This is a genomic window from Candidatus Sororendozoicomonas aggregata (genome assembly GCF_031528575.1).
In the GTDB taxonomy this organism is placed as follows: domain Bacteria; phylum Pseudomonadota; class Gammaproteobacteria; order Pseudomonadales; family Endozoicomonadaceae; genus Endonucleibacter; species Endonucleibacter aggregata.
Genome location: NZ_JAVLSP010000003.1, coordinates 1 through 57,671 on the forward strand (window position 1 = coordinate 1; position 57,671 = coordinate 57,671).

48 protein-coding genes, 3 tRNA genes and 3 pseudogenes (1 of these 54 running past the window's edge) are annotated in these 57,671 nt (G+C 46.2%); 28 read left to right on the top strand and 26 right to left on the bottom strand.

Translation table 11 applies throughout. The annotated features are described in order from the left end of the window. Nucleotides 1-103 precede the first annotated feature (103 nt). Nucleotides 104-571, bottom strand: coding sequence for a tRNA (uridine(34)/cytosine(34)/5-carboxymethylaminomethyluridine(34)-2'-O)-methyltransferase TrmL (gene trmL, locus V4C51_RS00845; protein WP_330924227.1), 468 nt, complete (start codon nt 569-571; stop codon nt 104-106). 74 nt (nt 572-645) lie between these two features. Further along, nucleotides 646-828, bottom strand: coding sequence for a hypothetical protein (locus tag V4C51_RS00850; RefSeq protein WP_330924228.1), 183 nt, complete (start codon nt 826-828; stop codon nt 646-648). Between the two features lie 237 nt (nt 829-1,065). Between V4C51_RS00850 and V4C51_RS00855 the strand changes: the two genes are divergently transcribed. The 5 genes from V4C51_RS00855 to V4C51_RS00875 all read left to right on the top strand — a co-directional run bounded on the left by V4C51_RS00855 (nt 1,066) and on the right by V4C51_RS00875 (nt 7,040). After that, nucleotides 1,066-1,665 carry a hypothetical protein gene (locus tag V4C51_RS00855; RefSeq protein ID WP_330924229.1) on the top strand — a complete coding sequence of 200 codons (600 nt, stop codon included), beginning with the start codon at nt 1,066-1,068 and terminating at the stop codon, nt 1,663-1,665. 189 nt (nt 1,666-1,854) lie between these two features. Next, nucleotides 1,855-2,451: a hypothetical protein gene (locus V4C51_RS00860; RefSeq protein WP_330924230.1), complete on the top strand. Its 597-nt coding sequence runs from the start codon at nt 1,855-1,857 to the stop codon at nt 2,449-2,451. A 185-nt stretch (nt 2,452-2,636) separates the two neighbouring features. After that, nucleotides 2,637-5,180, top strand: a complete 2,544-nt coding sequence (locus V4C51_RS00865) for a TcfC E-set like domain-containing protein (RefSeq protein ID WP_330924231.1) — start codon at nt 2,637-2,639, stop codon at nt 5,178-5,180. A gap of 2 nt (nt 5,181-5,182) precedes the next feature. Beyond that, complete coding sequence (locus V4C51_RS00870) at nt 5,183-6,217, top strand: hypothetical protein (protein WP_330924232.1); 1,035 nt, start codon at nt 5,183-5,185, stop codon at nt 6,215-6,217. A gap of 202 nt (nt 6,218-6,419) precedes the next feature. After that, on the top strand, nt 6,420-7,040 hold the full coding sequence (locus tag V4C51_RS00875) for a BamJ family beta-barrel-assembly machinery protein (RefSeq protein ID WP_330924233.1): 621 nt from the start codon (nt 6,420-6,422) through the stop codon (nt 7,038-7,040). Between the two features lie 178 nt (nt 7,041-7,218). Here the strand turns inward: V4C51_RS00875 and V4C51_RS00880 are convergent, their stop codons facing one another. Continuing rightward, entirely contained in the window at nt 7,219-8,103 is an 885-nt protein-coding gene (locus V4C51_RS00880) for an alpha/beta fold hydrolase (protein ID WP_330924234.1), read from the bottom strand. Between the two features lie 169 nt (nt 8,104-8,272). Between V4C51_RS00880 and V4C51_RS00885 the strand changes: the two genes are divergently transcribed. Further along, the gene (locus tag V4C51_RS00885; protein WP_330924235.1) at nt 8,273-9,034 is read left to right on the top strand and encodes a hypothetical protein; all 762 of its coding nucleotides are present in this window, start codon (nt 8,273-8,275) and stop codon (nt 9,032-9,034) included. Nucleotides 9,035-9,054: 20 nt separating this feature from the next. Here the strand turns inward: V4C51_RS00885 and V4C51_RS00890 are convergent, their stop codons facing one another. The 4 genes and pseudogenes from V4C51_RS00890 to V4C51_RS17820 all read right to left on the bottom strand — a co-directional run. Then, nucleotides 9,055-9,477: a hypothetical protein gene (locus V4C51_RS00890; RefSeq protein WP_330924236.1), complete on the bottom strand. Its 423-nt coding sequence runs from the start codon at nt 9,475-9,477 to the stop codon at nt 9,055-9,057. A gap of 60 nt (nt 9,478-9,537) precedes the next feature. After that, a pseudogene (locus tag V4C51_RS17815) lies at nt 9,538-9,867 on the bottom strand (C2H2-type zinc finger protein); the annotation flags it as partial. Nucleotides 9,868-9,989: 122 nt separating this feature from the next. Further along, on the bottom strand, nt 9,990-10,382 hold the full coding sequence (locus tag V4C51_RS00895) for a hypothetical protein (protein WP_330924237.1): 393 nt from the start codon (nt 10,380-10,382) through the stop codon (nt 9,990-9,992). Between the two features lie 66 nt (nt 10,383-10,448). After that, nucleotides 10,449-10,772, bottom strand: a pseudogene (locus V4C51_RS17820) (C2H2-type zinc finger protein); the annotation flags it as partial. A gap of 438 nt (nt 10,773-11,210) precedes the next feature. Between V4C51_RS17820 and V4C51_RS00900 the strand changes: the two are divergent. Continuing rightward, on the top strand, nt 11,211-11,933 hold the full coding sequence (locus V4C51_RS00900) for a hypothetical protein (protein WP_330924238.1): 723 nt from the start codon (nt 11,211-11,213) through the stop codon (nt 11,931-11,933). A gap of 72 nt (nt 11,934-12,005) precedes the next feature. On the opposite strand, the gene V4C51_RS00905 is transcribed toward V4C51_RS00900, so the two are convergent. Further along, entirely contained in the window at nt 12,006-12,311 is a 306-nt protein-coding gene (locus V4C51_RS00905) for a hypothetical protein (RefSeq protein WP_330924239.1), read from the bottom strand. Between V4C51_RS00905 and V4C51_RS00910 the strand changes: the two genes are divergently transcribed. Then, the gene (locus V4C51_RS00910; RefSeq protein WP_330924240.1) at nt 12,310-13,020 is read left to right on the top strand and encodes a hypothetical protein; all 711 of its coding nucleotides are present in this window, start codon (nt 12,310-12,312) and stop codon (nt 13,018-13,020) included. The two genes, V4C51_RS00905 and V4C51_RS00910, sit on opposite strands and share 2 nt — an antisense overlap. 114 nt (nt 13,021-13,134) lie before the next feature. On the opposite strand, the gene V4C51_RS00915 is transcribed toward V4C51_RS00910, so the two are convergent. From V4C51_RS00915 to V4C51_RS00935, 6 genes and pseudogenes are all read right to left on the bottom strand, one after another. Continuing rightward, nucleotides 13,135-13,569 carry a hypothetical protein gene (locus V4C51_RS00915; protein ID WP_330924241.1) on the bottom strand — a complete coding sequence of 145 codons (435 nt, stop codon included), beginning with the start codon at nt 13,567-13,569 and terminating at the stop codon, nt 13,135-13,137. A gap of 60 nt (nt 13,570-13,629) precedes the next feature. Beyond that, a pseudogene (locus V4C51_RS17825) lies at nt 13,630-13,953 on the bottom strand (C2H2-type zinc finger protein); the annotation flags it as partial. A 236-nt stretch (nt 13,954-14,189) separates the two neighbouring features. Further along, nucleotides 14,190-15,197: an NADH:flavin oxidoreductase gene (locus tag V4C51_RS00920; RefSeq protein ID WP_330924242.1), complete on the bottom strand. Its 1,008-nt coding sequence runs from the start codon at nt 15,195-15,197 to the stop codon at nt 14,190-14,192. A 572-nt stretch (nt 15,198-15,769) separates the two neighbouring features. Further along, nucleotides 15,770-16,588 carry a C2H2-type zinc finger protein gene (locus V4C51_RS00925; RefSeq protein ID WP_420797621.1) on the bottom strand — a complete coding sequence of 273 codons (819 nt, stop codon included), beginning with the start codon at nt 16,586-16,588 and terminating at the stop codon, nt 15,770-15,772. Nucleotides 16,589-17,120: 532 nt separating this feature from the next. Then, entirely contained in the window at nt 17,121-17,966 is an 846-nt protein-coding gene (locus V4C51_RS00930; protein ID WP_330924244.1) for a C2H2-type zinc finger protein, read from the bottom strand. A gap of 230 nt (nt 17,967-18,196) precedes the next feature. Further along, nucleotides 18,197-19,126 (bottom strand): C2H2-type zinc finger protein, encoded by a 930-nt coding sequence (locus tag V4C51_RS00935; RefSeq protein WP_330924245.1) that lies wholly within the window; start codon nt 19,124-19,126, stop codon nt 18,197-18,199. A gap of 380 nt (nt 19,127-19,506) precedes the next feature. On the opposite strand from V4C51_RS00935, the gene V4C51_RS00940 reads away from it, so the two are divergent. The 6 genes from V4C51_RS00940 to V4C51_RS00965 all read left to right on the top strand — a co-directional run bounded on the left by V4C51_RS00940 (nt 19,507) and on the right by V4C51_RS00965 (nt 25,610). Then, nucleotides 19,507-20,229: a hypothetical protein gene (locus V4C51_RS00940; RefSeq protein ID WP_330924246.1), complete on the top strand. Its 723-nt coding sequence runs from the start codon at nt 19,507-19,509 to the stop codon at nt 20,227-20,229. A 365-nt stretch (nt 20,230-20,594) separates the two neighbouring features. Next, nucleotides 20,595-21,038, top strand: a complete 444-nt coding sequence (locus V4C51_RS00945) for a hypothetical protein (protein WP_330924247.1) — start codon at nt 20,595-20,597, stop codon at nt 21,036-21,038. Between the two features lie 217 nt (nt 21,039-21,255). Further along, nucleotides 21,256-21,711, top strand: coding sequence for a hypothetical protein (locus tag V4C51_RS00950; protein ID WP_330924248.1), 456 nt, complete (start codon nt 21,256-21,258; stop codon nt 21,709-21,711). A gap of 220 nt (nt 21,712-21,931) precedes the next feature. After that, a complete protein-coding gene (locus V4C51_RS00955; RefSeq protein ID WP_330924249.1) occupies nt 21,932-22,381 on the top strand; it encodes a hypothetical protein in 450 nt (149 codons plus the stop codon). Nucleotides 22,382-23,007: 626 nt separating this feature from the next. Beyond that, nucleotides 23,008-24,012 (top strand): D-alanine--D-alanine ligase family protein, encoded by a 1,005-nt coding sequence (locus V4C51_RS00960; RefSeq protein WP_330924250.1) that lies wholly within the window; start codon nt 23,008-23,010, stop codon nt 24,010-24,012. 668 nt (nt 24,013-24,680) lie between these two features. Next, nucleotides 24,681-25,610: a universal stress protein gene (locus V4C51_RS00965; protein ID WP_330924251.1), complete on the top strand. Its 930-nt coding sequence runs from the start codon at nt 24,681-24,683 to the stop codon at nt 25,608-25,610. Nucleotides 25,611-25,860: 250 nt separating this feature from the next. Here the strand turns inward: V4C51_RS00965 and V4C51_RS00970 are convergent. Beyond that, nucleotides 25,861-25,935 (bottom strand) — tRNA-Arg (locus V4C51_RS00970). Nucleotides 25,936-26,298: 363 nt separating this feature from the next. Between V4C51_RS00970 and V4C51_RS00975 the strand changes: the two genes are divergently transcribed. Beyond that, entirely contained in the window at nt 26,299-26,763 is a 465-nt protein-coding gene (locus tag V4C51_RS00975) for a c-type cytochrome (protein WP_330924252.1), read from the top strand. Nucleotides 26,764-26,991: 228 nt separating this feature from the next. Here V4C51_RS00975 and V4C51_RS00980 read toward each other — a convergent pair whose 3' ends face one another. Continuing rightward, the gene (locus tag V4C51_RS00980) at nt 26,992-27,972 is read right to left on the bottom strand and encodes a universal stress protein (RefSeq protein WP_330924253.1); all 981 of its coding nucleotides are present in this window, start codon (nt 27,970-27,972) and stop codon (nt 26,992-26,994) included. Between the two features lie 193 nt (nt 27,973-28,165). Between V4C51_RS00980 and V4C51_RS00985 the strand changes: the two genes are divergently transcribed. Next, the gene (locus V4C51_RS00985; protein WP_330924254.1) at nt 28,166-29,296 is read left to right on the top strand and encodes a polyamine ABC transporter substrate-binding protein; all 1,131 of its coding nucleotides are present in this window, start codon (nt 28,166-28,168) and stop codon (nt 29,294-29,296) included. Between the two features lie 187 nt (nt 29,297-29,483). Here V4C51_RS00985 and V4C51_RS00990 read toward each other — a convergent pair whose 3' ends face one another. Further along, nucleotides 29,484-30,386, bottom strand: a complete 903-nt coding sequence (locus tag V4C51_RS00990; RefSeq protein ID WP_330924255.1) for a LysR family transcriptional regulator ArgP — start codon at nt 30,384-30,386, stop codon at nt 29,484-29,486. Nucleotides 30,387-31,093: 707 nt separating this feature from the next. On the opposite strand from V4C51_RS00990, the gene purH reads away from it, so the two are divergent. After that, the gene (gene purH / locus V4C51_RS00995; protein ID WP_330924256.1) at nt 31,094-32,686 is read left to right on the top strand and encodes a bifunctional phosphoribosylaminoimidazolecarboxamide formyltransferase/IMP cyclohydrolase; all 1,593 of its coding nucleotides are present in this window, start codon (nt 31,094-31,096) and stop codon (nt 32,684-32,686) included. 49 nt (nt 32,687-32,735) lie between these two features. Further along, a complete protein-coding gene (gene purD / locus V4C51_RS01000) occupies nt 32,736-34,007 on the top strand; it encodes a phosphoribosylamine--glycine ligase (protein WP_330924257.1) in 1,272 nt (423 codons plus the stop codon). 387 nt (nt 34,008-34,394) lie between these two features. On the opposite strand, the gene V4C51_RS01005 is transcribed toward purD, so the two are convergent. The 3 genes from V4C51_RS01005 to V4C51_RS01015 form a co-directional block, all read right to left on the bottom strand. Beyond that, nucleotides 34,395-35,486 carry a hypothetical protein gene (locus V4C51_RS01005; RefSeq protein WP_330924258.1) on the bottom strand — a complete coding sequence of 364 codons (1,092 nt, stop codon included), beginning with the start codon at nt 35,484-35,486 and terminating at the stop codon, nt 34,395-34,397. 567 nt (nt 35,487-36,053) lie between these two features. Next, a complete protein-coding gene (gene hemE, locus V4C51_RS01010) occupies nt 36,054-37,115 on the bottom strand; it encodes a uroporphyrinogen decarboxylase (RefSeq protein WP_330924259.1) in 1,062 nt (353 codons plus the stop codon). Between the two features lie 119 nt (nt 37,116-37,234). Further along, on the bottom strand, nt 37,235-38,677 hold the full coding sequence (locus V4C51_RS01015; protein ID WP_420797622.1) for an FAD-dependent oxidoreductase: 1,443 nt from the start codon (nt 38,675-38,677) through the stop codon (nt 37,235-37,237). 653 nt (nt 38,678-39,330) lie between these two features. Between V4C51_RS01015 and V4C51_RS01020 the strand changes: the two genes are divergently transcribed. Beyond that, on the top strand, nt 39,331-40,011 hold the full coding sequence (locus V4C51_RS01020) for a hypothetical protein (RefSeq protein WP_330924260.1): 681 nt from the start codon (nt 39,331-39,333) through the stop codon (nt 40,009-40,011). A gap of 243 nt (nt 40,012-40,254) precedes the next feature. Then, on the top strand, nt 40,255-42,294 hold the full coding sequence (locus V4C51_RS01025; protein WP_330924261.1) for a putative bifunctional diguanylate cyclase/phosphodiesterase: 2,040 nt from the start codon (nt 40,255-40,257) through the stop codon (nt 42,292-42,294). On the opposite strand, the gene yvcK is transcribed toward V4C51_RS01025, so the two are convergent. From yvcK to sctC, 3 genes are all read right to left on the bottom strand, one after another. Beyond that, the gene (gene yvcK / locus V4C51_RS01030) at nt 42,263-43,213 is read right to left on the bottom strand and encodes a uridine diphosphate-N-acetylglucosamine-binding protein YvcK (RefSeq protein WP_330924262.1); all 951 of its coding nucleotides are present in this window, start codon (nt 43,211-43,213) and stop codon (nt 42,263-42,265) included. The two genes, V4C51_RS01025 and yvcK, sit on opposite strands and share 32 nt — an antisense overlap. Nucleotides 43,214-43,251: 38 nt before the next feature. Continuing rightward, the gene (glpD, locus tag V4C51_RS01035) at nt 43,252-44,805 is read right to left on the bottom strand and encodes a glycerol-3-phosphate dehydrogenase (protein ID WP_330924263.1); all 1,554 of its coding nucleotides are present in this window, start codon (nt 44,803-44,805) and stop codon (nt 43,252-43,254) included. Nucleotides 44,806-45,390: 585 nt separating this feature from the next. Then, a complete protein-coding gene (gene sctC / locus V4C51_RS01040; protein WP_330924264.1) occupies nt 45,391-47,427 on the bottom strand; it encodes a type III secretion system outer membrane ring subunit SctC in 2,037 nt (678 codons plus the stop codon). A gap of 232 nt (nt 47,428-47,659) precedes the next feature. Here sctC and V4C51_RS01045 point away from each other — a divergent pair, with 232 nt between their 5' ends. The 3 genes from V4C51_RS01045 to sctV all read left to right on the top strand — a co-directional run bounded on the left by V4C51_RS01045 (nt 47,660) and on the right by sctV (nt 50,630). Beyond that, nucleotides 47,660-48,034, top strand: a complete 375-nt coding sequence (locus V4C51_RS01045; protein WP_330924265.1) for a hypothetical protein — start codon at nt 47,660-47,662, stop codon at nt 48,032-48,034. 20 nt (nt 48,035-48,054) lie between these two features. Then, nucleotides 48,055-48,357 (top strand): tetratricopeptide repeat protein, encoded by a 303-nt coding sequence (locus tag V4C51_RS01050; RefSeq protein ID WP_330924266.1) that lies wholly within the window; start codon nt 48,055-48,057, stop codon nt 48,355-48,357. 188 nt (nt 48,358-48,545) lie between these two features. Beyond that, a complete protein-coding gene (sctV, locus tag V4C51_RS01055) occupies nt 48,546-50,630 on the top strand; it encodes a type III secretion system export apparatus subunit SctV (RefSeq protein WP_330924267.1) in 2,085 nt (694 codons plus the stop codon). 87 nt (nt 50,631-50,717) lie between these two features. Here sctV and V4C51_RS01060 read toward each other — a convergent pair. Beyond that, nucleotides 50,718-50,792: transfer RNA gene (locus tag V4C51_RS01060), tRNA-Gln, on the bottom strand. Between the two features lie 10 nt (nt 50,793-50,802). Beyond that, nucleotides 50,803-50,879, bottom strand: a tRNA-Met gene (locus V4C51_RS01065). Between the two features lie 498 nt (nt 50,880-51,377). Here V4C51_RS01065 and V4C51_RS01070 point away from each other — a divergent pair. From V4C51_RS01070 to V4C51_RS01080, 3 genes are all read left to right on the top strand, one after another. Beyond that, nucleotides 51,378-51,659, top strand: coding sequence for a hypothetical protein (locus tag V4C51_RS01070; protein WP_330924268.1), 282 nt, complete (start codon nt 51,378-51,380; stop codon nt 51,657-51,659). Between the two features lie 36 nt (nt 51,660-51,695). After that, nucleotides 51,696-52,472, top strand: coding sequence for a 16S rRNA (uracil(1498)-N(3))-methyltransferase (locus V4C51_RS01075; RefSeq protein ID WP_330924269.1), 777 nt, complete (start codon nt 51,696-51,698; stop codon nt 52,470-52,472). A 92-nt stretch (nt 52,473-52,564) separates the two neighbouring features. Continuing rightward, on the top strand, nt 52,565-53,335 hold the full coding sequence (locus V4C51_RS01080; protein ID WP_330924270.1) for a DUF2059 domain-containing protein: 771 nt from the start codon (nt 52,565-52,567) through the stop codon (nt 53,333-53,335). A 391-nt stretch (nt 53,336-53,726) separates the two neighbouring features. Here V4C51_RS01080 and V4C51_RS01085 read toward each other — a convergent pair whose 3' ends face one another. Beyond that, nucleotides 53,727-55,451 (bottom strand): hypothetical protein, encoded by a 1,725-nt coding sequence (locus tag V4C51_RS01085; protein ID WP_330924271.1) that lies wholly within the window; start codon nt 55,449-55,451, stop codon nt 53,727-53,729. A 1,040-nt stretch (nt 55,452-56,491) separates the two neighbouring features. Between V4C51_RS01085 and V4C51_RS01090 the strand changes: the two genes are divergently transcribed. Together V4C51_RS01090 and V4C51_RS01095 are read left to right on the top strand one after the other, a co-directional pair. Further along, nucleotides 56,492-57,292, top strand: coding sequence for a glycoside hydrolase family 25 protein (locus tag V4C51_RS01090; protein ID WP_330924272.1), 801 nt, complete (start codon nt 56,492-56,494; stop codon nt 57,290-57,292). Nucleotides 57,293-57,487: 195 nt separating this feature from the next. Beyond that, nucleotides 57,488-57,671, top strand: the 5' end (the start) of a protein-coding gene (locus tag V4C51_RS01095) for a hypothetical protein (protein WP_330924273.1). 707 nt of this gene lie beyond the right edge of the window; only the first 184 of its 891 coding nucleotides appear in the window; its start codon is at nt 57,488-57,490; the stop codon falls past the right edge of the window.

Below are 57,671 nucleotides of genomic sequence, written 5' to 3' on the forward strand. Positions count from 1 at the left end.
TTGCTTAAATAGGTCAACTATTCGCACAAATCCATCGAAAAATCTGACTCGCTCTACTGAATTTCATGCTCGAAAGCTTAAGCCCGACAGGCTCCTGGCGCTATCATTCCATAATTCCCTCAAACCCGATCTGTCGCCATGCCTCGTAAACCATAATGGCAACGGCATTGGAGAGGTTGAGGCTACGACTATCTGCCAGCATGGGCAGCTTCAACACCTGCTCATCTGGCAGGGCGTTACGCAAGTTAGCAGGCAGGCCACGGGTTTCCGGCCCGAACATCAGCGTATCCCCTTTTTCAAAAGCTGCCTTTGAATAGCACTGGTGACCTTTAGTGCTAAGGGCATACACTTTCTTTGGCTGGGCACAGGCCATATAATCGTCAAAACTGTCATGAATGTTCAAGTCAGCGTACTCATGGTAGTCGAGCCCGGCGCGTTTTAACCGCTGATCGTCAAGTTCAAATCCCAGGGGCTTGATTAAATGCAGCATAAAGCCAGTATTGGCACACAAGCGGATAATGTTACCCGTGTTCGGGGGAATCTCTGGTTGATAAAGGACGATATCCAGCATAATTGACAAAAACCTGACCTCAAAGGCCAGACATTATAACAGGGTTCAAAAAGGAGACAGTTTTTTGTCCGTGATCAGGCTTGGGCAAGACCGGTAATAAACAAAATAATGAGAGCCAACGCTAACAAATTACCATTACAGTGGGACTGGCAGTCAGGTGTCTCGATGCGGTTATCCTTTTCAGGCGACAGGTTCATCTCAATCAAAGCCTCTGGGGGGTATAAATTTTCAATGTAACAACTACCTCTTTTCAGCATAGATCAGTTTTTTGGTTTGCGATCACCGTTGTTTATTTTATTTTCACCGTTCAGATTGATAACCTTAGGAACGCCCGAGGAGCCTGTCGGACTTAAGACAATTTCGGCCTAAAATCCAGAAAGCGCGAGAAAGCGCGAGAAAGCGCGGCCAGAATTTTATGCTCGAAAGCATAAGCCCGACAGGCTCCGGGGGTTGTTTTCAGGCGCATAACAACAAAAAAGAACGGGTATATCACCATGATGATTCAGTTTGACCGATGGGCAGTTTTCGCTTTGATCGTGCTTACCCCTTCGGTGGTTCTGGCTGCCAATAACCCTCCCGAGCCAACTTCCGGTTCATCTTCCGGTGATTTTGCTGTTGGCCTGCAAGTCCTCCCCCTCGCCCGGATAGGCTTTCCTTCAGCATTGACCAATGTAGACTTTGGCGATTTTAACGCATCCTTTGGTTTTCAGGAGCAACAGCAGGGATTTTGTATTTTCCATAACACCCGGGCGGTTCGACTGGTTGCGGAGAGTCAACGCGGCAATGTCAGCGGGCTGTTTATGCTGGCACATTCGTCAGCCCCAGCCAGTGTATCACCCGCTGATCCACAGGGGATTGAATACCAGATAGAAATCCTCAGTAATGGCAGCTTGATTGGCAACGGTGCTCTGAGGGCCGGGACACCCACACCGGATTTTGCCGCCGCCAATGCCCGGGAAACAGATGTGCCTGCCTGTAGCGATGCCACGGCCAATATGCGGTTACGCCTCAGCCTGGCAAACAATGTTGACTTTGAGCAGAAAAACGTTGGGGGCTATAGGGACGAACTTACCCTTACTGTAACCGCTGAATAACAGATACTCATTACCACTATCAACATTAACTTTATAAAAACTATGTAAATATACCTGTAAAATAATTTACAAACCTTCCCGAACTGTTAGAATGCTCGACATATACGTAATAAAAACAATGAAGTACGTATAGCATCTAATAACGAATAAAAATTCGTCGTTTATACGACGACTATCAGGGGAAAAACAATGAAATTGCTTCAGGACGTTCAAAAAGTTGCTTTGGCTGTCGCTGTTTGCGCTGTGACGACCGGGGCTATGGCCGCTACTCAGGGCACAGTCGGCTCTACCAGCGAGGGAGAGTTCGACGTGACCTATAACCAGGGCGCTGAAGTCCGCATCTGGGGTCTACAGGATGTCAGTTTCGATGGCGATGATGAGGATGTTACTGCCGGTGCTTTAACGCAAAGCTACGATTTTTGTTCCTTCAGCAATAACACGAATGAAGTGTTGTATGATGTAGCCAGCGCCAACGGTGACTTCACGCTGGCACTAGTAGGTGGCGAGTCAGACCCTTTACCCTACCGGGTAGCGCTGGCTGATCTTAGCTCACCAGACACTGTGCTCGATACCTGGGGTAATGATGCTGCTTCAGAGCTGGATTCAGGGGCACAGGGTTATTCCCGCTACGAGACACAACAGGTTACTGCCAATGATGGCAATAACGTTTGTGCCGCTGCAAATCAAACCACACGTTTGACGGTTACCGTCCCACAGGTAACTGGCCCTGCGCCCAGCGATGGTGCTTACACCGATACAGTAACGATTACCGTACGTCCTATTTAACCAGTAATGGCGGCTTGGCCGTCTGAAAGAATCACTCTATACATAATCAAAAAGGCAGGGACAAGCCTTGTCACCTGCCTTTATTTTTTGCGACTCACCATGGAAGGGCGCGCTGGACTCATGATTTTCTGACCGTTGGTGCTGATTGTATCCGGGTACGAAGCGTCTGTCGTAGGGGAGAAAAAATGATAACAACAAGGAAGCGCTTTGTCTTAACGGGGTTGGCAGCCTGTGTTGCTATGCAGGCGCATGGTTTACCTTTTGATAACACAACAGGCCAACCTGTTTTTCTGGCAAAATCGGACGTACCACCAGGCTTTGAAGAATTATCCAAACCCCAACGGTCACTGGTGGATATATACTACGGGGGCCGTTATCTTGGCTCACAGCTGGCCACTTTTACGCCACAGACCATTCGGCTTTCAGACCCGGCCCTGATTATCCGACAGATTGGTGATGTAAGCGACAGAGTACTTGTCACTGAAGGGCTGACGGGCAAGATCGAAGCCAATAGCGATCAGGTGTGCTATCAGCCCGGCCAGTCCGACTGCGGTATCATGGAACCGCCCATTGCCGGTGTTATTTTTGATGAAAGCCGCTTTCGGGTTGATGTATTTGTCAACCGCCGCTTCTTATTGACCCGTGAAGCCAATGTCAGCAAATACCTTCCAGCCTCAGACGCAAAAGACTTGTCGTTTATGCAAAACTTTTCTGCTGCCTTTTCCGGCACACGCAGTGATGTGGACAATGCCGACAACGATGATTACAGCATTTATGGCAATACCATGGTGGCTAAGGGGGAAACCAGCCTGCGCTCCAACTGGGACTATTCCAGAAACCAACACTTTTCTATGAGTTCTTTCTACGGCCAGCGTGAATTTGAAGGCGTCAGCTACCGCGCGGGTATGGTCAGCAGTGAAGGGTTTGGCCTGAGTTTTACCTCAGACCAGATTTTAGCCGGCGTCCGCCTTGGCAGCTCCGATAATACTCGGACCGACACCAACTTTTCCGGCGGTATGCCTCTGGACGTGTTTCTCACTACCCGTGGCCGTGTTGAAGTTCGCAAAGATAACCGGTTGATTGCTTCCTACTTTTTAGAGGCCGGCAGTCAGCAACTGGATACGTCGGCATTTCCTTCTGGTGCTTACGACATTGAAATTAAAACGTTTGATGAGCAGGGCAACCCACAGAACACAGAAATCCGCTTCTTTGCCAAACAGTTTGATCTGCCCCCCGAAGGTGAGTGGCGTTACTTTTTAGAAACCGGCAAAGTAATGAGTCGCTCTGGTGATGATGTGCTGCCAGAGATGACAGACCAGGTGCTGGCCCGCGCCGGAGTCAGCCGTCGTATTACTGAAACCTTGGCGGGAACGTTCAGCGCTGCCATGAATACCAGAAACACCCTGGGCGAAATGGGACTCTTTCATCTGGGTTACCGCTATGAGCTTACTCCATCGATCATGGTGGGCAGTGGTGGTGCCTATGGCTTTAATGTGATTGGCCGTTACACCTTCGGTGATGTGGCATTCAATGCCAGCCATCGGCAGCTGTGGAACGATGATTATGATGTCGCTCTGGTAGAAGAAGACTTACCCGCCTTGCTCGGTGAATCATTCCGCCAGAGCAGCTACTCGGTCACTACACCCGTGTATACAGGCAATGCCAGCTACCGGTTCAGTGAAAATAAAACCGGCGATGAAAAGGCAACCCGCACCCATACCGTCGGTTACCGCACTAATCTGTACCGGGTAGCAGATATTGATATTGACCTTGATGCCAGTTACAGCCAGTCAGACGACAACAAGATTGCCTTACTGGGGCTGACCTTCCGTCTGCGGGATGATCACTGGTCTTACAGAGTTAATCCGAAAGCTGAAAGACAGTGGACTGATAATAATAATACGCGCAACGAAAGAACACGGTTACAGGCAACCTGGGATGATAACGATATTTTCGACAGCACCGTACGCGCTGGGTTTGGTGTCGAAGCGGGTACCGGTGACGAACTGTACGACGCACGTTTAGAAATAGGCAATACCTGGGGGCGGGCTGATATGGCCGTGAATCATGTGCAAGGGGATAACGACACTACCAGCTACTCGGCCAGCTTGCGCAGCAGTTTTATGACTAACGGCAAGCAGATTGCCCTCGGTGGTGAGCAAAGTGCTGAAAGCGCTTTAATGGTTAATGTCAATGGAACCGACGGTGATGTATTTGATGTCAATATCAATGGTCAACGCCAGGGCTATGCCGTGGTTGGCCGTCCTTCGCTGGTGCCTTTGCCGCCTTATGAACAGTATACCGTGAGTGTGTCTCCTGCTGGTGAGGCTATGTACGACTTTGATGAGCGTGAGCGCTCTATCACCCTGTACCCTGGCAATGTGGTCTCCCTTGATTACGATGCCGTTGCCTTGCAGCTTCTATTTGGGCGTTTAATGATGCATGGTCAGCCGTTGACTTTCGCCAAAATTACCGGTGGGTTATACCCGGCGGACAGTGACGATGTTGGTTTATTCCAGTTAGAGTTACGGGCAGATAAAAAGGTTATTGACGTCGAATTACAAAATGGTCAGGTCTGTTCACTGCCAGTGCCTGACACCCAGGAAGGAAACATATTACGCATGGGTACCATAGAGATGTCAGGGCAATACTGCGCCGCTCCTGCCCCTGAGATGGATATCGCTGATGATCAGGGTGAGATGAAACTGGCCAGTACGGCAGGGGGATAATAATGCTACGTTTACTTCACAGGCTTTCCTGTTCACACGCAGGAGTACGGGAACAGGTAATAACCCTGCTCCGGGCCGGGGCTGCCTTCGCACTGCTAATGAGTAGCCCCATGGCATTGGGAAAGTTTGAGTTTGGGGGGTTTTCTGTTAATGCCATTGAAATCTCTGAAAGCAATGACCTGATACCTTACACTTTTACTGTGCGCTACAGACCCTTTGAAGGTGACACATGGACAGGCAGTAACCCTTTTGCCAATTACCGCTTAGGGCTTTCAGACAACGGCGTCTATGACCCGGTTCGTTTAACCTATACAGAGCTTGAGAAATCGTTTCAATGGAGTTCTATCAAAGTCAGGCCGTCCATGGGGACACCACCACAGGCTCCCATAAATTCTAAGGGCTGGACCCATGGGCAAGGCTCAGGCTTGAAGCCTGGCAGTGGGCCTGCCCAATATCTCACAGCTACTTTCGAGGTGAATTTAAAGCCTCAGGGGTTAAGGGACTTGTTCAATGCCGGGAAAACCCTCGATTTTTGTGTCCATGGGGAAGAAAACTCCAACACCACTTTTTTTGAAGACCCTTATGACGATCAATGTATGTCGATTCAAATAAACTACCCCGCAAATGTCAAAGTCAGCGGCCTGAAAGATATGTCCATCGCTGGCGATAACTCCGGCATTGATGGTTACTATCAGAACCAGATGGACTTCTGCGTTTACGTCAGCCGCGCCCCGCATAACTATCGGATTGGCTTTATGGGTGGCAATGGCGAAAAATTCGAACTGGAAAGCAGCAGTGGCGACCGCTTGCCGTATATCGTGCAATTTGCTGACAGCATAGCTAACCTCAATAGCGCTACGGAACATTCAAGCTTTTTTATTGTACCGAATAATACCAATGGCAGTGACAGTCTCAACTGCGACAGCCATACGGCAAATAACGCAGCGGTGCGGGTAAAAGTGAATAAGGCTCAGGCTGATAATACGACCGATGGCGCCTATATGGATACTGTCACAGTGCTGGTGCAGGCGACGTGACTTTACTTTCACTGCGATTTTTAGCCCAGGAGCCTGTCGGACTTAAGACAATGTCGGCCTGAAATCCAGAAAGTGAATGCCGTTTTCCCGTGAGAAATAAGGCTTCCGGCACATTAAAGGCGATCAACTGCTGAATTCAGGGTTATAGCTAAGCCGCGCGGGTATGATAAAATACGCCGTTTTATCTGAAAGGGGAAAACGCATGTCAGAAAATTACACGACAGTAGAATCTCGCGTAAGCTACGGTATTGGGCGCCAGATGGGCGATCAGTTGGCCAGCAACCCTGTTGACGGGTTGTCCATCGATGCCGTATTAGCCGGTCTGGCTGATTCCCTTAACGGTGCTGCCAGTGCCGTTGCCCCTGCTGACCTGCAATCTGCTTTTGAGCAAATGCAAAAGCGTATGCAGGCGCAACAGGCAGAAAAAGCCAAAGTGATGGCAGCCGACGGTGAGGCTTATCTGGCTGAAAACGCCAAGCGTGACGGCGTGCAGGTAACAACGTCCGGCCTGCAGTTTGAAGTGCTGGTTGAAGGCTCTGGCCCCAAGCCAACGGCTAGCTCCACTGTAAAAACACACTACCACGGTACACTGATTGACGGTACGGTATTCGACAGCTCTGTTGAGCGTGGTCAGCCTGCCGAGTTCCCCGTTAACGGCGTTATTTCTGGCTGGACCGAAGCCCTGCAAATGATGAATACCGGCTCAAAGTGGCGTCTGCATGTGCCTTACCAGTTAGCCTACGGTGAGCGTGGTGCCGGTGGTGCTATCGGGCCTTACGCTACGTTGGTATTTGAGGTGGAGCTGCTGGATATTGTCGCCTAGGAGCAAGGGTCAAGGGTCAAGGGAAAAGGCTTGTTAAACCTCCTTACCACTGACCCCTATTAGCAGGAAGGCTTTCAAGACTGTTTTCCACGCCAGGGAAAGGTATGGAGCAACATAAAAAGCCAACATAAAAAGCCAACATAAAAAGCCAACATAAAAAGCCAACATAAAAAACCAGTCATGAAGCTTTCAGGTGCTCGGTAATCAACCTTAACATCTTTTCTTCTAGCAGCACCGGAAAGTCATGCCCCATCCCTGGCTCAATATGCAGTTTTGCTCCGGGAATTTTTTCTGCCAACTGCTTGCCACAACTCACAGGCACTAAAGGGTCAGCTTCACCATGAATAACTAACGTTGGCACATTCAGCTTTTTCAATAATGGACTCCTGTCGTTTTCTGATAAAATAGCCGCTAGCTGACGTGCAGCACCTTTGGGGTGCGTACCACGATCCAATAAGCTATTAATATATGCTTTTAAGTCTTCATCAGATGCCGGGTAATCTGGACTACCAATGGTTCGCCATAGTTTTTCGGAATGCTTCATCATGGACTGGCGGTCACCATGGCTCGGCTGGGAAATCAGTCTCCACTTTACCTTGAGAGACGGATGAGGCATCTGCCGATCACCGGTCATGGTCATAATAGGCGTCAGACTTAGCATACGCTCAGGATAATGAATAGCAATACGCTGGGCTATCATCCCCCCCATAGACACACCAATCACATGGGCTTTCTCCACGCCCAAATGATCCAGAACGCCCACAGCATCTGTCGCCATATCTTTAAGCTTGTAGGCTGATCGAATCCGTGCGTTAAACAAGGAGCATTTTAAAATATCCAACATGGCTGGCACACCGAACTGGTCAAAACAGTCAGACTTGCCAGCATCACGATTGTCCGGGCAAATGACCCGAAAGCCTGCCTTGGCCATATACTGGCGCCAGGATGGAGGCCAGCCTGTTAAAGGCATGCCCAACCCCTGGATCATCAAAACAGCTGGTGCCCCTTTATCTCCGTACTCTTCATAAGCAATTCTTATACCGTTCACTGTCGCAAAAGACATACGCCACCCTGTACTATTTTCTGTTCTCAAATAGTACGACGTAAATAGTCACAGGGCCATCACAGCTGAGCAATTTGCTACCAATGGAATGGAAGACGCGAGGTAAAAACGGCGATAGGCTTTCATAGTTTCATAATTCCGAGCATTTCTCCTGCCTGATAAACTCATCATGTCTGAAGTACAGCTTCTTGCGCCTCTTCTCGCAGGTGCTAACACCAGAGAGAGAACCCTTCCCATGCCTTTTCAGTCCCCCCAAAAAGCAGCCATTTGCGAACCGGGCAGTGTCAGTACTGGTTCTCACAAGCTGAGCATGGCGCACGCTGCTTTGCGTTTTGCTAATGCCCATACACCTTTAGGCTGCAGTAATCAGGGAGTCGGTCATTTGGATGCCATACACCCTTGGACGCCAGACCTCCCTGACTCAAAAAAAGCCGAAAAAATCATCCTGAAATCACGAAAGAAGCGAAAAAATTACTTCTTCCAAGAGCGTGTCGTTGAAATTGCAAAAAGTCAGGCGGGTAACTGTGGCGAAAAAAGCGCTCTGGTTTGTTTTTTTCTGTCACAACAACCCAACCGACCGATTTACTACCGTGTCTCCCTTTGGCCTGCGGATCATACATTTGTGGTAATAAACCAAAGGCCGAGCAAAGAGGGTCTGTTCCCGGATAATTTTAACGACTGGAATGATGATGCCGTAATTATTGATCCCTGGGTCGGTATCTGTGGACCTGCCCGACACTATCCTGAACTCTGGCGTATGAAGCTTGATGGGATGGCAGAGGTGGGCGTCGAGCTAAGTAACGGTTATGGTCTGATTAAACGCAATTGGCTGAAGGCTAACGCGGAACTTTGGCAAACAATGCCAGACAGGAATAGAAAATATGTCGCCAACAAATGCCCTTTGCCTACGCCCAAATGTTGTATTCTGTGAAGGTCGTGCCTTTGACGGGGTTAAGTCGGTATGTCGTCAAATGGATCTAACGGGTTGAAATCCAAACAACCAAAACGAGTCTGGATTGATGCGGTACTGTATTCAACTGACAGGTCCAACAAAGCATCAGTATTAAGCTCATCGGGTTCCTGGTGGAAATGCGCGACAAGAGGCGCTGGTTCTTGACCGGCTACCCTGGGACTTTGCTGAGTAAATGTCGAAACGGTTACCATGGGATGCTCCTGACTGGTGACTGTGACACTGGTGGTTGGCGTTGTTATATGAGAGACAGCGATAGCAAGACCAGGACTTACTACCGTTGTCTGGGTTGTACAGGTGGCAACCTGACCATTGTCCAGCTTCTCTCTGGTTGTCTCTATGTAGCTGGAAGGATCTGTAATTTCAGGATGATACCTTCTAATGTGCCTCCTGGTACTATCCATTCGTCCAATATCATGCCCGCAAATTCCACAGCTGAACGTTTCAGCACCCCGCGAATGGGTTAGCATGTGACGGCTGAGATAGTCCGGTCGTTTAAAAGCCTTCCCGCATTCCTTGCATATGTGCGATTTAACATCCGAATGGATCGTTTGCTTGTGTTGTTTGAGATTGCCCTTTCGTTTAAACGATATATTGCAGAGGTCACAGTTGAAATCTGCAGCATTGGAATGGGATTGCATGTGACGGGAGAGATATTCCTGTAGTTTAAACGTTTTCCCACAGACAGTGCAGATGAAAGGTCTTGCATCCGAATGGATCACCTTCTTGTGCCGACGGAGAGAGCCGCTCGTTTTAAAAGCTTTATTGCACTGTTCACAGGTATAATCAGTCACGGCATTCTCACTTTTAGCAATAAGCGCGGTGCTAGTGAGTGGATTTAATTCAATTGTAGTATAACGGCAAAGAGCTGTAACTCTCTGCTTTTGGTTAGCTATAGATAATCCACCGTTGTATTTTATTCATCTAACAGCTCCTTCCAGAAATCTTGATCCCCTGGATCATCGAGCACCCGGTGGATATGATCAACATCAACAAGAACTTCTGGTGTTCTTTCTTCAGTGCCTGCTGAAGCGCTTACCCTGGGACTTTGCTGAGTGAACGTCGAAACGGTTACCATAGGATGCTCCTGACTGATGGCTCTGACGCTGGCGGTTTGAGTTTCTATATAAGATACAGAGGTAGAAAGATAACGACTTATTTGCATTGTCTGGGTTGTACAGGTGGCAACCCGGCCATCGTCTAGTGTCTCTCTGGTTGTCTGTGTGGTTGTCTGTGTGATCGTCTTCCTTACGTGACTGGCAGCATCTGTAATATCAGGATGCGCCTTTCTAACGTGCTTCAAGGTCACTGTACTTCGTGTAAACTGTTTATTGCAAACGCTACAGCTGAACGGTTTAGGGCCATCCGAATGGACTAACATGTGTCTGTTGAGATCGCTCCATTGTATAAAAGCCTTCCCGCACTGGTCGCATTTGTGGGATTTAATACCCGAATGGATTAGCCTGTGCCTTATTAGGTTCCCCTTTATTTTAAACCATTTACCGCATTGGTCACAGGCAAAAGCCGCAACATTCTTATGCACTCCTAAGTGTTTGGTGAGAGCACCTTTCACCTTAAAAGCTTTCCCGCAGATTTCGCAGACGAACGGTCTGTCAGTCGAATGGACTACTTTGTGCTGATCAAGAGCTCCCTTGGTTTCAAAAACTTTTTGGCAATCTTCACAGGTATGATCAGGCATGGCATCCTCACTTTTTAAGCAATAAGCGCATTGTTAGTGAGTGGGATTAATTGGATTATAGTACAACCATAACGGCAAAGAGCTGTAACTCTCTGCTTTTGGTTGGCTGTGAGTTTTTTATTGGCACCGGAGGAAAGCCGCCGCGCGACGGCCTCCTTGATCATTGAAGCTGAATTCAGCCGTTGACCGATTTAATTTGCCGGGAGCCTTATCCCTTATGGGGAAAGCGACGTTCAACGGTTGAATTCAGGTTAATAGACTGCCTGGTCTTAAAACAGCCAGAATGTTCTGGAAAGTTGAGCGCTATATTATAAAATCATGAATTTTTACCTTGCCATGACCGGATATATTTATTTTCCCTGACAGGTTGATTATGTCTGGAGATCCCCTCTTACACCTGTTTCCTGCCGATGCGAAAAACCATAGAGAACCCCTCCCATGCCCTTGCACCGTTTCACTTCTCTCCAAAATCTCATTCAACCCCACTACGTTCACGAACAAGTCAGTAGCGCGGCCCCTCAACAACCGGGTATCGGGGAAGCCGCTCTGCGTTTTGCCAATGCCCATACACCTTTAGGTTCCAGTAATCAGAGAGTCGGTCATTTGAGTGCGATGAAACCCTGGACACCCCAGCTACCTGATCCAGAAGTCGCTGAAGAAGTTATCGATCAATTACGAGACCAGGCATTCCGCTTAAGTAACTCAGAATTTATCTCAGAAATTCAAAGAGGCCAGGCGGGTAATTGTGGTGAAAGATGCCAGCTGGTTTGTTATTTTCTGTCGCAACAGCCTGATCCACCAATTTACTATCGTGTTACCCTCCACCCTGGTGATCATGGCTTTGTCGCACTAAACCAGAAACCCACTAAACAGGGTCTGTTCCCCGATAATTTTAATGATTGGAATGATGATGCCGTAATTATCGATCCCTGGATCGGGATCTGCGCACCGGCCCGACATTACCCCGAACTCTGGCGCATGAAGCTTGACACAATGGCCGCTGTGGGCATCGAGCTAAGTAACGGCTACGGTCCAGAAGGTCGCGACTGGCTGAAGGCTAATTCAGACTATTGGCAAAAAGTGCCAGACGTTAATAAAAAATATGTTACTGGCCGAACGCCCCGGCCCAAAAGTGGCAAGATCGAATGCCAAACCATGTAAGATCCCTCTATATAACCCACTATTTAACCAGCCATTGTACGTTGAACGTCGTGTCTTTGAAGGGGGAAGAGGTCAAATCGGTATGTCGCTAAATTTAGCGTTTGGGTCGAAATGCATACCACCAAAAGGCGTCAGATCTGTCGCGGTAGCGTTACTTCGTTCAGCTAACTGCTTCCAGAAACCGTAATCATTCAGACCACTGATTACTCGGTGAGTATGTGCGACAAGAGGGTCTGAATCGTCTTGAGTGACCGCATCAATGGTTACTCCGGGAAGCCGCTGACTGACGACTTTGACCTCGGCGTCTTTAGTTGTTATGGGATAACTTTTCGCCCCTGTTTCTCGCAGACGCATAAAACCAGCAGGAGTCCTTTCCATGCCCTTGCACCGTTGCGCTTCTCTTCAGAATCTCGTTCAATCCCAACACGTGCATGAACAGGTCAGCAGTGCTCCCCCTCAACAACCGAGTATCGCGCAAGCCGCTCTGCGTTTTGCCAATGCCCATACACCTCTGGGTTCCGGTAATCTCGGAGCCGGTCATTTGAGTGCCATAAAACCCTGGACACCCGAACTCCCTGATGCGTATAGGGCCGATGATATAATCCGTGAATCACGAGAGAAGAGAAAAAACTTCAAGTTCGAGGACTATATCTCAGAAGTTATGAGATGTCAGGCGGGTAACTGTGGCGGAAAAAGCAACCTGGTTTGTCATTTTCTGTCACAACAACCCAACCCACCGATTCACCATCGTGTTTCCCTCTATCCGAATAGCCACAGCTTTGTGGTAATAGGTCAGGAACCTGATGAGGAGGGATTGTTCCCCGATAATTTCAACGATTGGAATGATGATGCCGTGATTATTGATCCCTGGATCAGTATCTGTGGACCCGCACGACACTACCCGGAACTCTGGCACATGAAACTTGATACGATGGCCGCAGTGGGCATTGAGTTAAGAAGCGCTTCCCATGAACAAGGCAAATGGGTGAAGGCGAATACCCCATATTGGAAAAACATGCTGGAAAATAATAAAAAATACCTTTCCAGCAAACTTCCGCTGCCTGCATCCTGGTGCTGGTTCCTGTAGGAGCCTGTCAGACTTATGCTTTCGAGCATGAAATTCAGTAGGGCCAGTCTCCATTCAAACGATTAGGGTAGCGTGAAAGTCGGGTCATTGTGAAAACCGGGTCTTTGAAGGGGGTTAAATGGGTATGTCCTCAAATTTATCAGTTGGGTCAAAACCCATATCACCGTAAGTGGTAGGCATTGTCGCGGTAGTGTTCTTTAGCTCAGCTAACTGCTGCCAGAAACCATAATCATTGGAACTGCTGAGCACCTGGTCGACATGTGTAATAAGAGGGTCTGAGTCGCCTTGAGTGACCGTATCAATGGTTACTCCGGGAAGCTGCTGACTAACGACTTTGACGCTCGCGGTTTCAGTGGCTATGTGAGAGACAGTGGTAAAAAAATCACGACTTATTTCCGTTGTCTGGCTTGTACAGACGGCAACCTCGCCATTGTCTAATGGCTCTATAGTTGTTTTTGTGGTTGTTTTTGTGGTTGTCTTCCTTACCCAGCTCGAAGGATCTGTAATTTCAGGATGATCCCTTTTAATGTGATTCCTGGTAGTATCCATTCGTCCAAAATCACGCCTGCAAATTCCACAGCTGAACGTTTCAGCGCCACGCGAATGGGTTAGCATGTGGTTGCTGAGATGGGAGGGTTGTGTAAAGGCCTTCCCGCACTGGTTGCATTTGTATGCTTTAACACCCTCATGAATTAGCTTGTGCCTAGCGAGTGCTCCATTTGTTTTAAATCGTTTCTTGCACTGGTCGCAGCTGAAATCTGCAACATCCGTATGGAGTTTCACATGTTTGGTGAGACTACCCTTCGTTTTAAACGTTTTTTTGCAGATCGTGCAGACGAAAGGTTTTGCATCCGAATGGGTTACCTGGTGTTGACGGAGGAGGAAAGATGATCCAAAAACTTTATTGCACTGTTTACAGATATAACCAGTCATGGCGTCCTCACTTTTCAAGCAATTAGTGTGTTGCTGGCGCGTAGAGTTAATTGGATTATAGTACAGCTATAACAGCAAAAAAAAATCATAATGTTCAGCTTTTGGCTAACTGGGATTTTTTCATTGGCACGGGAGGGAGCAAAGCCTCCTTGATCATTGACGTTGAATTCAGATTATTTAGATTAATGGACTGCCGTAGTTTTACATCAGTCAGGAATATACTGGAGAATTTAACCCTATGTCCTATGATGAGGAAAAGCCAATAAGAAACTACGCTGAAATTCTCTTGGATCTTTCAAAATCGCACGCCCCACAGCGATAAGGTCAAGCGCATTTTCTGCCAATGCCGTTTCCATATAGTCAACAGATTCAATCCCACCGACACCAATGATAGGGATATTTAGATTTTGTTTTTTAAGATACGATGACTCAGGCACTAAATACCCTTCACCTCGGCGATCTTTCGGTCTATTCCAGCCACCAATCCCTGACGATACATCAATGATATTGACACCCGCTTCAATTAACCACTTAGATACTTGCGTCATATCTTCCTGACTCAGTCCTTCAGGGTAAAGGTCTTGTCCCGGAATACGTACCATAATACCAAGATCGGTATCCGCTTTAATTGCCTCTATAATTTCGACAATAAGTCGTGTTCGATTCTCTAAAGAACCCCCATAACTATCCGTGCGCTGGTTAGTCACCGGTGATAGAACTTGATTTAACCCATAACCATGAGCGCAGTGTAATTCAACAAAATCAAAACCTGCTTTAGCTACACGGTTTGCAGCGGCAATAAAGCTCTCTTTCCACATTAACATGTCATCAAGTGACATGGCTTTTGGCTTCGGTAGTCGGTCATAAGCTGGAACAGTGATTCCCGACGGCCCCATAAGATCTGGGCAAATATCAAGTCGCGCTTTACCACCACAATGGGTTAATTGAAACCCCGCCTTTGCGCCCGCTGTATGTATTACATTGGCAATCCTGGTCATACCTTCAATGTGTTCATCACGATCAGCGCCAAGCTGATTTGTTTCACTTCGACCTGACTTGTGTACAAAGCTGTATTCCACCATCACCAAACCTGCTCCCGATTGTGCGAGATTAGCGTAGTGATCAATCGATGCTTGTGTTGCAAACCCTTGAGTATCGGCATTTTGTGATGCCATGGGTGGAACAACAAGACGATTTTTCAGGATGTGATAAGCAACAGTTAGTGGGCTAAAACGATTTAACATGATAGGACAAACTCAAGTTATAGAACCAAAAACGCACTATACGCCGATTGTTCTGCTCTCGGTATAGAGTGCGTTAAGTCACAAGTAATAAGTATGTTAAATCGAAATAAAATAAAGGATAAGAACCCCTAGATCCAAACCATTATCGCTTCATAGATCAAACGGACACCTAAAATGGTTAATATTCCATTTAAAAGTAACTTAAAGTTCTCTGAAGAGATGAGATTTTTTTCAGCGGCTTACTGCCAACAAGCGTGCCTAAAAAGCCAACGACAGTCATACAGGCAATCACGCCTAACCCATCACTAAATGCAAAGCCAAATAACCGAATGAAGGTTAATTTTACTTCTAGGAGCCTGTCCGAGAACAGCGCCCGTAGCGAGGAGTGCGAGAAATTGAGGATAAAAATTTCTGCTTCTGAGGAGAGTAGCGGGGCTATTTGATGAAGAAGCAGGAATTTTCAGACTAATTTATCGCAACCGCGGTAGCGCGGTCTATTCTCGGTCAGGCTCCTGGGGCCAGTCTCCATTCAAACGATTAGGGTAGCGTGAAAGCCGGGTCTTTGAAGGGGGTTAAATGGGTATGTCCTCAAATTTATCAGTTGGGTCAAAACCCATATCACCGTAAGTGGTAGGCATTGTCGCGGTAGTGTTCTTTAGCTCAGCTAACTGCTGCCAGAAACCATAATCATTGGAACTGCTGAGCACCTGGTCGACATGTGTAATAAGAGGGTCTGAGTCGCCTTGAGTGACCGTATCAATGGTTACTCCGGGAAGCCGTTGACTAACGACTTTGACGCTGGCGGTTGTCGTTGTTATATGAGAGACAGCCATAGAAAGACTAGGACTTACTACCGTTGTCTGGGTTGTACAGGTGGCAACCTCGCCATTGTCTAATGGCTCTATAGTTGTTTTTGTGGTTGTTTTTGTGGTTGTCTTCCTTACGCAGCTCGAAGAATCTGTGATATGAGGATGCTCCCTGGCAGCGTGCGTTATGACACTTACCTTTCGTGCAAACTCTTTATTGCAAACGGTACAGCTGAACGGTTTAGAGCCATCCGAATGGATGACCATATGGTTGCTAAGGTGGGAGGGTTGTGTAAAAGCCTTCCCGCACTGGTTGCATTTGTAAGCTCTAACACCCTCATGAATTAGCTTGTGCCTGAAGAGTCCTCCTTTTGTTTTAAATTGTTTGTCGCACTGGTCGCAGCTGAAATTCACGGCATCCGTATGGAGTTTCATATGCTGGTTGAGACTACCCTTCGTTTTAAACGTTTTTTCGCAGATCGTGCAGACGAAAGGTTTTGCATCCGAATGGACTACCCTGTGGCTTCTGAGTTGTCTCGCTGATCCAAAAGCTTTATTGCAATGTTTACAGATATAATCAGGCATGGCGTCCTCACTTTTTAAGCAATAAGTGTGTTGCTGGTGGGTAGAATTAATTGGATTATAGTACAGCTATAACAGCAAAAAATTGTAATATTCAGCTTTTGGCTAACAGGGAGTTTTTCATTGTCACGGGAGCAAAGCCCCTTTGATCATTAACGTTAAATTCAGATTATTCAGATTATTCAGATTATTCAGATTATTCAGATTATTCAGATTAATGGACTGCCGTAGTTTTACATCAGTCAGGAATATACTGGAGAATTTAACCCTGTGTGAAGTGGACCCGCCCAACACTATCCCGAACTCTGGCGTATGAAACTTGATACGATGGCAGCGGTGGGCGTTGAGCTAAGTGACGGCTTTGGTCTGATAAGTCGCGGATGGCTGAAGGCTAACGCAAAGCTTTGGCAAACAATGCCGGACACGAATAGAAAATCTGTTACCGGCAAATATCCTTCGAAAAAGTGTTGTATCCTGTAAGGCCAGTATACTTATAAGCCAGTATTGTACATTGAACGTCGTGCCTTTGAGGGGGTTAAATCGGTATGTCGTCAAATGTATCATTTGGGTTAAAATCCAGACAACCAAAACGAGTCTGGATTGACGCGGTACTGTATTCATTTAACATGTCCAACAAAACATCAGTATCAAAATCGGGTTCTTGGTGGAAATGCGCGACAAGAGGGCCTGGTTCTGATGCGCTGACTTGAGTGCTTGTTGAAGCGCTCATCACGGGCCCTTGTTGACTGACCGTTGTAACGGTTACATTTGAATGCTCTTGACTGATGATTTTGGCGCTGGCGGTTTCAGTTGCCATACAGGATACGGAGGTAGCAAGGCCAGGACTTATTACCATTGTTTGGGTTGTACAGGTGACAACCTCTCCATTGTCTAGCGTCTCTCTGGTTGTCTCTGTGATTGTCTTTACATAACTGGAAGGGTTTGTAAGATTACGTTCAGGATGCCGTTTTTTAACGTGCCTCAGGGCATTGTCCTTTCTTCCAAACCTTCCCCCGCAAATGCTACAGCTAAACATTCCAGGACCACCCGAATGGGACACCATGTGCTGGCTGAGGTGGTACGATTGTTTAAAATCTTTCCCGCACTTGTTGCATTTGTGGGGCCTGATAGCTGAATGAATTTTCTTGTGATGAGCTAAACCGGTATGTGTTTTAAACGTTTTATCGCAAACCGTACACTTGAAATCTGCAACATCCGCATGGGTTTTCAAATGATCGACGAGGACACGCTGCCATTTAAAAGCCGATCCGCACATTTCGCAGACGAAAGGTCTATCGTCTGAATGGATCACCTTGTGCTTTTTGAGAGCTGACTTCGTTTCAAACACTTTATCGCAATGTTCACAGACATGATCATTCATGGCATCCTCACTTTCTGGCAATAAGCGCGGTGGTAGTGAGTAGATTAAATTGGCTTATAGTATAACTCATAATGGCAAAGCGTTGGTTGGCAGAAAGTGCCGGACGTTAATAAAAAAACAGGGCACCGCCAACTTCCCAGCCCCAAAAGGGGCAAGGTGGAATGCCATACCCTGCAAGGTTAGTCTAAACAATTCACCATTGTACTTTGAACGTCGTGCCTTTGAAGGGGTTAAATTGGTATGTCTTTAAATGAATCTAATGGGTTGAAATTCAGACTACCAAAAGTAGTCTCTATTGTCGCGGTGCTGTATTCCTCCATCATATCCAACAAATCATCAGTATTAAGCTCATCAGGCTCTTGGTGGAAATGTGTAACAAGAGGGGCTGGTTCTTGACTGACTGCTGAAGAGGTTATCCAAGGATACTGGTGACTGATCGCTGAAGCGGTTGCCCAAGGGTACGGCTGATCGGCCGCTGAAGCGGTTACCCTGGGACACCGCTGACTGACCGTTGCGACGGTTACCATAGGATGCTGCTGACTGATGACTGTGACGCAAGCGGTTTCAGTTGCTATTTGAGATACATAGGTAACAAGATCACGACTTATTACTGTTTTTTGGGTTGTACAGGTGGCAACCTGACCATTGTCTAGCTTCTGTGTGGAGGTCTCTGTGGATGTTTCTGTGGATACCTCCATGGCTGCCTTCTTTATATAGTCGAAAACATCTGTAACAATAGAATGCACCTTTGTGACGTGGTCCCTGGCGTTTGCCCTTCGTGTAAACTTTCGATTGCAGAGGGTACAAATATACGGTTTATTCTCACCCAAATGGGTTAACATATGATTGCTGAGAGTGCCCGATTGCGTAAAAGCCATCCCGCACTGGTTGCATTTGTGAGATTTAACACCCGCATGGATTAGCCTGTGCCGATTGAGATTACCCACTCGTAAAAACGTTTTATTACACACCTCACAGCTTAAATGCGCAATGTTCTCATGGATTTTTACGTGATCGACGAGGGTACCTTTTCGTTTAAAAGCTTTCCCACAAACCGTGCATTTGTGAGGTCTATCACTGGAATGGGTTGTCTTGTGGAGACGCAGAGCACTCCCCGATTTAAAAACTCTTTTGCAGGTTTTACAGACATGATCAGTCACGGAATTCTCACTTTTTAACAATAAGCGCGTTGCGAGTGAGTAGACTTAACTGGATTGTAGTACAGTTGTATAAATAATTGTAATGCTCTGCTTTTGGTTGGCGGTGAGTTTTTCATGGGGCCGCGAGCAAAGCCGCCCTGGAGCTGCCTCCTTGATTATTGAACCTGAACTCAGGTTGATGGGCTGGCATATTTTCAAGCCAGTCAGGAGTATACTGACATATTCAGTACTATGTTTATAACTAAGCGAAATCATTATGAAACAACCGAGGTTAACACAATGGAGACTGGTTCTCATTACTGGCAGGCTCATTGTGCCTGAAGAACAGCTTCTCGTACCTGTTTGTCGCCGACGCAAATAAACCAGAGGGAACGCTTCCCATGCCTTTTCGCCGTTCTGCATTGCCCAAAAAACGCGCCCGATCTCAATCCATTAACCAACTATGCACTGGAAGTACTGAACCTCAAAAACTGGGTGTGGCACAAGCTGCTCTGCGTTTTGCTAATGCCCATACATCTTTAGGCTGCGGTAACCAGAGAGCCGGTCATTTGAGTGGCATAAAACCCTGGACACCAGAGCTTCCTGACTCAAAAAAAGCCGAAAAAATCATCGTAAATTCACGAAAGAGTAGAGAAAATTATTTCCTCGAAGAGGAAGAGTACATCTTTGAAGTTGCACAAAGCCAGGCGGGTAACTGTGGCGAAAAAAGCAGTCTGGTTTGTTTTTTTCTGTCACAACAACCTGATTTTTTGATTTACCATGAAGTCTCCATCTGGCCTGCTGACCATACATTTGTTGTAATGAACCAGAGACCGAACAGAAAGGGTCAGTTCCCCGATAATTTTAACGATTGGAATGAGGATGCCGTGATTATTGACCCCTGGTTAGGGATCTGTGGACCCGCGCGACACTATCCCGAACTCTGGCGTATGAAGCTTGATACGATGGCAGCGGTGGGCGTCGAGCTAAGTAACGGTTACGGCCTGATAAGTCGCAAATGGCATAAGGCTAATGCGGAGCTTTGGCAAAAAATGCCGGAAAGTAATAAAAAATTTCTTGCCAGTAAACGTCCTCTGGACCCGGTTCGTTGTTCTATCTTGTAAGGTCAATAGACATTTAAATGTTTTATTAGAATTACATATAACTTTTTTATGCTATTAATGTTTAAAAATTAGGCAGAAATCAATAACAGTACAAAGTACAATATCGGTAATTATAAAGCCTCCAGTTAGATGTCTATGGTTAGGTATCGCGAAAATAGCTAAGTTGTGTGGAAGCTCTTATATTTTAGCGGTAAAATCATGTTGGCTTATACCTTTTACCTTGAATTCAGGCATCACTATACGGCATGGTTCAAGCGTTATTCTTGACAATGCGGTAGGTGGTAGGTGGTAGTTAATGAGTAGTGTTCTTTACTGCCTGAACAGATGTCCTAACGGTTACAATGTTATTCCATGAGGTAACCAGAATGAACAGAGTACTCCTGGCTGTCGCGACCTTTATTTCCATGATATTTCTTACAAAGTCTGGTTTTGCTGATGCCGACGAAAAGGATTTGCAAGTAAATTTTCATAACAATACCAATTATGATTGCAAAGTAATAGATTCTGATACTAAGCATGGTGATTGGTATGCCGGACCACCTAAATCAATAGCCGCACATCATTCAGCTAGTTGGGGAGGGAGTCAGGATAGTTATTATGGCCCTGATATGGTTGTAGTACTTAAATGTGGTCGTTACTCTCTTAGGCTGAGAAATCGACAAAACTTTTCTTGCTTTATGGGTGGGAAACAATATTGTAGTTATACCGCAGATAAACATCTAACTGTTAGTTACAAAAAGGTTCAGAATGCATCTTATGGTTCTGGTGAGCGCGGTATCGCGGATGTCACTGTTTCATTTAATGGATAATGGAAGTCAACGTGAGTTCGAGTCAATGGGAAACAACTTACCGCATTAAAAATTACCTTTGTACCTTGAATTCAGGCATCACTATACGGCTTAGCTCAAGCGTTATTCTTGACAATGCGGTAGGTGGTAGGTGGTAGGTGGTAGTAAATGAGTAGTGTTTTTTACTGACCGAACAGGTGTCTTAACGGTTACAATGTTATTCCATGAGGTAACCAGAATGAACAGAGTATTACTGGCTGTCGCGACCTTCATTTCCATGATATCCCTTACAAACTCTGGTTTTGCCGTTGGTACCGACGAAGGGTATTTAGAAGTAAATTTTCAAAACAATACTGATTATGATTGCAAAATCACAGCACCTGATAAACCCAGGTATGGTGGTTGGTATGGCAAACCACCTAAATCAATAGCCGCACATCATTCAGGTATCTGGCTAGGGCGTCAGGATAATTATCATTATCATGGCCCTAATATGTCTGTAGTACTTAAATGTGGTGGTTACTCTCTTAGTCTGAAAAATCAACAAAACTATAGTCTCTGTAAAGGTGGGAAACAACATTTTAGTTATACTGCAGATAAACATCTAACTGTTAGTTACAAACAGACTCGGGGTGCATCTTATCATTCTCATGAATGTGGCGTTGCAGATGTCACTGTTTCATTCAATGGATAATGGAAGTCAACGTGAGTTCGAATCAATGGGAAACAACTTACCGCATTACATTTAAAATTCAATTACCTTTGTACCTTGAATTCAGGCATTACTATACGGTATGGTTCAAGCGTTATTCTTGTCAATGCGGTAGGTGGTAGGTGGTAGTAAATGAGTAGTGTTTTTTACTGACCGAACAGGTGTCTTAACGGTTACAATGTTATTCCATGAGGTGACCAGAATGAACAGAGTATTACTGGCTGTCGCGACCTTCATTTCCATGATATTTCTTACAAACTCTGGTTTTGCTGGTTATATCGACGAAGGGTATTTGACAGTAAATTTTCATAACAATACCGATTATAATTGCACAATAACATACTCTGATCCTCCTAGTTATGGTGATTGGTATGCCGAACCACCTAAATCAATAGCCGCACATCATTCAGGTACCTGGGGAGGGAATCAGGATAATTATCATGGCCCTGATTTCAAGGTAGAACTTAAATGTGGTGGTTACTCTCTTAGTCTGAGAAATCGACAAAACTATAGTTTCTGGAAAGGTGGGAAACAATTTTGTAGTTATACCGCAGATAACCATCTAACTGTTACTTACAAACAGACTCGGCGTGCATCTTGGAGTTCTCATGAAGAAGGTATTGCGGATGTCTCTCTTTCATTTAATGGATAATGGAAGTCAACGTGAGTTCGAATCAATGGGAAACAACTTACCGCATTACATTTAAAATTCAATGTAACAGGTATTGCGTCCCTTACGAGGCGTCTTAAAAATCTGTGTGTGGTGAAGATCGCGAGAGATAAATTGGTCTAAAAATTCCTGCCTCTTCATCAAATAGCCCCGCTATTTTCCTCAGAAGCAGAAATTTTATCCTCAACTTCTCGCAATCCTCGCTAAGGGCGCTATTCTCGGACAGCCTCCTGGGTTCTTTGATTTTTTAACCGGACAGCAGTGATAAAATCTCCGTCACCCTTGGTGTTTGTCTACACTGCTATGCAGGTAACAACTATGAAAGCACTATGAGGGCAGGCAATGATCAGCGCATTCGTTTTTGGGTGGTATTAATAGTCTATTGCTGTGCTGAAAATTTGAACGCCAGAAACGCCTCGTAATAGCAGGCTTTACTGACCATTTCTTTGTTCCAGCGCCCTGCTTGTCATACTCATTACCGTCGTTAGAAAAAGCCATTGGTAAAAAAAGTGGCAGTAAACAACACACTGGATGAACAAAAAAGGTCAAATCATGAAAGGCAACCCACTCTTTTTTGAGAAAAGGAATCACGATTTTGGATGAGAAAAATGCCTAGTATTTCTGCTACTGTTGCTGTCGTTAGCGGTGGCCCATCACCTGAAGCGGATGTCTCCCGCCTGTCAGCGGCAAGGCTGATCCCAACGCTGGAAGCCCGTTACAGCAAAGCCGTACAACTGGAACTGGATCACACACTGCCTGCATTATTGCAAGAGTATAGCGTGGATGTTGTATTCCCCGTAGCCCATGGGCCTGTGGGAGAGGACGGGTCCCTTCAGGGGCTGCTCGATATTATGGGCGTGGCTTACGTGGGTTCCGGCGTTCTGGCCAGTGCCTGCGCCATGGATAAATCTGTCACTAAACGTATTTTACAAGCTGCGGGGATACCATTAGCAAAAGACAGGATCATTCATCGAAGGGATGATCTTAATACCTGCGCGCGCCAATGTATTGAGTACCTGGGTAAAAAAGTCATACTCAAGCCTTTGGGGCAAGGGTCAGGTATTGGAATACAGTTTGCTGAAGGTTATGAAGACCTGCGGCGCAAACTCTCAGCAGGCCTGGCCGTTGAAGACCAGATGTTGGTAGAGGAGTTTATTACCGGCAGAGAAATTACCGCGGGTGTGCTGGATCTTAAAGAACCCCTGGTTTTGCCTGTGACCGAGATCACCACGGCAGATGGCGCGTGGTACGACTACATTCATCGATACACACCGGGGTTAAGTGAGCACACTACCCCGGCAGCATTACCTGCGGCCCAATACCAGCATATACAGGAGATTGCCCTGAAAGCTCACCAGCTACTGGGCTGCCGGGATATCAGTCGTTCTGACTTTGTGGTGCCTGAGACAGGATACCCTGTTCTTATAGAACTCAATAACCTGCCTGGCATGACCCCTACAAGTCTTTTCCCCGATGGTGCAAAAGCCGCGGGAATCGCCTTTGAAACGCTGATACACAGCCTTGTGGATCATGCGCTGAGCAGAAAGACACAAGGCTTAATTACCCTGCCAACATGGTCAGTGCCTCAGCTTGACGCTCCTTCTCCTTCTTGACATCCTCCAGCTAGGTCGCTGGAGGATTCCCATTACTGGGGGCGTTACTTTCTTGCGAGTTTACGCGGGTTTCTGCTTCCACGTTACAGCCACGAGGGACTTACATTAACGCCACAGACTTTACTTCCCCTCTGCCCGAGGGTAGGTCTTCAACGGCGGAAAGAATATTAGCAGAATGTTAGACGAAATTCACCTCCCGCCTGGCTCGGCGGGAGTACTCTTTCGGAAACGGATAGGGGTATCGCATAGCTTTGCCGTTTGGGTGGAGTTGGATAGCAAGGCTTGCGTGGAGCAAGCCCATGATATACTCTCAGAAGCATGCGAAACCCTGCATAATGGGCGTAATGGCTGAGACAACAGCCTCTCAACAGACAGATAAGCCTCTGGATAGATACTCAAGCGTCACCGTTGCGGGATAACACGAGAAACAAATCAAGAAAACATGAAACAGTTTTCAGGCTTCTATTTGCTGAAACGCTCGGACTGAGCGTACGCGTAAAGTGTTCCCCTGTCATGGTTCAGCGGCTTATATGGCTGCGAGAGGCTTTGTCTGTATGATATTGTGGGTCGCGTGTAATTCCCGATCAGAAGCCTCCACTATAGCCGCCTCAACGGCTTAGTGGTGGGAGTGAGTCACCAGGTATCTTGCGTACATAAGGGGGTTTATTATGGATTTTAATCATATTCTTGTGCCTATTGTCCGGGCAGGTATTGAGCTTGCGGAGCATGACATTCCACGTGCGATGACACAGGCTGTCAGTATTGCCCAGTCCTCCAACGCTTCCATCTCCCTTGTCGCCTACGATAATCCACTGCCGCCTTCTGCTTCTTACTGGTCAGGCATTGAAGAAGAACTGTTCGAATTCAAACAAAAATTTTATGAGCGATTGCTCGCACGCTTTGAAGAATACGCGGTATTCAATAATGTCAGGGCAACCAGCAAGGTTGTTTTTGGCAGTCCTGTTAAGGAAATACTCAGCAGCATTGAAACAGATAGCATTGACCTGGTGGTAAAAGAAGCTCCCCATGTTGATTTGCTGGGCGTTCATCGTCTTTCTGGTGATGATCTCTCTCTGTTGAGGCTGACACGCATCCCGGTATGGTTAATTCCTGAAAACACACCTGAAAGAAACACGCGTAATGTACTGTTAGCCCTCGATATTCATGCCAACGACCAGTCAATGAACAAAACCATGCTGCAACATGCTTATGAGATAGCCACACAGCATAAAGATGGCAAGTTGCACGTTATTCACACCTGGCTATCTCCTTTTGAAGAATACCCAAAAAACTATTTTGGTCGGCATTTAAGTCACGCGGAAACAGTCAACGATATTGATAACACTCTCATTAAAGAGCATAGGGAGTATATTGATAAACTGCTTCACACGTTAAACCTGGAAAACAATGACGCAATCAGCATCCACATTGTTAACGGCACTGCATCCACTGAGATCAGCAAGCTGGCGCAGTCGTTACCTGCTGATCTGATGGTCATTGGCTCACATGCCAGGACAGGCATTGACCGCTTTTTCAATGGCAATACCGCAGAGAATATCTCTGCCGCGACACAGTGCCCTTTGCTAGTTTTTCATTAATACAAAAATACAAAATAAAACCACTCAATGCAGCACGCCTGAGAAGCACCCCTAACAGCTTCTCAGGGATGAATACCTGCCCATTAAAACGGAAGTATTGAAGTCCCGACCTATCAGGCAAGTGATTGCAACCTGAGTTCAGCCGATGAGCGCCAGTTTCCCCATGAGGAATAAATCTCCTGGCACCTTAAAAGCGATGAGCTGAAGAACTCAGGGTCAATTACCGAGCAAAATAAAAGAAAAATAATGATGGCGCTCTTGCTAGGAATCGAACCTAGATTTCAGCCTCCGGAGGGCTGCGTGTTATCCGTTACACCACAAGAGCAGAGATAAGTGCAGGCTTAAGGGCCGTCAAGCGTTCAGGCCGAACGTGAAAGGGACACGTCTCTGGTGCAACTTCCCACTGATTATCAGGAGAAAAGTGTTCTATTTGTCGTCACTACAGGGTATTACCAAAGCGGGGGCTGCCTATCCAGCTCGGTCATCATACTGATCCGTGCTGCGACTGTCTATGATTTTTTGTTCTATGTCATGAAAACAAAAGCAATGGTACCGATACTCTGTTTTAGCCTATGCAATTGTTTTATAATTGAAACAACTAAAAATTGGGCTTAAAGATGTTATGGGGCATGAACCTGGTCGTTTTGTCCAGTAGGCATCTCGGCAGAGCTAACATGAGGAAATACGAGTGTTCCGGGTAGTTCAAACATATATGCGCGTCATGATCATTTTGTTAGGAGGAATGTTCGCGACCGCCACTTCTGCAATAGCCGCCACAGAGCTTGACGATGTTTCCCGCAAGGAAATGCTTGAACGCCTAGCGCCTGCCGGAGTAGTCTGTGAGATCGGGCAACCTTGTGCTGACAATCTTGGTGCGGTGGCAAGCAGTGGCAATGCCCCTCGTAGTGGTGAACAGGTATACAACGCATCCTGTGCGGCCTGTCATGCCACGGGCTTGCTGAACTCGCCGAAAAAAGACGATTCTGCCGCCTGGGCGGAAAGACTGGATAAAGTCAACGGTGATTTTAAAACGCTGCTCGCCCATGCTATCAACGGAACCAGCGGTGGTATGCCACCAAAAGGAACCTGTACGGACTGCTCAGATGAAGAGATTCAAAGTGCTATTGAGTATATGAGTGGCCTTAAACCTTAATTGGCTAAAGAGCTACTGACCATGTTCAGCAGCTCTTCTTCTGTCAGAGCCATTGGTCTAGGAGCCTGTCCGAGAATAGACTACCCTACTGCGGTTGCGATAAATGGGTCTAAAAATTCCTGCTTCTTCGTCAAATAGCCCCACTATTATCCTCAGAAGCAGAAATTTTTATCCTCAATTTGTCGTAATCCTCGCTACGGGCGCTATTCTCGGTCAGGCTTCCTGGCCCTAGCTACCGAAAACAGCCCCAGCACTGCCATTTGCCGGGTGTTTTAAAGGGCTTGCATACCCTTCTGGCTTAACGGCTAATACAGAACAATAAATGCCATTCAACAGGTTTTCTGCCGTATTACCTATCATCAGACTTCGCGAGTGTTTACCCACGGTTCCCATCACAATAATGTCAACGTCAAGGCTATTAGCCAGTTCCTGAATTTCGTGGGAAGGGCTGCCCTGAAGCAGGTGTGTATGGACATTATCGCGATGATCTTCAGACAAATTAAAACCGGTAAGAAGCTCGTACTGCTTGGCTTTGTAGCGTTTACGAATCGTTTCCTGTAGCTCAAACAACTCCTCATCAGATAGCATACCCACAGCCCGCTGGCTCACAGGAAGATGCCAGACGCTGACCACATGAAGCTCAGCCTGCTCCTGGCGGGCAAGGTACAGTCCATATTGCAACAGTGTCTTACTGAAAACCGCGTCCCCCTTATCAGGACTGCCAACATCAACAGCAACCATGATGCGGTGGGTAAATTCTGGCAACTGATTGCGATCGGCCATCATCAATACAGGCACAGTGCTTTTACGCAACAGGGCAAGATCATTTCCGGTGAGTTGATTGCGGGCAAAAGCACCGCTTGGATCTGCCAGCTTAATCACCAGGTCGCACTTTAGCTCAGTGATCATTGACAGAATGGTTTCCCTGGGTCTTCCTTCTGCAATATGCGTTTGTATGGCAATACCCTCCTGCCAGGCGAGCGCCCTTATATTTTCAAGCTCTGCCTTAAGCTGACTCTCCATCATAGCTTCTATGGGTTTTTCAAAGGGAAGAAACTGCAGTTTTCTTAAGATTGCAAGACTATTGTCAAACAACACTACATGCAGAGTTGCTCGGTTATCAGCAACAAGACGGAATGTTTGTTGAAGCTCCATGTCTGTCGTATGGGTACGTGTGATTGCTAATAAAACTGTACGAAACGCATGCATGACCTTTTCTCTCAACGCTGTTTATCAAAAAGTATTACCCTCTATTTCTGTATTTGCCGAGAATTTTTGAAGCATAAATAACTTGAGCAATACCTTGGTTTGATTATAATCTCACCCATCAAGAAACCAGTCCCTATACTGCCCACCTTACCCTGCTATTGAGTAGTAGCGTCCCCGTTCAATGGAAAGCGCGATGAAATATAAACCTCTGCTTGCGGCTGCTATGATTTTTTGTGCCTCAGCGTTACCAGCAAAAGAGTCCCCTCAACTGGAAAAAAACCTCTACTTCTACAACTGGTCTGATTATATCGGACCTGGTGTGATTGAAGCATTTGAGAAAAAGACGGGGGTAAAGGTCGCTTATGATGTATACGACAGCAATGAAGTATTGCAAGGCAAACTACTGGCGGGAAAAAGCGGGTTTGATCTTGTTTCCCCGTCCCATGACTTCTATGCAACTCAAATCAATGCCAAGGTGTACCAGAAACTGGACAAATCGCTGATTCCCAACCTTAAAAATCTTGACCCTGCATTAATGGAAAAAATTTCCGCTACTATTGACCCTGGTAATCAATACGGTATCCCTTACCTGATAACGACAACAGGCATAGGCTATAACAAACAGGCAGTGGAGAAGGCACTGGGAAAAGATGCTCCCATTAATAGCTGGGCGTTGGTTTTTGAACCTGAAAATATGAAAAAGCTGCAAAAGTGCGGTGTTGCATTTCTTGATGCACCAACCGAAATTTTGCCCTCTATGATGACTTATATGGGACTCCCAGGCGATAGTCTCAACGTTAAAGATTACCAGAAAGCTGTGGCAAAACTGAAAGAAGTCGCACCTTACGTGACTTACTTTCACTCAACAAAATCCATGGCTGATTTAGCTAATGGTGATATCTGCGTTGCTATTGCTTGGTCAGGTGACGTTTATATGGCAAGGGAGCGGGCTAAAGCAGCGAAAAACGGCTTGGATATTCGCTACTCCATACCCAAAGAAGGCGCTGCCATATCGTTTGATATGCTGGCTATTCCCGCCGATGCCCCTGACCCCAAGGCAGCACATGCCATGTTAAATTATTTACTGGAACCTAAAGTAGCGGCTGAAACCACAAACTTTGTGTCTTACGCAAACCCGGTGCCTGCCTCAACGTCTTTCATCAAACCTGAGATTGCAAATAATCCGGGGATTTATCCTGATCCAGCAACAAAAGAATTGCTGTTTATCTTTAAACCGCTACCCACCAGCCACAAACGCGGTGAACTTGATCTTCGTCGCTATATTACCCAACAGTGGCGCAAAATTACATTAACTGGGCATTAAGGAGTATTAACAGTTGCGGATGAACAAGGACGTTTATTTCGACCTGACTAATTCAGAAGGTATTATTAATGGCTTTTCTCGTTTATTGGTATTCAGATTGCCAGCGCAATAACGAAATTGTAAAACTATTGAAGATCTTTTATCAGTGGTCGCTGCTCAATAAAAGATTGTGAGCAGCTTCTTACTACTAATAAGGGCGATATAACAATTCACGCCCCTTCTTTATTACCCGATCGGACAACGCTTTAAGGCGACCTGTTTCCAGTACCCAGTGATGCCAATACAATGAGCGGGTATCCCATAAGTGAGGCAGAAGGTTGATCAGCTGACCTTCTTCAAGGGCATCCTTGATTTGAACCTCACACACCATACAGTAAGCCAGCCCCGCCTTGGCCATCTTGACAAAGGCTTCCGAGGAAGGGACAACATGGCAGGGCGCCGAGCTATTAGGCAAGTTAAAATGTTGCTGCAAAAAATCACGGTGCATATCATCCAGAGGGCCGAACGTCAATGCCGGAGCCTTTAATAATGCTTCGCGATTCACGCCCTTTGGAAAATAGCGTTGGGCAAAATCCGCGCTGCATACGCATAAATAGCGCATTTCTCCCAAATAGTCTGCCTGACAACCCGGTAAGGGTTGTGATTGAAGACTGATTGCGGCAGTCGCCTCACCCCGTCGCATATTCTCCAACGCCCGGGCTTCGTCATTCACCAGCAGGTGAAGTTCTATTTTCTCTTGCTTCAGAAGAGGTGCCAGTGCTGGCAGTAGCCAGGTTGCCACAGAGTCCGCATTCACAGCCAGGGTGACAGGGGAAAAGCGACCGCTGTCCTGATGATGAATAGAGTCCAGCAGATCCTGCTCCAGTATGACGACCCGCCGGTACAAACTCATTACCTGCTGGCCTGCTTCGGTTAAACCCGGCGGCTGGCTACGAACAAGCAGCGGCTTTGCCATCATTTGTTCTAACTGCTTGATTCTCTGGGAAACAGCGGACTGGGTGATGCATAATTTTTCCGCCGCCCGTTCAAATCCCCCAAAACGCACAACACTATCCAATGCCTCTATGAGCTTGTAGTCTAAACGCTTCATTAGAAAAATTAATATCCCATAAAAATTATTAGATTTACTAAATTATAAGCTGGCCTATAATTCTTCGCCACTAGCGGATACGACTTGTAATTCCAGTCGTCTTTTCTGACTACCGTAATGAGCATGATGAGCATGATGAGCATGATGAGCATGATGGGCATGATGGGCATGACAAGCGACGAGTAAAGCCTGCTATTGCGAGGAGTTGCAATCCAGGGTCGGCGCTCAGTTTGTCAGCGTTAAGCGCAGTCAGGAAAGTCGATTAGTATGAATACCTTGCAGCCTGTCGGACTTAAGACAATTTCGGCCTAAAATCCAGAAAGTGCGAGAAAGTGCGAGAAAGTGCGAGAAAGTGCGAGAAAGTGCGAGAAAGTGCGGCCAGAACTTCCGATGAATTTGCTTAAACAGGTCAACTATTCGCACAAATTGATCGAAGATTCTGACTCGCTCTACTGAATTTTATGCTCGAAAGCATAAGTCCGACAGGCTCCAAGGCGTAACTTGACAGCCGGAAACATCGAACTTTCTTTGTTCTGCCTCAAGCTGAGAGTCACTTTGGTGCCTCTGCATTTTCCTCAGTGCCCTTCGACAACAAAGTTATTGTCACAATCTTATTGGTATAAACCGTAAATAACGCTAGAATTTGCCTGCCAAGAAAGAGCCAGGCTGGCTAAACTCCCAGACAACTTTAAATGAGTGAGTAAAAGATGGCAGAAGCGTCGCACTCCAAACCCATCCGTCGAGCATTAATCAGTGTTTCGGATAAAAGCGGCATTGTTGATTTTGCCAAGGCTTTGCACAATCGCTCTGTAGAAATTCTGTCAACAGGTGGCACTTATCGACTATTGGTGGACAACCAGATTTCCACCACTGACGTCTCCGGCTTCACCGGCTTTCCTGAAATAATGGACGGTCGGGTCAAAACGCTGCACCCAAAAATTCATGGTGGTATCCTGGCCCGCAGCGGAGTAGACGAAGCTGTTATGGCAGCCCATGGCATTGAACCCATCGACTTGGTCGTAGTGAATTTATACCCTTTCGCCAAGACGGTGGCTAACCCCAACTGTACGCTGTCTGATGCCATTGAAAATATTGATATTGGCGGCCCGGCAATGGTTCGTGCAGCCGCTAAAAATCATCGGGATACTACGGTTGTGGTCAATACCTGTGATTATGAGTTAATCCTGTCGGAGATGGATCAGCACAATGGCACCATCAGTGAAGACACCCGCTTTCAACAGGCTGTCAAAGCGTTTGAACACACAGCCGGTTACGATGCGGCCATCGCTAATCACTTAAGTTGTCTGGGTCATACCGGACAGAAAAATTCCAGCGCCTTTCCAGCCATCTTTAACCAGCAGCTGGTGAAGGCGCAGGATATGCGTTATGGTGAAAATCCACACCAAAAAGCAGCGTTTTATAAAGAAGCCCATGTCCCTGGCGGCACTGTTTCCAGCAGTACACAACACCAGGGCAAAGCAATGTCTTTTAACAATGTTGTCGATACCGATGCCGCTCTGGAATGCGTCAAGTCCTTTGATGCGCCGGCCTGCGTCATTGTTAAACATGCCAACCCCTGTGGCGTTGCCGTTGGCGCCAACCTGTTAGAAGCCTACAACCAAGCCTATGCCACTGACCCGACATCAGCGTTTGGCGGTATTATTGCCTTTAACCGATCTCTGGATGTCCTAACCGTCCGCAGTATTATTGACCGCCAGTTTGTTGAGGTCATTATTGCGCCGGCTGTGGATACTGATGCTGAGAAATTACTCAGTGCCAAGCAGAATGTACGACTACTGACATGTGGTGAGCTACTGGCAAATACATCACCTTTCTACGATTTTAAACGTGTCAGTGGCGGCGGTCTGTTGGTTCAGGATGCTGATATTCGCAATGTTCAGCCAGATGAGTTCAAGGTCGTCACCGACAGAGCACCCACAGAGCAAGAGCTGAAAGATCTCCAGTTTGCCTGGAAAGTCGGCAAGTTCGTGAAGTCCAATGCTATTGTTTACGCAAAAAACAATCAGACCATCGGCATTGGCGCTGGCCAAATGAGCCGTGTATATAGCGCCAAGATTGCCGGTATTAAAGCCACTGACGAAAACCTCGACGTTAAAGGCTCGGTCATGGCATCTGATGCCTTCTTCCCGTTCCGTGACGGCATTGATGCTGCTGCCAGCGCCGGTATCACCGCTGTTGTTCAGCCTGGTGGCTCCATGCGAGACCAGGAAGTCATTGCTGCGGCCAATGAGGCCGGTATTGCCATGGTCTTTACCGGCATTCGTCACTTCCGCCACTGACCTGCCCGCCCAAGGGTATCATCACTGAACTTATCTTAAGGAGTTAAGCATGAAAGTACTTATTATTGGCAGTGGTGGTCGTGAACATGCCCTGGCCTGGAAAGTGTCACAGAATGCAAATGTAACGCACGTTTTTGTCGCGCCGGGCAATGCTGGTACTGCGCAAGAGCCTAAAGTATCGAATGTTACTATCGACGCCCTGGCGATTAAGGCCCTGGCTGAGTTTGCCCAACAAGAAGCGATTGATCTCACCATTGTTGGGCCTGAAGCGCCCCTGGTGGCAGGTGTGGTTGATCACTTTGAATCCCTTGGCCTGACTATTTTTGGCCCTGGCAAAGCTGCCGCTCAGCTTGAAGGCTCCAAAGCTTTTAGTAAGGACTTTCTGGCCCGGCACAATATCCCTACTGCCGAGTACCAAAGCTTTACCGATATCAGTGCGGCTAAAGCCTACATCGCTGAAAAAGGCGCTCCTGTTGTGGTCAAGGCAGATGGCCTTGCCGCCGGTAAAGGGGTGATTCTTGCCCGGACTAACGAGGAAGCCTTTGCTGCTGTTGAGGATATGCTCGCTGGCAACGCTTTTGGTGAAGCCGGTCATAAGGTGGTGGTTGAAGAATTTCTGCACGGCGAAGAAGCCAGTTTTATTGTCATGGTCGATGGTAAGCATGTATTACCCCTTGCCACCAGCCAGGATCACAAAGCACGAGATAATGGTGACAAAGGGCCAAACACCGGGGGTATGGGGGCTTATTCTCCAGCGCCGGTGGTAACACAGGCAATTTACGATCGCATAATGACTGAGGTGATTTACCCCACTGTGGAAGGCATGGCTGAAGAAGGGATTGCTTATAAAGGTTTTCTCTATGCAGGGATTATGATCACGCCAGAGGGTACACCTTGCGTTTTAGAATACAACTGTCGTTTTGGTGACCCGGAAACCCAGCCAATACTGATGCGCCTGCAATCGAGCTTGGCAGAGCTTTGCCTGAAAGGCGCTAAGGGAGAGCTTGCTGGCGTTCACGCACAGTGGGATAGCCGGACAGCTCTGGGCGTGGTTATGAGTGCTGGTGGCTATCCGAATACCTATCGCAAAGGCGATAGTATTTCAGGGCTTGCGCACACCCACAAAGACACTAAAGTATTCCAGGCAGGTACCAAAGCTATCAATGGAGAGATAGTCACTAATGGCGGGCGAGTGCTTTGTGTAACAGCACTGGGGGACACCGCTGAAGATGCCCAAACAAAAGCTTATCAGGCTGTTGGTTCTATTCAATGGAAGGGCGCCTACTTCCGAACGGATATTGGGTATCGCGCTATAAAATAATACCAATCGACTCTTCTAATAGCCCTTTACGCTCACAAGCTGAACGACAACCCTGCGTTGCAACGCCTGGCAAAAGCAGGTTTTACTCGTCGTTTCTACTGTTCTGCCAACCCGTTTGTTAGCTCTTACGCTAATGAGAAAAAACGACTTCCCCAAGTATGTGGGCGCATTTGACAGTTTGTCTGGGGTCTGGCAACGGATTGGTTTTCTCAAGAAGGGACTGAAACATAATAAAAAATAGAAAATGCAGATTCAGACAGAGCTTGGCAAGTGTGTTTTACGAAATAGCGCTCATAAAACGTTCATGCGTTTGCCCTGTTCGGTTAGTTGATCCTATTTGCGGCTAAACCGATGCCTCAGCTATCACCTTCTTTATGATCACCTTCTTTATGACGCCCTCCTTAAAACAAAATCAAAAAATTTATATTTCCCTTTATTGATCATGATTTTATTATAATAGTTTGGGTTAGTGAAAGAGTCATGATCTAATCCTGGCCAGGTATGCGAGTTAACATTCTTGACGGGATAACTACTGTAGCTGCTGTCATAACGTATATACTTTCCATTGTTAAAAAAGAAATAGTATGCGTATTTGCTGGGATCATAAAAAGCTGTTAACAGCCCTTTATTGGCAGAAATCGACTTTTGTAATGAAGAACTAAATGTATCCGCAATAGGTTCAGGTGGGAAAAAATGCCCATCAAGAAATTGAAAGCACGTATTATTGGATAGGAAGAAAGTCGTTTGAAAGAGATCATAAAATCCAGCAACAATCTTATTTGAGCCAACGGCTCTGGCTATTCCCGGCCAGTCTTTTGATTGTTTTAACGATACAGGGCCGTGAACCCTTTTGTCTTTATCATCAAACCATATATATGTTTTATTCTCTAAAAAGAAGTAATATCTGGATGGGTGTTTGGAATCTCCCGAAATAGCAGCAGTGATAGTGTGTTTCCAATGATTATCCTTATCCTTAAGGTATGATGTGAGTGACGGAAAATTTTGTTCCACAGGTTTTGGGAAATGGCTATCCAGTGATTGAGCGCCAAAGCTTAATTGGTAGTCCATAGCAGCTGGAACGCAGGTACTTAAAATTCTATTGTATTTCAACTTTGAAGCGACCTCTTTTATCGCTTTTTTTCTGGTTATCCCGTATCCTGTGGCTGAATGAGCATACCAGGGGTTAAGCTTAAGGCCAACAGCACCACATTGTTTTACATCACCCTGTGCTGTAATGGCCATAGCGTCACAACTACCATGACATAGCTTGTTAAGTTTTTTTTTAACGGCTGACTCGCTGGTGCCGGTTGTACTATGCAGACGACATGTGGCCAGAATCAAAGCCGCATGTCCATACCCGCCAACACCAGCGTATTGAATTGCCGACGCCCTGAAACTTATCAAACTAACCAGTAACAAAAAGGGGTAACACATTTTACATGATGGCTGACATAATGATTTAATAACGTTAAAACACATAAGGGTACCTCACATTATTACTTTTCGCCTGGTTGAGTATTTCGGATATCTGTCATCTCTCTAAAAGTTGCCTCAGCCAGAAATCATACTCAACAAATAACAACTAATGCGGTATGTCAGGAAGTGACATGGTTTTAATAAACCCACAGCCTCACGTTAAGCATTCTTGATCAACTAAAATTTCTCGAATGATGATCTTCGTGCTGGAAGATAACGCTTTGCTCACGACTCAAAGTGGTTCAAATTTCTGAGGCGCGTAACATGAGTAACGGCTATTGCGGCCTGCGATGAGTGAGTCTATACCCGTCGTTTTGAAATTGCTAATGCTGTGTTGCCTGTGTTTACTCGGACTCCTAGGAGAATACTCGTCAGACAGTGTTTGAATATATTGAAGGTTACTACTAATAGATAGCCGCGGCACAGAACTTTAAGCGATGTCAGCCCTGAACAGTATGAATCACAAAAAATTGCATAGACGGGTATCCACTTTTAGTGAACAACATCAGGCGTCTAATGGAAATCCCCCAGCGATACTGGTTGGGGGAGGATGTCAAAGATCTATCCAGGCTAATGATACTCTGCCGAAAGCTCATGAACCGCATCAATAAACACCGCTGCCTTCTCTGGTTCGACAAACGGGTGAATTCCGTGTCCCAGGTTAAAGACATGACCATTAGCTTTACCGTAACTGTCAAGGATTGTTTTAACTTCTTCCCGGATACGTGCCGGTGAGGCATATAATACACAAGGGTCCATATTGCCCTGAAGAGCAACGCGGTTACCCACACGTCCGCGGGCTGCCCCGATGTTTGTTGTCCAGTCAATACCCAGTGCGTCGGCACCTGCATCAGCGATTAACTCCAGCCACTGTCCGCCGTTTTTGGTAAACAAAATCACTGGGACTTTGCGGCCTCCATGCTCACGCACCAAACCCGCAACAATCTTTTCCATATAGTGCAGGGAAAATGCCTGGTAGCAGGCAGGTGACAGCACACCACCCCAGGTATCAAAAATCTGAACAGCCTGAGCGCCTGCCTGAATTTGACCGTTCAAGTAGGCAATGACGGCTTGTGCCAGCGTATCGAGTAGCTGATGCAATGCCTCAGGCTGATCAAACATCTTAGCTTTAATATGACGGAAGTCTTTACTGCTTCCCCCTTCTACCATGTAGGTAGCTAATGTCCAGGGGCTGCCGGAAAAACCAATCAGGGGTACCTGACCATTGAGTTCAGAACGGATAGCGCGCACGGTATCCATCACATAACCGAGGTCTTTTTCAGGCTCAGGCACAGACAGCTGTTCAATATCCGCCAGTGTTCTTACAGGTTTATGAAAACGGGGTCCTTCCCCAGCTTCAAAATACAGCCCCAACCCCATAGCATCGGGAATGGTCAAAATATCAGAGAAAAGAATAGCGGCATCCAGGGGAAAGCGTTTTAATGGCTGAATCGTCACCTCACACGCCAGTTGGGGATTTTTGCACAAACTCATAAAATCACCCGCTTTTGCCCGCAAATCACGATACTCTGGCAAATAGCGCCCAGCCTGACGCATCATCCATACGGGGGTGACATCCACAGGTTCTCGCAGCAAAGCACGCAGAAAACGGTCATTTTTTAGTTCAGTCACAAACAATGGCTCCAACACTCAATCTTTTCGGTGCATTCTACTCCAAGGACAGAGGTTTTACAGCTATCGTTGCTCGTGCCTCGGCTTGAAGAGCACTTTATGAAAGTACTGGAACCTGCTCATACTGATAAAAAGTCCATAATCCCCTCCGCTGCTTGTCTGCCTTCCCAAATGGCTGTTACCACCAGGTCAGACCCCCTGACCATATCGCCGCCCGCAAAGATTTTGGGGTTTGTTGTCTGAAAACCATAGCGGCCTTTTTCACAGGCCTCTTCAGGAGCAATCACGCAACCTGTGGCATCCGTTTTAATGCCTTGTTGCCCAAACCATGGAGCTGGGCTTGGTTTAAAGCCAAAGGCCACCAGCACCGCATCAGCCAAAATAGTCTCTTCGCTGCCTTCGATCACTTCAGGGCGGCATCGTCCCTGACTGTCAGGCTCGCCAAGCTGCGTCGAAACTACTTTGATACCCTCAACTTTTCCATTACCAATGATACCCACGGGTTGACGGTTAAACAGAAACGAAACGCCTTCTTGCTTGGCATTAGCCACTTCACGACGGGAGCCTGGCATATTGCTCTCGTCCCGGCGATAAACACACTGCACAGTTTTTGCGCCTTGTCGTATAGCTGTGCGATTGCAATCCATTGCTGTATCGCCGCCACCAAGCACGATAACCCGCTTCCCCTTCATATCAATAAAGTGTTCGGGATTTTTATCATAACCCAGGTTTTTATTAACATTAGAGATTAAATAAGGCAGCGCTTCATGAACACCGGGTAAATCTTCCCCGGGAAACCCGCCTTTCATGGCTGTGTAAGTCCCCATTCCCATAAATACGGCATCATGGTTATTAAGGAGCTGTTCTATCGTGGTGTCTTTGCCAACCTCACAGTTTAGCCGAAATTCAACCCCCATCTCTTCAAACACTGAACGTCGGCGCTCGAGTACAGATTTTTCCAGTTTGAATTCAGGGATACCAAAAGTCAGCAGTCCACCAATCTCTGGATTACGATCGAACACGACCGCTTTCACGCCGTTGCGCACTAAAACATCAGCACAAGCTAACCCCGCAGGTCCTGCGCCAATCACGGCAACGGTTTTATCCGTCCACTCTACTTTTGACATATCCGGTCGCCAGCCCAATGCCAGGGCCGTATCGGTAATATACTTTTCAGTAGCGCCAATGGTGACAGCGCCAAAACCGTCGTTCAGTGTGCACATCCCTTCACACAACCGATCCTGAGGGCAAACACGACCACAGATTTCTGGCAAACTATTCGTTTGATGTGAAAGCTCAGCCGCTTCAAAGAGCTTTCCTTCCGAAATAAGCTTCAGCCAGTCCGGTATATAGTTATGCACCGGACACTTCCATTCACAATAAGGATTCCCGCAGGACAAGCAACGAGCCGCCTGGCTTTTGACCTGCTGTTCTTCAAAAGGGCGATAAATTTCCACAAAGTCATGCTTGCGAATGCGTAGCGGTTTTTTTAACGGTTCTTCACGCCCAACTTCAACAAACTGAAAGTCACTGTTCAATGCCTGATCCAGAAGCTTTGCCATACATTACCTCATTGCTTTTGTATTCTTGTGATGTATTCATTCGCTGTTCAGCGTGTTGACGATTGAATGTATTTTAGTGGGTGACTGTGTAGCATATCGCATTATGTTGCTCAAACATCAATAAAACAAAATAAAAATTATTTTTAAAATAATATTTTACTATCAAAAGTCTACCGCTATCACCTCGACGCACCTGGCAAATTTACCCTGATAAATCGAGCCCGGTTTCTTCGGTTTTGAAAGGGAATCCTGTCGGCACCTAGTGAGTGTTTTTCAGATCCTCAGCTCAATAGCGTTGTTAGAACAAGTTGTCGATCCTACTTCAGGTAGCGCATCGGCGCAACTATCGCAGATTGTCGTGGTGGATTCCGGCTTTCGCTAAAATGATTGGGTGTTGGTATTTTCCGAAATTCAGCTACGCTTATCCAGGGGTCTGTCGGACTTAAGGCAATTTCCGCCTAAAATCCAGAAAGTGCGAGAAAGTGCGAGAAAGTGCGAGAAAGTGCGAGAAAGTGCGAGAAAGTGCGGCCAGAATTTTATGCTCGAAAGCATAAGTCCGACAGGCTCCTAGAACAAAAAAGCCGCACAGTATTCGGTCGTGAATCAGTTGGGTGGCCCTTAGTAGTAACAAAAAAATTGAGCGCTTACACATCATGAATATCATTTGCAAACCTGGTGATATTGTTATTTTCCATGGGTCACAACAAAATCCAGCGACAGCACTGTTTACCCACACAGGTGTTATTGTCGAGGCGAATCCCGAGATTAAATTACTTGAAATGGTTAACGGTACAATGCTTCTGGGAGCTTTACATTCAAGCCTTAGATATGGCACTGTTTATCGCGTTTACGCTGGAGATGACGCCGAACCCGATACAGTACAAGGAGCAGAAGACTGCGCCTATGAAGTGGCGGTTACTGCCAAATACTGGATGTTGAGGTTTGATGTCGGCATTAGTTGGGATGAGAAAAGCTTTAAGACACTACATAACCCTTATAGTCTTTCTTCAATATTTAGCTCCGCATTGGGATCTTCTGCATTTGGGCCTAAAGCCCAAGAGTATGCCAACTATCTTAATGTTAGTTGTCAGACATTCCCACCAGAAGAATTGGAAGACTACAAGAGGGGTTTTTTTTCCGGGACAATTTGTTCTTACATTCCCGTGGCCTTATACCAGGCTGTTTGTGGCCCTTTGCTGTCCGCATATATTATGGCTTTGGATGCGAGAAGAGTTTTGCCAAGATCGTTAGGGTGGTATCTGGGGCATCATACGCTTTGGCAGGCATTGGGTCCTGGAAAAATTAGACCTGATCGCAAGGGTGTGGTCAGGTAATTAGAACTCAGGTTTAACCCAATACCGTCAGTATTTATCAAGATTCAACACTAAATAAGTGTCAATAAAATTACGAAAATTTAAAAAAAGTCATTTGATAAATTGCTATTTTGCACTGTCTTATCAGAAAAATGGTTAATCATCTGTTTCATGGTATAGAATGCAAATTCATTTCTATAGTTAATCTATGGGCTATAAAATAAGTATCGTCTCCTTAGAGTCATAATTAAAAGCCACATACTTATGGATGACATTCAAAGACAGTTTATAGAACAACGGATCGCTACAAAATTATTAGGCGCAGCGTTGCTGACAGCTTTCTTTATTGGTATTTTGTTGGCCAGTATTCAGATTTTTTTTGATATTTCTCAAACCAATATTGCACTGAATAAAAAAGCCCAGCAGATTATGCGCATGATTAAGTTGCCTTCAGAGCATGCCGTTTCTGTTGTGGATGAAAGTTTTGGGAAAAAGACCCTCAGAAGTCTTCAAGCCATACAGGATGTACATGTTGCTGCGATTGAATTGAGTAATGGAACAACACTGGCCATTGTTGAACAACCCTTATATCAGTCATTGAGTCGTCATTTTTCTGACAGCGTTTTTCAGCCTGTCAGAGAGTACAAGCTGCCGCTATACGCTGGCTCGAAGCAACGTGGTATTCTTAAATTGGCGCTTGATACCGGATATGATGGCGAGGCTTTTATAAAGAGAGGCATTGTTGTTTTTCTCTCTGGTATTTTCAGGCTGCTGTTACTGGCACTGCTTTTGTATTTGATCTTTACGGCTATTTTAACGATTCCCCTCAATAAGCTTATCAGGCGCTTATCATCGATAAATCTGGAACGGCCTGGGCAGCAGGAGCTGACGACACCTGAAGGACATGAGCGCAATGAGATAGGTGTTTGGGTAAAAACAGCCAATAAACTGCTGGCCAGTGCTGATAATCATTTTAACTTGCGTCAAAAAGCAGAAATGCAGATTATGCGATTATCTCATTATGATTATTTAACGCGTCTTCCCAATAGAAAGGCACTGGAAAAGCACCTTTCACAAGTTATAGCATTGGCAAAAGAAAATCAGATGTCAGCAGCAGTCATCTGTATGGGGATAGATGACTTTAAATCGTTAAGTGCCCATGTAAACTTTAATACAGCTGATCATATCCTTGTTACTCTTTCTGACAGAATAAAGAAAAAACTGGAAGGTCGGGTATATATAGGGCGACTTGGGGAAGATCAGTTTGCAATTGTTGTACAGAAAATTAGTCAGCCTTATGAGGCCGCGGAAATTGCGGAGACCTTGCTCGATACATTATCAGAGCCATTTATTGTTCATTGCGAACCCATTAGTATCAGTGCAACCATAGGCATCACCTTGTTTCCTAATGATGCGTTATCGGTAGATGCGTTACTTCAGCAAGCTGAGTTTGCCATGATCATGGCAAAATCAAGAAGTCATAACCGTTATCAGTTTTATGTCGCTACCGTGGACACACAGACGCGGCAGTTAAAGAAATTAGAGGTGGATCTCCACAACGCCCTTAAAAATGATGAGTTTTATCTGGTTTATCAGCCACAGGTGGACTATCAAAATAACGGTAAAGTTGTTGGGGCAGAGGCACTATTGCGTTGGCAGCATCCTGAAAAAGGGCTTATTTCCCCGGAAGTGTTTATTCCCATTGCAGAAAAAAACCTGGATATCATTGCTATTGGCGACTGGGTGCTGGAGTCTGCCTGTAAGCAGATTGCCGCCTGGAACCAGGAGGGCTATGGGGATCTGCGTATTGCTGTTAACCTGTCTGCTATACAACTGAGGGATAAAGACATTGGGGCACGGATCAGTGGCCTGGTTGATAAGTACAGGATTTCCCCGAAGTCGCTGGAGATTGAAGTCACAGAAACCTTCATTCTTCAAGATGTTGATCTTTCTGCTGAGCAGCTCAAAAACATTAAGGCCATTGGGGTAACACTGGCTATGGACGATTTTGGCACAGGGTATTCATCATTGAGTTACTTGAAACAGTTTCCTTTTGACAAGATTAAAATTGATAAGTCGTTTGTGGATGGATTACCTTTGCATAAAGAAAATGCGGTCATTGTGGATGCGATTATTCAGCTGGGCACAAATTTTAATCTTAAAGTGCTGGCTGAGGGTATTGAAGACAAGGATCAGGAAGCATACCTTATCAAGCAGGGGTGTATGGAAGGGCAGGGGTACTTTTATGGTAAACCCATGACTATCTCAGATTTCATAGACTACCTGGACAGGCGACAGGTATAGAATTTATGCCTTTTCGTACTGCCGGTAAAACACTTTCCAAGGCACAGCGCAGGGCTTCCTGGCTATGAATGCCAGGCTGAAAGGGATCTGCTAAAGGGGCTTGATGTATCCGGCAGCTCAGGGAGTGAGGCGTGAGCCTTTCTTCTGGCCAAATCAGCCAATCAGGACTCACCCTGGTCATTTGCTTCATCCATGTAAGCTTTTGGTTAATGGAAAGGGTGTTGATGGGTGATTCCTCAGGCTTCATATTGCCGATAAAAATTTTTACCGCATTACTGCCAGCAACTGCCTGAGCTACTTCATTCATCAGCAAAGCTGGTAAGATACTGGTCATAAAGCTGCCTGGACCAAGAATAATCGTTTCGGCTTTTTTAATGGCGTCTATGGCTTCTTTGGTGGGCTTGATGCGGGGGAGCAGGAACAAGCGGTCGGGTCGTCGCGCAAGCTTGTCAATTTGAGTTTCTCCCACAATTTGTCGGTCATCAAGCATTGCAGCCAGGCTGGCAGGCTCTTCTGACATGGGAATTAAACGCGCTTCGACCTGTAACATCTGGCGAATCAGATTGACGGCCTGAAGCGGTCTGACACACATCTGATCCATGGCGAGTAGCATCAGATTGCCTAGGTTATGGCCTGTTAGTTCACCACTGTCTTTTTTAAACCGGTACTCAAAAAGTACCCGGGCTAAATTGGGGTTGTCGGAACAGAGTTGATTCAAACAGTTGCGTAAATCCCCCCAGCCAATACAACCACTGGCTTCTCGCAGGCGACCCGTTGATCCGCCATTGTCTGTGGTTGTCACTATGCCAGTCAGACGCTGGCCCAGAAAGCTCAGGCTGGCCATGACCCGGCCAAGGCCATGCCCCCCACCAATGGCAACAATGTTTTTACATTGATGCAGTGTGTTGATTGATCGCATAGGTCATTTCGTGTGAGCAATTTGCTGATATCAGTCTATCAAACAGCTTTGTTCAATGTCATGTCTGATGCCTGAAAACGGTGCTTCAGTACAGAGGGCAGTTGTTGTTCCATATAATCTTGCAGCTTTCTATGACCAAGTTCATCAACACGTAAGCCTAACTTGCTTCTTCTCCAGAGTACGTCTTCTGTTGTATAGGCCCATTCATCGGCCATCAAATAATCAACCTCGGTCTGTGTCAACCCCCCGCCAAAGTGTTTACCCATATCGGCCTCTGACTGGCAGTGTTCGAGGAATTTATAGGCCAGAGATCCGTAACTGGTGCTAAAACGACGAGCTTGTTCAGGATTCAGCCATGGATATTTTCTGGTTAACTCTGCTGCGCACTCCTGTGCAGAAGTCATTCCCTCTGCGCCAGGTAATTGAGTATTGGCTGTCCACTGGCCGCTAGCTTCAGGATAGTATTTTGCCAGCTTGTTAACGGCCGCTTCACCGAGTTTGCGGTAAGTTGTCAGCTTCCCGCCAAATACAGCTAGCAGTGGTGTCTGCCCATCCTGGTCTTCAATTTCCATGGTGTAATCACGGGTAATGCTCTGAGGGGAGTCTGATTCATCATCGCACAGAGGACGGACGCCAGAGTAGGTTCGGATCACATCAGACGGGCTGATCTGCTTGGTAAAATGCTGGTTAACAACCTTGCACAGGTACTCAGTTTCTTCACCGGAACAGCTAACTTCTCCAGGGTCAGCGGTGTGTTTCACATCCGTTGTTCCGATGATGGAGAAGTCATCTTGATAGGGCAATACGAAGACAATCCGCTGGTCTTCATTTTGAAGGATGTAGGCTTTGGGTTCGTTATGGATTTTTGGCACAATAATGTGGCTTCCCTTCACGAGAGAGATACCATGGGGTGACGGGCGGTTGAGGGTACCTTCCATTACGCTTTTTACCCAGGGGCCAGCTGCATTCACCAGACCTTTAGTTTTAATGACCTGCTCAGTGTTATTGAAATGATCTTTTAGCTTTACATGCCATAGGTTTCCTTCCCTCCATGCCCTGGTCACTTCTGTCCGGGTTTGTACCGTGCCACCCAATGCCTGCAACTTCATTGCATTAAGAACAACAAGACGGGCATCGTCTACCCAGGCATCGGAGTATTCGAACCCTTTCTTAAATGTTGGTTTTAAAGGAGAGTTCTCCGAAAATTTTACCCCTGTGCAGCCTGCAAGCGTGGTTCTGCGGCTCAGGTTGTCGTAGAGAAACAGACCAATCCGAATCATCCAGGCAGGGCGAAGCTGTGGCCGGTGAGGCAGACAAAAGCGTAAGGGTTTCGCGATGTGAGGTGCCAGCTTGAGCAGCGTTTCACGTTCAGCCAGCGCTTCTTTCACCAGCCTGAACTCGTAGTGTTCAAGATAGCGTAGGCCGCCGTGGATTAGCTTACTGCTGGCAGAAGAGGTTGCTCCTGCCAAGTCGCTTTTTTCACAAAGGCCAACTTTCAGGCCACGACCTGCTGCATCCACAGCAATACCAACACCATTGATCCCACCGCCAATGACATACAGGTCATAGGCTTTATCGATGCTACTACTCACGTTGTTTTCACCTTAAAACGAACATTAGCGAATATGTAAAATGGCCAACCGAATCTTAATATTCCTATCGAACGAAATCAAACGCTCATTAGAGAAAATATTTATAGGGCAGATAGATAGAAAGCAACTGTCTTTCAACCTGAATTCAGGTTGAAAAGAGTGGGATAAGCTTGTGACGTATTTTAGGAGGTTAGCTGAAAAACTTGTGGTAGTAAGAATGCAATGAACAATGGTTCAGGTGTCAAGAATTTTCATCGTACCGGATGGTCAATAATCGACCATGACTGTTTGGTATCAATATCCATTAAAAACCAAAGGATTAGTCCACTACCTTGTTGTGGTTCCTGGTTGCTCTGGACCGAGGAGGATTTGATAACACAACGATACCGGGTTTTCTCTTGGCCTCAAACTAAAGAAGGGTGTCACAACAGGCTATGCTTCACTGATGCAGCGTGTAAAAGTAGCTAAACATGTTCATCTATCGCCTGTAAGCTGCCATTTTTCACCGCTTTTCACCTTGTTCCAGTTTTGCTCGCTACTTTTGCGACACCCGCTAAAGGGAGTCATGTGTGATTGTCAGTAGGTTCAGGTTCGCTTTAATTCAATAATACGTGGGGTAATCAAGAACATGCGGACACGTTTACTTTTTTTCTCGTTATCCATTCGGAACAGTTGCCCTAAAATTGGAATATCACCCAATAACGGCACCTGTGTTGAGGTACTTTCTGTTTCCTCCTTATAAAATCCGCCAATCAACAGGCTCTCGCTTTCATGAACGACAGCCTGGGTATTCAGTGAACTCTTGGAGACGGTTGGGAGTAAGGTAGGATCAGAGTTAGCGTCTTTGCCATCCTCAATGGCAATGCTCATGTGTATTTTGCGGCTGTCTTCTTCCCGCACCACTCTGGGCGTGACTTGTACAACCGTACCTGAAGTAACAGGAAACAGTTGTGCGTCCTGATTTGCTTCCACCTTGACGTAAGATGTGCTGGTATTATCCAGTACGGCTTCGAGATTATCCAGTGTGAGGATAGAGGGGCGGGATACAATGCGCGCTTCTCCCTGTTCTTGTAGCAAGCTGATGGTGGCGTTAAAACTGCCAATATGTGAAGAAATAATCGTTGTAAATGCTGGCCCGCCGTTTTCAGGGATTGCATTAAACTCAATCTCTCTGGCGCCATTGTCACCACGAATATTGTTATACTCCACACCAAGAGCATCGAGCTTAGCCGTATTTACATCGATGATTGACACACTGATTTCTATTTGTGCCGTGGGTTTATCCAATGATTTGACCAGGGTACTGTACATTCGCATTTTGCTTTCAAGATCATGAACAATGACAGCATTCTGTCGTGGATCTGCATTGATGAACACGGTTTCAGCGACAGCGCCCTCATTCAGAGACTCTTTTGGTGCGCCTGGCTTATCAAGTGTTTTATCTTTAACTGAGCGTGAAATTCGGGTAGCAGGTTCAACAGAGGGGGTACGGATCTCTTGATTAGCCAGTTGAGCGACGCCTCCCCCGCTGATGATGTTTTGTAAAATAGTTGCAACACCGGGCACTGTGACTTGCTCTCCGCGAAAATTATAGCTTTTGTCTGTTGCCCAGGCGTATTTCAGGGTGAACGTACAGACGGTCAGCTTGCTTTTCTGACGCATGCCTTCTTTCTCATCCAGTAGCATGGCTGTTTGCGTGACCAGTTCAACGTAACGAGGGGGGCCGGACACAAAAACAAGTCCTTCTTTCTGTTGTGACTTCCAGAAAAACCGGTTGTCCCACACGCCGACTTTTTTCAAGGTTTCTTTGAGTTCATCGGCGCTCAGGTAATTAAGGCTAAGAATTTGTTGCTGAGATGCCTTTGCGTTGTAGACATACAGGGTATGCCCATCAAAATACCAGATAAATCCATAGATATTGGACATATGGTCAAGAAAATCAACCGGGGTAAGCGGTCCGATCTTTCCGTTAACTTCCCCACCCACGTCTTCCGCCAGTACCAGTGGGATATAGTAACTGGCAGCAAAGTTTTTCAGGGCTTCGCCGAGGCTTTCACTGCTGCCGTAATAAGAGTAGGGGCGTTCACCAAAGGCAGATTCTGTCGGTGAAGGGTCATGCTCGCCGGGGCGGCGAACATAGTCTTTACTGGCGGCTCGGTGGGAAAGCAACTCATCATTGCCGCAAACAAAGTCCTCGGGAGGCTGTTCTTTTACCCATTTTACCTCTTTCGACTTGTCATCATCGGGATGGTTAACTGCGTAGTTATAGTCCACGTCCGGTTCACCTGGCTCATCCAGCTCACTCTGCTCACCCTGCTCAGGTGTTATCATTGCCTGAATCTGGGGCAGGGTCTGTTCACAGCGTGTAACACTGTCCGGTAAGCTGATGGCCTGGCCTGCAAACAGTTGCGCACGGGTATCCATCTGGTTAAGGTCTGCCAGATCCAGCAGCTCAACATCATATCCCTTGGCAATGGTAGTTAGATTTTCACCGGGTTTCACCCAATGCACGCAGGCCCCTGAGCCAAATTGTGACCAGCTGGCTTCGGCATGCACCTCCATTGAGAAAAGAAGCGCCAAGGCAATACGGGAAGTAGCCCCTGCTGTTTTTTTCATTGACATCCCGCTCAGCCTCCATGCTGCAGATACCTTAGGTACCCAGTCTGTCAAAACAGCTTGCTGTTTTTTTTGATCAACACTTCTCCTGTTTATATCAAATGTTTAGAATTCTCACCAGTATCCTTTGTGTTAAAAACTGAATGTTAAAACTGAATGTTAAAGCTGAAAGGTTTCAATAAACGACATTTATAGCCGATAAGCCAGTGAATCACCCGCCTGAAAATGGAGGTTAACTGTGGACGCAATTTCGTTTACTAATGGGCTTTCTGGTATATCAACATTAAGTAATACGCTGATTAACAAAGATTTTCCTAAGAATAAATCATCTTTTAAGCCATCAGGCGACAATGTAATTGCTTATACCTGGCGGGCATTGGAGTTTGATCGCACGTTTGAACACCGTGAAATGCGATTTGCCCTGAATTTATTGGATATGCAGGAGGCTTTGTCGCCAGAAGAGCACAGCACCATGATGATGCGGGCGTTGGCTGAATTTACCCGCTCCGAAAAGGAAGGGCCGGAAATCACAGAAGCATTAAAAGTCTTGAAAGAATCCAAAGCCCTACAGGATTCGCTCTATATGAGCCGACATGTGTTACACGCGGGTTAAACAAGATTAAGGGAATCATTATGGACAGGGAACTTAAGCAGTGGCTATTTTCACAGGCTTCTTACTATCTGGAATACCTGCAGCCTCGTAAGGGCATTGTTTTACTGGAAGCTATCCGTCGCCTGGAGCCTGGTAACCCGGATGTTCACCGTATGCTGAGTTATGCCTACCTGAAAGTTGAACGGCCAGAAGAATCGATCAAATCCGCCGATAAGTTTATGCAGTACGTTAAACCCGGAACCGATGTCCGGGCTATTAAATGGATCAAGGGACGGGCTCTTCTGAACAGGAAGAAACAGGCAGCAGCGTCTGAAATGCGCTAGTGGCCTGTCTAGCTTAATTGGCTATGGCAAGAAAAAGGCCGGTTTGAGGCGGTTTTTATGCTGATTCGAGAAAATAGTGGTGCTATTTAACGAGAAACAGCATAAGTAGTGGCCAGTTCAGCTTTCTTGTGTGCAGTCATTATTAACTCAGACAGGCTGCCAGGTCCCATTAAGAGCGATTATAAGCAATGAAAGCGCTAACCGCAGGCCTGAACAAAATTGGCAAGCGAAATGACCTGGTTTTGGCACTGTTTCTTGTGGCAATACTTGGGCTTATTATTCTGCCAATGCCCACCGTTCTGGTGGACTTACTGATTGCTCTTAATATGGGCTTGTCTACTGTTCTTCTAATGACGTCTATTTATTTGCGTTCACCGCTGGAGTTCTCTTCATTTCCCGCAGTCCTGCTGATTACCACACTGTTTCGCCTGGCGTTGTCTATTACCACAACGCGACTGATCTTACTGCAGGCCGATGCCGGTGAGATTGTTTATACTTTCGGTAACTTCGTGGTAGGTGGTGACCTGATTGTTGGGGTAGTCATCTTTCTGATCATTACTATTGTCCAGTTTTTAGTCATTACCAAAGGGTCGGAGCGGGTAGCTGAGGTGAGTGCTCGCTTTTCCCTTGATGGTATGCCCGGTAAGCAGATGAGTATTGATGCGGATTTAAGGGCAGGCTCCATTGAAATGGAAGAAGCTCAGCAGCGTCGTGAGCTGGTTCAGAAAGAATCACAAATGTACGGTGCCATGGACGGTGCCATGAAGTTTGTAAAAGGGGATGCTATCGCCGGGTTGATTATCATCTTTGTGAATATTACCGCAGGTGTTGCAATAGGCTCCGGGAGAGGTATGCCTGCCAGTGAGGCACTTCAGCTTTATGCCATATTGACCGTTGGTGATGGCCTGATTTCTCAGATTCCAGCGCTATTGATTTCTATCACTTCCGGTATCATTGTCACACGGGTTTCTAACGAGGAAGCCAAAGACCTGGGTAATGAGATTGGTGACCAGTTGTTGGATAAGCCCAAAGCACTGATGGTGGGAGGCTTTCTGTTACTCGGCTTTTCGTTGATTCCGGGGTTCCCGACTTTAACGTTTTTATCCCTTGCATTGTTGATTGGTGGTGGGGGATATTTAATATTCCGTAAAGACGTATCTGCACGAATGGCGGAAGAAAATGGCGGCATCCCTGCCATGGCAGCAGCGACGGAAACACCGGGAGAGGCGAAGTCACGGCTGGATCAGCAGGAGGAATTTACTCAAACACTGCCGTTGATTATTGATGTACCCACGTCGATACAGAACACGCTGGATACTTCTTCACTGAATACTGAACTGTTAAAAGTCAGGAAGGCATTGTATATGGATTTGGGGGTGCCTTTCCCGGGCATTCACCTGCGTTTTAATGATTCCATGGCAGAGAATACTTACACGATTCTTCTGCAGGAAGTGCCTGTTGCAAACGGTTACTTTAAGGAGGGCAGGCTATTTGCCCGAGAAACCAGCGATCATCTCGAAATGCTTAAAATACCTTTTGATATTGAGGATGAATTTTTGCCGGGCCTTGATTCAATCTGGGTCAGTGAAAAATACAAGGACCGGTTGGAGAAAAGCAATGTTAATTATATGGATGCATCCAAAATACTGACTTTCCACCTGGCCCATGTGTTAAAGAAATACGCTGAAGAATTTATCGGTATTCAGGAAACCCGGTATCTTGTAGAGAAAATGGAAAGCTCCTTTGGAGAGCTTATTAAGGAAGTCCAGCGACTGTTGCCAATTAATAAAATTACGGAGATTTTTCAGCGTTTAGTATCAGAAGATATTTCTATACGCAATCTTCGCTCCATTCTTCAGGCATTAGTCGTATGGGGAAATAAGGAGAAAGAGGTTGTTCAGTTAACAGAGTATGTGCGCTCTTCCCTGAAGCGTTTTATTAGTTATAAGTATTCCAACGGAAAAAACATGTTGCCTGTATACCTGCTGGATCAGGATGTTGAAGATACTATTCGTGGCGGGATCCGGCAAACTTCTGCCGGGAGTTACCTGGCACTGGATCCCAGTACATCAGCGCAGTTTGTGGATACGATCAAGAATACAGTAGGGAAAATAGGCCATTTGGAGCATAAGCCGGTATTAATTACGTCGATGGATATACGTCGTTATGTGAGAAAGCTCATTGAATTAGAGGTTTATGATCTTTCAGTGCTTTCCCATCAGGAACTCACGGAAGAAATTACCGTTCAACCGTTGGGAAGAATATCACTCTGATTCTTTTGAGCTTTGTAACAAGAACAAAAAAAGCCGCGCTTTCGCAGTATTTTTTCGTAGACCATTACCGTTTATCAAGGTGGAAAATGGCTGGGGTAGGAGGATTCGAACCTCCGCATGTCAGGATCAAAACCTGATGCCTTACCGCTTGGCGATACCCCAATAACGTCAATGGTAGCTAGGGGCAGATTTGAACTGCCGACCCCAGCATTATGAGTGCTGTGCTCTAACCAACTGAGCTACCTAGCCACTGAAAGACGGAGCGCATTTTGTCGATTTAAACCACTGATGTCAAGGCAAAATCTGTAGTCAGTTTCCACAGTGGACGGTGCAGTAGCCTGATGCGACTTGCAGGCACCGCAAAACCGGCCCTGCAATACAGGTCAATGGGTAGCCCGCACTAGGAGGCTGACCGAGAATAGCGCCCGTAGCGAGAACTGGAGAAATTGAGGATAAAAATTTCTGCTTCTGAGGAGAATAGCGGGGCTATTTGATGAAGAAGCAGGAATTTTTAGACCAATTTATCGCAACCGCAGTAGGGCAGTCTATTCTCGGACAGGCTCCTATGCAATTGACTGGCAACGAAGTGAAGGTATAAATCAGAGTCGTCTACAAAATAGTCACAGTCTCTCTATTGAAGCTCTATGGCTTTTTGTTTTCTTTGATTCGGTACTTTCTTGACAGATGCTATCTCCCTCGCCATCAACTACGCTTAAACCAAGGGATAAATTACATCAGGGAGGGCGTATGTCATATCCCCATAATCAAGGTATTATTGGCGAATCATCAGAAGCATCCCCTTTTGACCCGCCCATCGACGTGGTTTTGAGCAGCTTATCTTTATTGTTAACTGACCCTGCTTTTAAATACCTGGAAACCATCATGATGAGTGAATTTGAAGAAGTGGATGATCTTCGGGCAGAAGTGCTGGTAAACAGTAACGAATTTTCCAGTCAGGCGCTGAACCGTATTCTCGACCAGATTGATGAGACCATTGATGACTATCGCCGCAGTATCGCTCACTTGTGATACTATAGTTGCCTGAAACACTAAAGACGCAATGAAATGGACAGCCCCCGAAAGGTTGTCTTTTTTTTGCCTGTTTTTTCTGGAAGGCCGGTATCCACTCTTATGAATCTTTTGCTGTTAACCCCCGATGACTTTGTCTCAGAAGACCAGGTCAGGCTCACGGGGCGTCGCTTTAAGCATATTCGCCATGTGCATCGGGCCACTATTGGTGACCGATTAAGGGTTGGTGTTGCCAATGGCTTGATGGGGGAGGGTATTATTACCGATGCCAATGCTAACTTTTTGACAATGCAGGTTACTTTGACAGAAATACCGCCTCCAGCATTACCTTTGACGGTTCTTCTTGCCCTTCCCCGTCCTAAAATGCTTAAGCGAAGCCTGCAGCACTTGACGTCCCTTGGCGTTAAAACCATTGTGCTGATCAATAGCTACCGAGTGGAAAAAAGCTTCTGGCAATCGCCATGGCTCAGGCCAGAGGTTATTGAAGCGCAGTGTATTCTGGGTTTGGAGCAAGCCAGAGATACGGTAATGCCAACAGTGCTATTGGAAAAACGCTTTAAGCCCTTTGTGGAAGACCGCTTACCTGCCATGGCAAGCAATAAAACGGCGTTGGTTGCTCACCCTGCAGGGGCTAATCTCTGTCCCCGTCGTCTTAATACATCTGCTGTTATTGCTATTGGTCCTGAAGGGGGATTTATTCCCTATGAAGTGAAAAAGTTGGAAGAAGCTGGCTTTCAGGCCATCCACCTCGGCACACGAATACTCAGGGTTGAAACGGTTGTCACAGCCCTGGTCAGCAAACTTTACGACTAGGGTGCCACAAGGTATCTTCTGAAAGAGCGATTAAAATTTAATCATATTGGCCGGGAAGGCCGATCTTGCCAGCTATAACAGGTTACAACAACATGAAAGGTATAAAAGGACGTGTTACTACCTTCACTCTTCTACTGATGGCGCTATTGAGTCCTGTGGCCCAATCAACAGGCAAGAAGGCAGTTCTCCTTGATGAACTCTATGAGCAGGCCGGACTTTACCGACAGCTGGCTTGGGTTAAAGCCAGCATGACCCTCAGCTATGCAGACTATGACCTGCCTAATGACGTGCTTGATGCCTTTAATCAGGTGGTAACAGTGCGCTATAGTCCTGATTACTTTAAATTTTCCATGATGAATACGTTGGATCAGGCATTAACTGTTGATGAGTTATTGCGCTTGATTGAGTGGTATGAATCCCCCTTAGGGCAAAAAATCCTCAAACTTGAGGCCATTGCTAACAATCCTGTCAATGCACCCCGTATCCAGACCTATATTGAAGAGCGCCTGTCCAAGCAGTTACCCCGCTCGAGTCGCTCTGAGCTTATCGAAGAGTTAATGGTCGCCCTTGATGTTGTGGAGCATGGGACAGAGCTGGCAGCAACAACATCGGTGGGTGTCCAGCGTCTGTTACGGGAGATCATGCCCATGCTCGGCCCAAATAGTGACTCCTCTCAGACTCTCAAAGCGCGTGAAAAGCCTTATATTCGTCGTGAAATGGCCGAGCGGATGAAAGGGATTTTATTTTATACGTACCGCACCCTTTCTGATCAGGAGATCAGCCGTTATCTGGATTTTGCCCGTGGCTCAGCCATGCAAAACTTTCAGCGCGGACAGGTGCATGCAGTGGCACAAATGTTATGAAAATGTTCAGGTAGACTGTTTGGCCTGACCGGAAAAAATAAGTACATTGACAAATAATGCCCGTTAACCGCATTTACCTGGGAGGGGTATTCACGCCGAGCCTGTATAATTAAGCCTGTCAATAATGCTGTGGTTCAGCTGGAGCGCAGTGCGTCACGCACTATGCTAGGAGGCTGTCGGACTTAAGACAGTTTCGGCCTAAAATCCAGAAAGTGCGAGAAAGTGCGAGAAAGTGCGAGAAAGTGCGAGAAAGTGCGGCCAGAATTTCCGATCAATTTGCTTAAACAGGTCAACTATTCACACAAATTGATCGAAAATTCTGACTCGCCCTACTGAATTTTATGCTCGAAAGCATAAGTCCGACAGGCTCCTGGGGTAGTTTTTATTGCCACTACCCCAGGTTATTCAGCATGGTCGCAGCTGCATCACTATAAGCTTTTGTATCGTGTAGAGCCTCTCTGATAAGGTCTCGAGCTTCCCTGAGTTTAACCACCTCTTGTTCAGCTTTCCTGACTTTTTCAGCACTTTTATCCAGCGCTTTCGCTATCTTTTGATGAGAGGTTTTACGGAAAGTAAACGCCTCTTCTAATTCCAGTTTGCGCTTGGCACTTTTAGCATCACCGAGTTTGCGATCAGCGGCTTTGAATTTTGCCTTTAACTGGTTGTAGGCGTCTGAAAAACCGTCTTGTGTAACAGGTAACTCGCCATCATTATCAGGATCAAACAAATCACCATGATCACTGATGATTTTCTTAATGTCTGTTCTGTTGTTTAATACATCTTTTAATTTTTTGTACCGAGCCTGTTTTATGTCGTTAACATAATCGGCTTTATTGATTATCAAATCCCGGATCAGGGCTTCCCTTTTCTTTTTCGCCTTAGTGTTCTTAACATAATCAATAACAAGTGGATAGCTTTGTTTAATTCTATCTACCTCATTTTGCAGTGCTAATTTTTTTGCTGCTTCTCCTCTGCCAGCATCAGCGACTATTTTCTCTAAATCAATAGTTTCATATTCCAGCTTATTGCCATTCATAAGGGGAACTTTAATCTCTTTCTTGTTTTTCCCCATGGTGGTGTAGTGTTCGAACGGTTTATCCAGAAATTCAGTGAGTTTTTGGTGCTTTTTGGCAAACTTTCTGGCTTGGTCAGACTGAGGTTTGTACTGCTCTATCAGCTTCAATTTTGCGCCACGTAAAACAAATGATTCACAGTCTTGTGGTTTTAGTCCCTTGTAACATTGAGTTTGTGGGTCGACTTCACCATCAAGCAATTTCGGGTTGTGTTTTAACGCCTCGTTAGCAGTGAGTCCCAGTACGTCATTGTTACTATGCATTTTTCTGGAGTCGCCAATGAGTAGACGTTTGAGGAAGTTTATTGGGGCAAGTAAAGCAGATATTCTGCGTTTGTGGATACTGACTTTTCTGGGCTTATTCATCCCTGGCACAGGTCTGGTCAGTTTGGGTTGTAGATTCTCCGCAACAGAAACTTCTCTGGCGGCAAGGGATGTTGGCTCTGGTTCACTGGTTGTTGTTGATTGAATCAGGGGAGTATAGGGGGCGCTTGTTTTTTCTGCTGCTGCATGTTGTTGAACCTGCCGCGCTCTGACGTCAGGTATTTTTTTTGGTTGTTCAGGGCTGCTTGCCTCGATTTCTTCCCTTTCCGTTTGAGACTCAGGCTCTGGTATCTGATCGGGGTCTTTTATTTCAATTTCCGCAGAGAAAGGGGCTTCGGCAGGGAGCGTGTCAGCAATATCATCCCCTGATGATAACAGGTCAGCTTTGGCGTCAGTAGGAGATACTTCTTCAGCCTTACTTGTTGATGCCGCCAGTGCGGCTTTTAATTCTTGAACCTCTTTTTTCAGGGAGGCTATTTCCTTAAGCAGAAACGCCTCAACAGCCTCTTGTGGGACAATACTTCGCTTGCTGAGTGTTTTACCCTCAGGCAGTGAGGAGGTATCAGTATATGCGGGTAGCTGCTTGGCAGGCGTTTTATCCTCTGTCAGGGCAGTAACACTGTATCCTGCGAATGATTGATTGGCTGAATCAATGCTTTCTGGCGAAACTGCCAAGTCTAAAGCGCTTATAGAGGTACTACTACCAACACCATTACTCATAGGGATATCCTTATTAAAAATCCTTAAAATCCATTTACTGAAAAGTATAGCCCTTGATAGAAAAGCTTATTTTAAATAAACACGTGTGATTTTATGTAAAAAGACGGCGCTGACAGGTAGTCAATATTATGTCTGAATAAACACTGCCGACTGATAAGTACTACTTTCGACAAGAAAACCACAAAAAAAACTGCTCCACAAAAATAATAAATAAATCCAATCACTTATTTTGATAATCTGTTAATTCTCTGACTGAGCCATGGGTGTGAACAGGCGTGATGTAGAGAATTATAACCAATATTGGTATCACTGAGGTCGCAATCATTGGAATCACACGCCATTAAACATCATCTGTTCACTAGGAGCCTGACCGAGAATAGCGCCCTTAGCGAGGATTGCGAGAAATTGAGGATAAAATTTCTGCTTCTGAGGAAAATAGCGGGGCTATTTGACGAAGAAGCAGGAATTTTTAGACCAATTTATCGCAACCGCAGTAGGGCAGTCTATTCTCTGTCAGGCTCCTAGCAGGAAATCAGCATAAAACCCACCATCGATCCACGGATTATTGACGGGTGAACAGGCATTTTGATCACAACTGCATGGAAGCATTTTTTAGCTCTTCCAGAGTCCAAATAAATATAGAAAAGCCAGAAGGGCAACCAGGATCGTTCAGAGAGAAAACAGGTCACTATACCTGTCTTGCGCCCATGGATTTATCGATGCAGTTTGCTTTTGTGGATTGCTTTTGTGGAAAAAATAAGGTGACAGTGTCAGATATAACCAATCCTGCATAGTGATGAGTTTTAGGTTTTTTTCCATCAAAAGCCTCGGGAGCATGTGCGCTGGCAGCTATCTGTGAGTCTTCCAGGAACAGCCAGTAATCGTGCTTATGGCATCAATGAATGATGCCTATCGGTCTGTGTGCCGGGTATCAGCGGTGGTGGTAAAAATACAATCCTGTTTGATCACGCTTGTTACTCGTCAGGTTTTCTGGGAAAAATAGTAAGGGGTCTTATAAAAATAAAAATGAGAACAGCGTTATGTGTAAAAAAACCGCTCTTAATACCAAACTTTTTTATTTTCTGGATATTTTATTCGTTGTGGCGATTGCTTATTTTTTATATCACGGCTTTTCTAACGTGTCTGCACAGCAGAAAAAGCTACAGTCAGGCGCGAAGGAGCAGGTCAAAGCTATTAAGGATAAAACAACACGCTCTGCCGTTCTTTCAGTACCGAATCATGGCGCTTCCTCTCCGCAAGGGATTGATGTTTCCCACTACCAGGGTCAAGTGCAATGGGACAGGGTTGAGAGTCAGTACCAGTTTGCGTTTATCAAAGCAACGGAAGGAACCCACTACACTGACCCAAAGTATGATGAGAATATCCATAGTATTGCCGATACGTCATTGCTGTTTGGTGCATATCATTTTTTCTCTCCTGATCAGGATGCACTGACACAGGCGAAGCATTTTATAAAAACCACAGGAGATGTTGCTCACCCCTTGCCACCGGTGCTGGATGTGGAAGTGAATCCGTCAGATGGCAGTGAGTCCCTTCGGGCGGCGGTAAAAATCTGGCTAAAGCATGTTGAGCAGCAAACGGGCTGTCGACCCATCATCTATACCAACAGGAATTACTGGTCCCGGCACTTTGATGCCAGTTTTAATGACTATCCGTTATGGATCAGTGAATACACGACGGCTGAAGACAGGCTCAGGAGTATTCCCTGGTCTTTCTGGCAGTTTACCGAAAGGGGGCGGGTTGCTGGTGTTTCGGGGCTGGTGGATAAAAGCCGTTTTCGTGGCGATGTTACCCAGTTAGATAGTCTCAGCTGCTCATAGGAGTCTGTCCGAGAATAGACTGCGCTACTGCGGTTGCGATAAATTGGTCTAAAAATTCCTGCTTCTTCGTCAAATAGCCCTGCTATTCTCCTCAGAAGCAGAAATTTTTATCCTCAATTTCTCGCAATCCTCGCTACGGGCGCTATTCTCGGACAGCCTTCTGGACAAATACTCTACTAAAAAAAGGCGTTGGTTATGTTAGGACTCAAGCTTCCTGTGAAATGGTCAGCCCATTGGACCCGATACAGTATCCTTCTGTTGCTTCTTCTGCTTACCTTTATGACGTCCTGGTTTGCCTCAGATGGTGAGCTTTCCGTGGTGAATAAAAAACTCCTTGGCCAGACTTATCAGGAAAACCATCAATTTATCAGCAGTGCTT

Bases quoted from the DNA above. Each gene is read 5' to 3' on its own strand.
- trmL (WP_330924227.1), bottom strand. From the start codon at position 571: ATGCTGGATATCGTCCTTTATCAACCAGAGATTCCCCCGAACACGGGT.
- V4C51_RS00850 (WP_330924228.1), bottom strand. From the start codon at position 828: ATGCTGAAAAGAGGTAGTTGTTACATTGAAAATTTATACCCCCCAGAG.
- V4C51_RS00855 (WP_330924229.1), top strand. From the start codon at position 1,066: ATGATGATTCAGTTTGACCGATGGGCAGTTTTCGCTTTGATCGTGCTT.
- V4C51_RS00860 (WP_330924230.1), top strand. From the start codon at position 1,855: ATGAAATTGCTTCAGGACGTTCAAAAAGTTGCTTTGGCTGTCGCTGTT.
- V4C51_RS00865 (WP_330924231.1), top strand. From the start codon at position 2,637: ATGATAACAACAAGGAAGCGCTTTGTCTTAACGGGGTTGGCAGCCTGT.
- V4C51_RS00870 (WP_330924232.1), top strand. From the start codon at position 5,183: ATGCTACGTTTACTTCACAGGCTTTCCTGTTCACACGCAGGAGTACGG.
- V4C51_RS00875 (WP_330924233.1), top strand. From the start codon at position 6,420: ATGTCAGAAAATTACACGACAGTAGAATCTCGCGTAAGCTACGGTATT.
- V4C51_RS00880 (WP_330924234.1), bottom strand. From the start codon at position 8,103: ATGTCTTTTGCGACAGTGAACGGTATAAGAATTGCTTATGAAGAGTAC.
- V4C51_RS00885 (WP_330924235.1), top strand. From the start codon at position 8,273: ATGTCTGAAGTACAGCTTCTTGCGCCTCTTCTCGCAGGTGCTAACACC.
- V4C51_RS00890 (WP_330924236.1), bottom strand. From the start codon at position 9,477: ATGGATAGTACCAGGAGGCACATTAGAAGGTATCATCCTGAAATTACA.
- V4C51_RS00900 (WP_330924238.1), top strand. From the start codon at position 11,211: ATGCCCTTGCACCGTTTCACTTCTCTCCAAAATCTCATTCAACCCCAC.
- V4C51_RS00910 (WP_330924240.1), top strand. From the start codon at position 12,310: ATGCCCTTGCACCGTTGCGCTTCTCTTCAGAATCTCGTTCAATCCCAA.
- V4C51_RS00905 (WP_330924239.1), bottom strand. From the start codon at position 12,311: ATGGAAAGGACTCCTGCTGGTTTTATGCGTCTGCGAGAAACAGGGGCG.
- V4C51_RS00915 (WP_330924241.1), bottom strand. From the start codon at position 13,569: ATGGATACTACCAGGAATCACATTAAAAGGGATCATCCTGAAATTACA.
- V4C51_RS00920 (WP_330924242.1), bottom strand. From the start codon at position 15,197: ATGTTAAATCGTTTTAGCCCACTAACTGTTGCTTATCACATCCTGAAA.
- V4C51_RS00925 (WP_420797621.1), bottom strand. From the start codon at position 16,588: ATGCCTGATTATATCTGTAAACATTGCAATAAAGCTTTTGGATCAGCG.
- V4C51_RS00930 (WP_330924244.1), bottom strand. From the start codon at position 17,966: ATGAATGATCATGTCTGTGAACATTGCGATAAAGTGTTTGAAACGAAG.
- V4C51_RS00940 (WP_330924246.1), top strand. From the start codon at position 19,507: ATGCCTTTTCGCCGTTCTGCATTGCCCAAAAAACGCGCCCGATCTCAA.
- V4C51_RS00945 (WP_330924247.1), top strand. From the start codon at position 20,595: ATGAACAGAGTACTCCTGGCTGTCGCGACCTTTATTTCCATGATATTT.
- V4C51_RS00950 (WP_330924248.1), top strand. From the start codon at position 21,256: ATGAACAGAGTATTACTGGCTGTCGCGACCTTCATTTCCATGATATCC.
- V4C51_RS00955 (WP_330924249.1), top strand. From the start codon at position 21,932: ATGAACAGAGTATTACTGGCTGTCGCGACCTTCATTTCCATGATATTT.
- V4C51_RS00960 (WP_330924250.1), top strand. From the start codon at position 23,008: ATGCCTAGTATTTCTGCTACTGTTGCTGTCGTTAGCGGTGGCCCATCA.
- V4C51_RS00965 (WP_330924251.1), top strand. From the start codon at position 24,681: ATGGATTTTAATCATATTCTTGTGCCTATTGTCCGGGCAGGTATTGAG.
- V4C51_RS00980 (WP_330924253.1), bottom strand. From the start codon at position 27,972: ATGCATGCGTTTCGTACAGTTTTATTAGCAATCACACGTACCCATACG.
- V4C51_RS00985 (WP_330924254.1), top strand. From the start codon at position 28,166: ATGAAATATAAACCTCTGCTTGCGGCTGCTATGATTTTTTGTGCCTCA.
- V4C51_RS00990 (WP_330924255.1), bottom strand. From the start codon at position 30,386: ATGAAGCGTTTAGACTACAAGCTCATAGAGGCATTGGATAGTGTTGTG.
- purH (WP_330924256.1), top strand. From the start codon at position 31,094: ATGGCAGAAGCGTCGCACTCCAAACCCATCCGTCGAGCATTAATCAGT.
- purD (WP_330924257.1), top strand. From the start codon at position 32,736: ATGAAAGTACTTATTATTGGCAGTGGTGGTCGTGAACATGCCCTGGCC.
- V4C51_RS01005 (WP_330924258.1), bottom strand. From the start codon at position 35,486: ATGTGTTTTAACGTTATTAAATCATTATGTCAGCCATCATGTAAAATG.
- V4C51_RS01015 (WP_420797622.1), bottom strand. From the start codon at position 38,677: ATGGCAAAGCTTCTGGATCAGGCATTGAACAGTGACTTTCAGTTTGTT.
- V4C51_RS01020 (WP_330924260.1), top strand. From the start codon at position 39,331: ATGAATATCATTTGCAAACCTGGTGATATTGTTATTTTCCATGGGTCA.
- V4C51_RS01025 (WP_330924261.1), top strand. From the start codon at position 40,255: ATGGATGACATTCAAAGACAGTTTATAGAACAACGGATCGCTACAAAA.
- yvcK (WP_330924262.1), bottom strand. From the start codon at position 43,213: ATGCGATCAATCAACACACTGCATCAATGTAAAAACATTGTTGCCATT.
- sctC (WP_330924264.1), bottom strand. From the start codon at position 47,427: ATGTCAATGAAAAAAACAGCAGGGGCTACTTCCCGTATTGCCTTGGCG.
- V4C51_RS01050 (WP_330924266.1), top strand. From the start codon at position 48,055: ATGGACAGGGAACTTAAGCAGTGGCTATTTTCACAGGCTTCTTACTAT.
- sctV (WP_330924267.1), top strand. From the start codon at position 48,546: ATGAAAGCGCTAACCGCAGGCCTGAACAAAATTGGCAAGCGAAATGAC.
- V4C51_RS01070 (WP_330924268.1), top strand. From the start codon at position 51,378: ATGTCATATCCCCATAATCAAGGTATTATTGGCGAATCATCAGAAGCA.
- V4C51_RS01075 (WP_330924269.1), top strand. From the start codon at position 51,696: ATGGACAGCCCCCGAAAGGTTGTCTTTTTTTTGCCTGTTTTTTCTGGA.
- V4C51_RS01080 (WP_330924270.1), top strand. From the start codon at position 52,565: ATGAAAGGTATAAAAGGACGTGTTACTACCTTCACTCTTCTACTGATG.
- V4C51_RS01085 (WP_330924271.1), bottom strand. From the start codon at position 55,451: ATGAGTAATGGTGTTGGTAGTAGTACCTCTATAAGCGCTTTAGACTTG.
- V4C51_RS01090 (WP_330924272.1), top strand. From the start codon at position 56,492: ATGTGTAAAAAAACCGCTCTTAATACCAAACTTTTTTATTTTCTGGAT.